Below are 57,671 nucleotides of genomic sequence, written 5' to 3'. Positions count from 1 at the left end.
GGGTAGAGCTGCTCCAGCCGCACGATCGCGGTGCGGGTGTCCTCCCGCTTGGTGCGCTCGGCGAGGAGGTCGTAGTACAGGCGGCCGGTGCACAGCAGCACGCGGTCGACCTGTGCCGGGTCCACGGTGGTGTCGCGCAGGACGGGCTCGAAGGTGCCGGTCGTGAAGTCCTCGACGCTGGAGGCCGCCGCCTTGAGGCGCAGCAGCTGCTTCGGCGTGAAGACGACCAGCGGCCGGCGCGGGCGTTCGTACGCCTGCTGGCGCAGCAGGTGGAAGTACGACGCGGGGGTGGAGGGCTGGGCCACCGTCATGTTGTTCTCCGCGGCGAGCTGCAGGAAGCGCTCGATGCGGGCCGAGGAGTGGTCCGGGCCCTGCCCCTCGTAGCCGTGCGGCAGGAGCATGACCAGGGACGAGCTCTGGCCCCACTTCTGCTCGGCCGAGGAGATGAACTCGTCGATCACCGTCTGGGCGCCGTTGACGAAGTCGCCGAACTGCGCCTCCCACAGCACGAGCGCGTCGGGGCGCTCCACGGAGTAGCCGTACTCGAAGCCGAGGGCCGCGTACTCGCTGAGCGAGGAGTCGTACACCCAGAACTTCGCCTGGTCGCCCGACAGGTACAGCAGCGGCGTCCACTCGGCGCCGGTGTTCCGGTCGTGCAGCACCGCGTGGCGCTGCACGAAGGTGCCGCGCCGGGAGTCCTGGCCCGCGAGGCGCACGGGGGTGCCCTCCATGAGCAGGGTCCCGAACGCGAGGAGCTCGCCGAAGCCCCAGTCGATGCCGCCCTCCTTGGCCATGAGCTGGCGCTTCTCGAGGAGCTGCGCGAGCTTGGGGTGCACGGTGAAGCCCTCGGGGGCGGCCACCTGGACGGCGCCGACCCGCTCCAGCGCGGAGTGGGACACCGCCGTCTGCCAGCCCACCATGTCGCCGGCGCCCTCGCGCTGGGACTCCGGGCGCTCCAGGCCGAGGATCTCGTCGTCGCCGTCGGGCGTCGAGGCGGTGCCGGCGGACTTGGTCTCGGTGAAGACCCGCTCGAGCTGCGCCTGGTAGTCCTGCAGCGCCTGCTCGGCCTCCTCGACCGTGATGTCGCCGCGCGCCACGAGGTTCTTCGTGTACAGCTTGCGGACCGACTGCTTGGCCTCGATGAGGTTGTACATCAGCGGCTGCGTCATCGACGGGTCGTCGCCCTCGTTGTGCCCGCGGCGGCGGTAGCAGACCATGTCGACGATGACGTCACGGTCGAACTGCTCGCGGTAGGCGAAGGCCAGCTCGGCCACGCGGACGCAGGCCTCCGGGTCGTCGCCGTTCACGTGGAAGACGGGGACCTGGTAGCCCTTCGCGACGTCGGTCGCGTAGGTGGTCGAACGGGACGACGACGGGCCGGTGGTGAACCCGACCTGGTTGTTGATGATCACGTGGATCGTGCCGCCGGTCCGGTACCCGCGCAGCTGCGCGAGGTTGAGCACCTCGGGCACGACGCCCTGGCCGGCGAAGGCCGCGTCGCCGTGGATGAGGATCGGCAGGACGGAGAAGCCGTCGCCGCCCAGGTCGATGCGGTCCTGCTTGGCCCGCACGATGCCCTCGAGCACGGGGTCGACGGCCTCGAGGTGCGAGGGGTTCGCGGCGAGGTAAACCTTGGTCGTGGCGCCGGTCTCGGCGGTGAACACGCCCTCGGTGCCCAGGTGGTACTTGACGTCGCCGGAGCCCTGCACGCTCTTCGGGTCGAGCTGACCCTCGAACTCCTTGAAGATCTGGCCGTAGCTCTTGCCCGCGATGTTCGCCAGCACGTTGAGCCGGCCGCGGTGGGCCAGGCCGATGCCGACCTCGTCGAGCCCGCCCTCGGCGGCCCGGCTGAGGATGGCGTCGAGCAGCGGGATGACGGACTCGCCGCCCTCGAGCGAGAAGCGCTTCTGACCCACGAACTTGGTCTGCAAGAAGGTCTCGAACGCCTCGGCCGAGTTCAGGCGGCGCAGGACGCGCAGCTGGTCCTCGCGCGGGGTGCGGGCGTAGCCGGCCTCCAGGCGGTCCTGCAGCCACTTGCGCTGGGCCGGGTCGGAGATGTGCATGTACTCGATGCCGATCGAGCGGCAGTACGAGTCGCGGAGCAGCCCGAGGATGTCGCGCAGCGTGTTCTTGGTCTTGCCGCCGAACCCGCCGGTGGGGAACGTGCGGTCCAGGTCCCAGAGCGTGAGGCCGTGGTTCTGGATGTCCAGGTCCGGGTGCTTGCGCTGGCGGTAGGCGAGCGGGTCGGTCTCGGCCATGAGGTGGCCGCGCGAGCGGTAGGAGTGGATCAGCTCGGCGATCTTGGCCGGCTTGCCGGCCTCGACGTCGGCGTCCACCGTGTTGTCGCGCACCCAGCGCACGGGCTCGTACGGCACCCGCAGCGCGGCGAACACGCGGTCGTAGAAGCCGTCGAGGCCGAGCAGCTTGTTCGCGAGCGCCTTGAGGAACTCGCCGGACTGGGCGCCCTGGATGATGCGGTGGTCGTAGGTCGACGTGATCGTCATGACCTTCGAGATGCCCATCCGGGCGAGCTGCTCCTCGGAGGCGCCGGCGAACTCCGCCGGGTAGTCCATGGCGCCGACGCCGATGATGGTGCCCTGGCCCGCCATGAGGCGCGGCACCGAGTGCACGGTGCCGATGCCGCCGGGGTTGGTGAGGGAGATGCTGGTGCCGGCGAAGTCGTCCATGCCGAGCTTGCCGCCGCGGGCCTTGCGGACGAGCTCCTCGTACGCCGCCCAGAAGCCGGCGAAGTCCAGCTCCTCGGCCTTCTTGATGCTGGGCACGAGCAGCTGGCGCGTGCCGTCCGGCTTGGCGAGGTCGATCGCGAGGCCGAAGCCGACGTGCGCGGGCTGCACGACGTGCGGCTTGCCGTCGACGCTCTCGTAGTGCGCGTTCATCACCGGCATGTCGGACAGCGCCTCGACGAGCGCGAAGCCGATGAGGTGCGTGAAGGAGATCTTGCCGCCTCGGCCGCGGGCCAGGTGGTTGTTGATAACGATGCGGTTGTCCACCATGAGCTTGGCGGGCACGGCACGCACCGAGGTGGCGGTCGGGACCTCGAGCGAGGCCTCCATGTTGGTCACGACGCGCGCGGCGGGGCCGCGCAGCTTCTGCACGGCGTCGGTGGCCACGCCGTCGGCGGTCTTCGGCGCGGTCTTCGCGACCTCGGCGTAGGGGGCGGTGGAGGGGAGCGCCTCCGCGACCGGGCGCACGGCGCTCACCTCGGGGTCGGCGGAGAGCGGAGCCGGGGGCGCGGGCGCCTCCTGGGGCACGGTGGCCGCCGGCTTCGCGGGGGGCGTTGGTGCTGCCGCAGGGGGAGCGGCGGGAGCGGGGGCGGCCTGGACGGCGGGCGTCACCGGGGCCGACGGCTCGGGCTGCGTCGCAGGAGCGGCGCCGTTGCTCGCCTCACCGGGCTCGTAGTCGGCGAAGAAGTCCCACCACGCGGGGTCGACCGCGTTCTTGTCCTTGAGGTACTGCTCGTAGAGCTCGTCCACCAGCCACTCGTTGGCTCCGAACGCGCTCGCCACGCTGATCGACTTTGACCCGTCCTTCGGGGACACCACGCGCGGATCGCCCACTTTCACACAGTTGCAGATTGTTCGTTCGGAAACGCCCGACGGTGCCGGTGCGTACGGCCAAGCCTATGCCCTCCGCGGGTCCCTGCCAGGGAGGGCGAGCGGCGTCAGACGGCCGTTCCGGGCCGCGCCACGGGCATCGTGGCCGTCCGGTAATGGGGTGGGCAACGACTCTTCGGGTCGACCCGAAGATTCCGTCGAGCGGCGTCATGACCGGACCACGCGCGGCCAATCGCGGCATGCGGGTGTGAGCAATCTCACGCCCGAGGCGCGAGTGTCGGAGCCGCGACGAGTCCGGACGCGGGGGGTCAGTCGTCGGGCTCGGTCGTCACACCGGGCGCCGGCCGGGCGAGGGCGGGGAGGGTCACGCGCATCGTCGCGCCACGGTCGCTGTCCGCCACCTCGACGTGCCCGCCGTGCAGGTCCACCGCCCAGCGCACGATGGCGAGCCCGATGCCGGTGCCGCCGCTCGCCACCCCGCCGCCGGACGTGGGGGCGGCGGGCGGGCGGGAGGACGCCGACCCGCTGGCGAACCGCTCGAAGATGCGTCCGCGGTCTTCCGGGGCGATGCCCGGCCCCTCGTCGCTGACCTCGAGGACGACGTCGTCGTCCACCGGGTAGGCGTCCAGGCGCACGGTGCCACCGTGGGGCGAGTGCCGGATCGCGTTCTGGAGCAGGTTGGTGACCACCTGCCGCAGCCTTTCGACGTCGGCCTCGAGCGTGAGATCGGGCGGCGTGACGTCGACGACGTAGCTCAGGCCCTTGGCCGCGTCGACCATCGACATGGCCTGCGCCGACTCCTCGAGGAAGTCGCCCACCGAGAACTCGCTGAGCACCAGCGCCGACGCGCCCGCCTCCACGCGCGACAGGTCCAGCAGGTACGTGACGAGCCGCGTGAGGCGCTCCGTCTGCTCGAGCGAGAGCTCCAGTGCCGACGGCGTCGGCTCCGTGACGCCGTCCACCATGTTCTCGAGCTGGGCCTGCAGTGCGGCCACCGGGGTGCGCAGCTCGTGCGAGACGTTCGCGATCAGCTCGCGCCGCACCCGGTCCGAGGCGCCGAGGTCCGCCGCCATCACGTTGAACGTCTCCGCGAGCTGCCCCACCTCGTCGCGGCTGGTCGCCCGCACCCGGATCGAGTAGTCGCCGGCCGCCATGGCCTGCACGGCCGCGGTCATGTCGCGCAGGGGGGAGGTCATGCCGCGCGCGAGGAGCTGTGTGATGACCAGTGACAGGAAGATCGCCAGCGGGAAGGTGCGGCTGGGCCCGAGCCCGTTGCGCAGGCCGAGCCAGGTGATCAGCACGGCGAACGTCACCGTGGCGACGACCAGCACGCCGAGCTTCGTCTTGAGCGAGCGCAGCGGGTCGAGGGGCCGGACGTCGGGCAGCCGGTGGTGCTCCTTGCGGCGCGGGTGGCGGGCCGAGGTGCGCGGTGCGTCGTCCCCCGCGCCGTGCCGGTTGCCGTGCTGGCCCTCGACGGGGGCGGCCACGTCAGGCTTCCGGCGGCTCGAAGGCGTAGCCCACGCCGTGCACGGTGCGGATCAGGTCCGGCCCGAGCTTGCGGCGCAGCGCCTTGATGTGCGAGTCGACCGTGCGCGTGCCGCTCGCGTCGGCCCAGTCCCACACCTCGGCGAGCAGGCGCTCGCGGGTCTGGACCGTCTTGGGCGAGCTCGCGAGCATCACGAGCAGTTCGAACTCGGTGGGCGTGAGGTGGACCTCCTCGCTGCCGCGGTGCACTCGCCGCTGCGCCCGGTCGATCGTCACGTCGCCCATGACCATCGGCGGGTCCGCGGGCGTGGTGACGGCGGCCTGGGTGGCGCGCTCCACCCGCCGCAGCAGCGCCTTCACGCGCGCCACCAGCTCTCGCATCGAGAAGGGCTTGGTCATGTAGTCGTCGGCGCCGACCCCCAGCCCGACCAGCATGTCGGTCTCGTCGTCGCGCGCCGTGAGCATGAGGATCGGGATCGGGTGCTCGGCCTGGATCCGCCGGGTCACCTCGAGCCCGTCGATGCCGGGCAGCATGACGTCGAGCACGATGGCGTCCGGCTGCAGTCGCATGGCGGCGTCCACGCCGGCCAGGCCGTCGCGCGCGACCTCCACGCGCCAGCCCTCGGCCGACAGGCGCTGTGCGATGGCGGCCGCGATCGCGGGCTCGTCCTCGACAACGAGCACGGTGGCGTTCTGCTGGCCGGACGAGCTCGGGGTGCCCGGGGCGCTCGGAGGTGTCGCGGTGGTCATGGAACCATCTTGCACCGGCTCCCTGTGGACGCGCTGAGTACACGCTGGCCGCGCGGACGTCGGGAGGGTGCCAGAAGGGCGTCAGAAGGGCGCCAGAGGGCGCCAGGAGGACGTCGACTCGCCCGGGAGCGGTCGCCCGATAACATCGGAGCACGATGGACGAGAGTCGAAATGTCGCGCGGACCGCCGCGCCGTGCTCCCTTGGCAACCGGCCACCCCGCCGCACGTGGCGCCTGTCCTCCTGGCGCCGACCTTCCTGGAGCCGCTCGTGCTAGGCGACGTGCTCATGATCGCGCTCGGCGTCGTGCTCACCGCAGGGACCGCCGTGTTCGTGGCGAGCGAGTTCTCCCTCGTCACGCTCGATCCAGCGGTCCTCGCGGCCGACGACGAGGAGGGCGACAGTCCGCTGCACGGCGGCGCGCGCCCGTCCGACCGACGGGACCGAGCCGTCCGCGCCGGGCTCAAGCACCTGTCGACGGAGCTGAGCTCCGCCCAGGTCGGCATCACGATGACCACCATCCTGCTGGGCTACACCGCCCAGCCGGCGCTGCTGTCCCTGTTCTCCGAGGCCTTCGCGGGCACGTCGCTCGGCAAGGGGGTGGCCGGCGTCCTGGCCGGGATCCTGGCACTCGTGGTGGTCAACGCCTTCTCGATGCTCTTCGGCGAGCTGATCCCCAAGAACTTCGCCCTCTCCGCCCCGCACGCCACCGCGCGGCTCGTCGTGCCCGTGCAGCGGGTCTTCACGATGCTGCTGCGCCCGCTGATCGCTGTGCTCAACGGGTCGGCCAACGCGCTGCTGCGCCGCGTCGGGGTGGAGCCGCGCGAGGAGCTCTCCGGCGCGCGCTCGTCGTCGGAGCTGCTGGCCCTGGTGCGGCGCTCGGCGCAGGAAGGCACCCTCGACCCGTCCGTCGCGACGCTGCTGACCAACTCCCTGGAGCTCGACGAGCTGTCGGCGCGCGACGTCATGACGGACCGCATGCGCATGGCCGTCGCCGAGCGCGACACCACGGCCGCGGAGGTGGTGGCGCTCGCGCGCCGTACCGGGCACTCGCGCTTCCCCGTGATCGGCGAGGACCGCGACGACGTGGTCGGGCTGGTGCACCTGCGCCGGGCCATCGGCGTGCCGCACGACCGGCGCGGCGAGGTGCCCGCCGCCGCGCTCATGGTCGAGGCCCCCCGGGTGCCCGAGACGGTGCGCCTCGGGCCGCTGCTGGTCGAGCTCCGGGGCCTGGGCCTGCAGATGGCGGTGGTCGTGGACGAGTACGGCGGCACCTCCGGCATCGTGACGCTCGAGGACGTGGTGGAGGAGCTGGTGGGCGACGTGGCGGACGAGCACGACCCGAGGCGCGCCGGGGTGGTGCGTGGCACGGACGGGTCGTGGGTCGTGCCCGGGATGCTCCGCCCCGACGAGCTCGAGGAACGGACCGGGCTGGTCGTCCCCGAGGGGCCGGCGTACGAGACGCTCGGCGGCCTGGTCATGGCCGAGCTCGGGCGGGTGCCCGACGTGGGTGACGAGGTGGACGCCGGGGACGCGCACCTGCGGGTCGAGGCGATGGACGCGCGTCGCGTGGAGCGCCTGCGGGTGCTGCCCACGGCGTCGTCGGGCCACCGGCGCGGCGGGAGCGCCCAGGGCGACGCGCGGGAGGAGGGGCGATGAGCACCGGGACCGCGCTGCTGGTCGGCCTGCTGCTGCTCGCCGGGAACGCCTTCTTCGTCGGCGCCGAGTTCGCCGTCATCTCCGCGCGCCGCAGCGCCATGGAACCGCGCGCCGAGGCCGGCGACCGCCGGGCCCGCACCGCCCTGTGGGCCATGGAGCACGTCTCGCTCATGCTCGCCTGCGCGCAGCTCGGCGTCACGGTGTGCTCCACCGGCCTGGGCATCGTCGCGGAGCCGGCGATCGCGCACCTGCTGGAAGGGCCGTTCCAGGCTCTCGGCATGCCCGAGGCTCTCGTGCACCCGGCGGCGCTCGTCATCGCGCTCGCCCTGGTGGTCTACCTGCACGTGGTGCTCGGCGAGATGGTGCCGAAGAACCTCGCGGTGGCGGGGCCCGAGACGGCGGCGCTCTGGTTCGCGCCCCCGCTGGTGCTCCTCGGGCGCGTGGTGCGCCCCGTCATCTCCGCCCTCAACTGGGTGGCGAACCACGCGGTGCGGCTCGCGGGCGTCGAGCCCAAGGACGAGGTGGCCTCCGCCTTCACGGCGCGGGAGGTGCAGTCGATCGTCGAGCACTCCCAGGCGGAGGGCGTGCTGCGCGACGAGCAGGGGCTGCTGGCCGGCGCGATCGAGTTCTCCTCCCGGACCGCCGGCGACGTCATGGTGAGGGTGGACGACCTGGTCGTCGTGGGACCCGACTCCACCCCGGACGACGTCGAGCACCTCGTGGCCCGCACCGGCTTCAGCCGGTTCCCCGTGTGCGGGGACGGTCCCGAGGACGACGCCGGTGCCCTGCGGGGCTACCTGCACCTCAAGGACGTGCTGTACGCGTCCGACGGCGACCGGTTCGACCCCGTCCCGGCCTGGCGAGTGCGCGCCCTCGCGTCCGTGCGGCCCGACGACGAGGTCGAGGACGCCCTGCGGGCGATGCAGCGCTCCGGCGCCCACCTCGCGCGCGTCGAGGGCCCGCACGGGGTGCTCGGCGTGGTGTTCCTCGAGGACATCCTCGAGGAGCTCGTCGGCGAGGTCAGGGACGCGATGCAGCGGCGTCCGTGACCTGTATGGACACGTTCCCACGGGGCGCGGCCCTGGCCGGGGCGCGGCCGATCGTGGACCGGGACTTGGCGCGGGCGCGCGTCACCGTTATGGTTCCGTGACGGATCGGTCGTGCGGCCGCGTGCAGGGCACGCGGGCAGCGCGCGGTCCGTGTCTGGGTCCGGGGGAGACCGGGCGGCCACGGCGGCCGGCCGGCAGGAGCGCGGAGGTGCTGTGGAGGCGACGTCACCGGGTGACGCACTCGCGCCCCGCTCGCGCCGGGAGATGCGCGAGGCAGAGCTCGCCAGAGCCGGCAAGAAGCCTCGCAAGCACACCCCGTCCTCGTCCGGTGACCGCACCGGCGGCCGGCACGCCGCCCCCACGGGGCACACCTGGGTCACCCGGTTGACCGTGCTCGGCTCGCTCGCCGCGGCGACCATCGCGGCCCCGCTCGTGACCGACGCGCAGGGTAGCTCGGGCGGCACACCGTTCGACATCGACACGCAGCCCGCCGGCCCCTCCACCCTCGCCCTCCTCAAGGAGGGCGTCGACACGCCCAGCACCTCCCAGGCGATCGCCGCCGCGCCCCGCGACGTCCGCGTCGAGGCCGCTGCGGCCAGTCGCTCCACCGAGCGCAGCCCCCTGCCCGGCTGCGAGGCCGACGCCCCCATCGACGGCGGCAACGGGACGCTGGCCGACCACTCCCTCTGCGACATCTGGCAGGACGGCGAGATGCTGCGGGCCGACGCCGCAGTGGCGCTCAGCGCCCTCAACGACGCCTTCCGTGCCCGGTTCGGCCGCGACCTGTGCATGGTCGACAGCTACCGCTCGATCTCCTCGCAATACTCCGTCAAGGCGAGCCGCGGCTACCTCGCCGCCACCCCCGGCACCTCCATGCACGGCTGGGGCCTGGCCATCGACATGTGCGGCGACGAGTACCGCTCCAGCGACGTCTACGGCTGGCTGTGGGAGAACGGGCCGGCGTACGGGTGGGAGAACCCGCCGTGGGCGCAGCGCGGGGGCATGGGCAACTACGAACCCTGGCACTTCGAGTACAGACCCGGCGTCGAAGAGGTCTCTTACTGGCACTGAGCTTTCGCTTGGTGGTTGCTCCTCGGCCCTCGCCCCTCCCGCTCTCCGTTGGTTGAGCCTGTCGAAACCACCCTCGCCGTGGATTGGGCCTGTCGAAACCGGGTTTCGACAGGCTCAACCGGCGGGGTTTCGACAGGCTCAACCGGCGGGGTTTCGACGGGCTCAACCGGCGGGGTTTCGACGGGCTCAACCGGCGGGGTTTCGACGGGCTCAACCGGCGGGGTTTCGACGGGCTGAACCGGCGGAGTGGTCAGGTGGTGATGGTCGTGTTGCCGCCGAAGTCGTCGCGGAAGCGGGGGCCCTGGCCCGCGAGTTCCTGGGCGTAGGCGGCGGACCAGACGCGGAACGGGTCGACCGCGAGGGACTCGTTGGAGAACCGGCGGTCGTCGGTGAGCTCGGTGACGCAGAAGTCGGGGATCTGCAGGTCCGTGACCGGGCCGGACCGCTCGCATTCCGCCACGATCAGGGGTGCGTTGGCGCCGCCGAAGACGTCGATGGACCAGCCGTCCGCGCCCAGCCAGGCGGCGTACCGCGTCTTGATCACGTGCGCGCCGCCGCGTCGCACCAGCTCGACGCCCACCAGCGGGTCGAGCTGACGCTCGGCCTCGTACCGGGTGCCGCCCGCGGACGGGCCCTTGACGGTGACGGCGGCGAAGTCGACGCGCGTGCGGTAGAGCTCGAGCACGTCGCGGGCGTCGCTTTCCGGCCCCAGGCGCGCTTCGACCCCTGTGGCCTGCACCCGTACCCGCAGGGCGAAGCCGCCGTCGGACAGGAAGTACGACTGGACGATCAGCGCGGGCGCGTCCCGGAGCGCGTCGGGCAGCTCCCGGACGAAGAACCGGCGCTCGAACTCGAAGTCTGCGTAGTCCGTGGACATGCCGCGAGCCTAGTGCGCCTCAGGCTTCCCTCCGTGTGCCCGTGGACGGCCCGCGTGGACGGATCGCCTACCGCCGGGGCACCTCGCGACGCTCGGGGCCCACGTAGGCCGACAGCGGACGGATGAGGGCGTTGGCGGCCTGCTGCTCCAGCACGTGCGCGGTCCAGCCGGTGACGCGGGCCGCGACGAACAGGGGCGTGAACGTGGGCGTGTCGAAGCCCATGAGGTGGTACGCCGGGCCGGACGGGTAGTCCAGGTTCGGGTAGATGCCCTTGCGCGCCACGAACTCGGACTCGAGGGCGTCGTACAGGGCACCCAGGTCCGCGCGGTCGTAGTGGACGACGAGCGTGTCGAGGGCCGCCTTCATGGTCGGCACGCGGGAGTCGCCGTGCTTGTAGACGCGGTGGCCGAAGCCCATGATCTTGCGCTTCGCGGCCAGCGCGTCGTCGAGCCACGCGGCCGCGCGCTCGGCCGAGCCGATCTCGGCCAGCGTGTCCATCACGGCCTCGTTCGCGCCGCCGTGCAGCGGCCCCTTGAGCGCCGCGATCGCGCCCACGACGGCGGAGTGCAGGTCGCTGAGCGTGGACGTGATGACCCGGGCCGCGAAGGTGGACGCGTTGAACGAGTGCTCGGCGTACAGGATCATCGACCGGTTGAAGGCGTCGACGACGACCGGGTCCGGCTCGATGCCGAACGTCATCCAGAGCAGGTTCGCGGAGAAGTCGAGGTCGTCGCGCGGCTCGACCGGCTCGAGCCCCCGGCGCCGGCGCTGCCCGTGCGCGACGGCGGCCGGCAGGGCGGCGAAGAGACGGACGCTCCGCTCGAGGTTCACTGCCCGGTCCCCGGCGGCCTCCATCGCGGTGAGGCCGGCGGCCTCCCGCGCCCCGATCACGCTCACGGCGGTGCGCAGCTCGTCCATCGGGTGGGCGCTCGGCGGCAGCAGGTCGATCGCGCCGCGGACGTCGTCGGCGAGGCGACGGTGGTCGCGCTCGGTGGCCCGCAGCGCGGCCAGCTCCGCGTCGGTGGGCAGCTCGCCGTGCCAGAGCAGCCACGCCACCGCCTCGAACGGCTGCGTCGCCGCGAGGTCCTGCACCGGGTAGCCGCGGTACAGCAGGGAGTTGGTCTCCGGGTCGACCTTGGAGATCGCCGTGACGTCGGCGACCACCCCGGCCAACCCGCGGCGGACCTCCGGATCCGTGGACTGCCCGGCGGTCGGATCCGTGTGCTCGGTCATCGGTGCTCCTTTGCTGCGGTGCTGCGTGCGGTCGACGGCGGCTGCGGCGCGAGTGCTGCGGGAGCTAGCCGTGCTGGTTGTCGTCCAGGGAGAAGTCGAACACCCCGGTGTCGAAGGCCGAGTAGGCCGCGTAGTCCAGGAGCTCGTACAGGCGGGCGCGGGTCTGCATGTGCTCGACCTCGCCCGTGAGCGAGCCCTCGGCCCGCAGCGCGTCCAGGCCGCGCTCGGCGGCGCCCATGGCGAGCCGCAGCAGCGAGACCGGGTAGATGACGAGGGCCACGCCGGCGTCGGCCAGCTGCCGGGTGGTGAAGAGCTCGGACTTGCCGAACTCGGTCATGTTGGCCAGCACGGGCACGTCCACGGCGTTCGCGACGGCCTCGAACTCCGCGAGGTCTCGCATGGCCTCCGGGAAGATCGCGTCCGCCCCGGCGTCGGCCAGCGCCTTGGCGCGGTCGATCGCGGTGTCCAGCCCGGCGACCGCCCGCACGTCCGTGCGCGCCATGACCAGCAGGTTGTCGTCCCGGCGGGCGGCGACGGCCGCGCGCACGCGCTGCAGCGCCGTGGGCTCGTCCACCACCTGCTTGCCGTCGAGGTGCCCGCACCGCTTGGGGTTCACCTGGTCCTCGACGTGCAGGCCGGCGACGCCCGCGTCCTCGAACGTCTGGACGGTGCGCGCCACGTTCATCGCCTCGCCGAACCCGGTGTCGGCGTCGACGAGGGTCGGCAGGTCGGTCATGCGAGCGACCTGGCCGGCCCGGGTGGCGACCTCGGTGAGCGTCGTCAGCCCGACGTCGGGCAGACCCAGGTCGGCGGCGACCACGGCGCCCGAGACGTAGACGCCGTCGAACCCCTTGTCCTGGATCAGCCGTGCGGCGAGCGGGTTGAACGCGCCGGGCAGCTGGAGCAGCTCGCCCGAGCGCAGCCGCGCGCGGAACGCCGCGCGCTTCGCGGCCGGGGTGGTCGTGGAGTAGAGCATCGGTCGCCTCTCAGAAGATGCCGGCGGGCACGGGGTGCCCGGCGAGCGGGTCGGCCAGCGGGGTGACCGTCAGGCCGGCGAGCTCGTCGGGCGTGAGCTCGGGCAGACGCTGGGCCACGTCCAGGAACCGCTCGATCTCACCGTCCGCGAGGACGCCCGCGGCGAGCGCGCGGAACTTCGCCACGTACTGCTCGCGGGCGAACGGACGCGCACCGAGCGGGTGCGCGTCGGCCACGGCGATCTCCTCGACCACGCGCGAGCCGTCGGCCAGCTCGATCTCCACCCGGCCGCCGAACGCCTTCTCGGCCGGGTCGACGGAGTGGTAGCGGCGCGTCCACTCGGCGTCCTCGGCCGTCGTGACCTTGCGCCACAGCGCCACGGTGTCCGGGCGGCCGGCGCGCTCGGGCGCGTAGCTGGCCGCGTGGTCCCAGGCGCCGTCCTGCAGCGCCACCGTGAAGATGTACGGGATCGAGTGGTCGAGCGTCTCGCGGCTCGCGGCGGGGTCGTACTTCTGCGGGTCGCCCGAGCCGGAGCCGATGACGTAGTGCGTGTGGTGGCTCGTGTGCAGCACGACGGCGGCGACGTTCGCCGGGTCGCGCAGCTCGGGCCGTTCGGCGCCGAGGCGCCGCGCGAGGTCGATCCACGCCTGCGCCTGGTACTCGGCCGAGTGCTCCTTGGTGTACGTGTCCAGGATGGCGCGGCGCGCCTCGCCCGCGGCCGGCAGCGGCACGGTGTACCGCGCGTCCGGACCGTCGAGCAGCCAGGCGATCACGCCGTCCTCGCCCTCGTAGATGGGGCTGGGGGAGGTCTGCCCGCGCATCGCGCGGTCCACGGCCTCCACCGCCATCTTCCCCGCGAACGCTGGGGCGTGCGCCTTCCAGGTGGAGATCTCGCCCTTGCGCGACTGCCGGGTGGCCGTCGTCGTGTGCAGCGCCTGGCCCACGGCCTGGTACACGGTCTCCACGGGCAGGCCGAGCAGCGTGCCGAGGCCCGCGGCGGCGGACGGCCCGAGGTGGGCGACGTGGTCGATCTTGTGCGCGTGCAGGCTGATGCCCTTGACCAGGTTCACCTGGATCTCGTAGCCCGTGACGATCGCGCGGAGCAGCTCGGCGCCGCTGCGGCCCAGGTGCTGGGCGACGGCGAGGACGGGCGGGATGTTGTCGCCCGGGTGGGAGTACTCGGCCGCCAGGAACGTGTCGTGGTAGTCGAGCTCGCGCACGGCCACCCCGTTCGCCCACGCAGCCCACTCGGGGCTGGTGCGCGAGGGGGAGCCGACGATGGTCGCGCCCGCTCCGCCGCGGGAGACCGGGTGGGCCTCCGCCTGTGCGCGGGCGGCGAGGATCGGGCCGCGGCCCAGGGAGGCGGTCACCACGGCCGCGTTGTCGATGACCCGGTTGATCACCATGTCCGCGACCTCGGCCGTCGGCTCGAGCTGCTCGGCGGCGACCTCCGCGATCTTCCACGCCAGCTGCTGCTCGCGCGGCAGAGGCTCGTCGGAACGGTAGACGCGGACCTCGTGGTCGATCATGCGGGGAGTCCTCCGGTGGGTGCAGGCCCCGTGCGGGCGCCGTCGCCGCCCGCGCTCCGGGCTGCCCCGAGAACGTAACGCCCGGCGCGCGCGGGGTCCAGCGAGCGCGGCCGTGGCGAACCCGTGCCCACGCGCCGTCCGGCACCCCTGTGGCGGGCTTCACGAATGACCGGTCAAGGGTCGGTGTCGTCGCAGGTGACGACGCCGGCCCTCCGGCCGTCGGGGACGGTGATTGCCCCGGCTAACTTGATTCGGGGTCAAGAATCGGTAACGTGGCCGCCCATGTTCGGGCTCGGCGTCCGCTTCTGTTGCGGGCGCCCGTTCCCCGTCACGGGCCGGGTTGTCACGGCACACCGCGTGCCGCGGCCCCGGCCACGGAAGGAAAACATGTCCGCCGCTCTCCCTCAGGATCAGACCGGCCCCACCCCCGCCACCCCCGCCAGTGCCACCACATCACCGGCCGGCGGCCCCCGCCGCAGGCTGCGCGTCTCCGACGTCACCGTCGTCGACAACTCCATGCTCAAGAAGACCATCGGCGGCACCGCCGTCGGCAACCTCATGGAGTGGTACGACGTCGGCGTGTACGGCTACCTCGCCGTCACGATGGGCGCCGTGTTCCTGCCGCAGGCGTCGTCCGGCGTGCAGATCCTCTTCTCCCTCGGCGTGTTCGCCGCTACCTACGTGGCCCGCCCGCTGGGCGGCATCGTCTGCGGCCGCATCGGCGACCGGATCGGGCGCCAGAAGGTGCTCGCCTTCACGCTGGTGATGATGGCGTCCTCCACGTTCCTCATCGGGCTGCTGCCGACCTACGGCCTGATCGGTGCGGCGGCGCCGCTGCTGCTCGTGCTCCTCAAGCTGGTGCAGGGCTTCTCCACCGGCGGCGAGTACGCCGGCGTCACGACCTTCCTCGCCGAGCACGCCCCTGACCGCCGCCGCGGCTGGGCCGCCTCGTTCCTCGACTTCGGCAGCTACCTGGGCTTCGCGCTCGGTGCCGTGGTCGTCACGGTGCTCCAGGTGACCCTCGGCGAGCAGGCGATGGTCGACGGCGCGTGGCGCATCCCGTTCCTGATCGCCGGGCCGATCGGCGCGTTCGCCGTGTGGTTCCGGCTGAAGGTCGAGGAGTCGCCGGCGTTCCAGGCGCAGCAGGTCGCGGCCGAGGCCGCGAAGGAACAGGGCATCGAGGCGCCCGTCGCCTCGGTCACGCTCCGTTCGCAGTGGCGCCCCCTCCTCGTCGCGATGGTCCTCGTGGCCGTCGCGAACACGGCCGGGTACGCCTTGACCAGCTACATGCCCACGTACCTGACCGACACGCTCGGCTACGCCGCGACGGACGGCACCCTCCTGACCGTGCCGGTGCTGGTGCTGCTGGCCGGGATGATCCTCGTCGCGGGGCCGGTGAGCGACCGGTGGGGCCGCCGTCCGCTGCTGTGGTTCGGCTCGGGCTCCCTGGCCGTGCTGGCGGTGCCGGCATTCCTGCTGCTCGCCGCGGGCCACGTGTGGTCGACGCTGCTGGGCCTGTGCCTCATGGCCGTCCCGGTGGCATGCATGGTGGGCGTGCAGGCGGCGACCCTGCCCGCGATGTTCCCCACGGCCGTGCGCTACCGGTCGATGGGCCTCGCCTACAACGTCGCGCTCGCGGTCTTCGGCGGCACGACACCGCTCATCGTGGAGTCGCTGACCCAGGCGACGGGATCGAGCATGGCCCCGGCGTACTACCTCGTGGGCTTCGCGCTCGTGGGCACCGTCGCGGTCGGCTTCGTGCGCGAGAGCGCGGGCAGGCCGCTGCCGGGCTCGATGCCGTCGGTGGACACGTCCGCCGAGGCGAAGGACCTGGTGCGCACGCAGGAGCGCAACCCGGACCTCGACCTGGACGCGCTGCCGCTGGACCAGGACCTGGTCGGCGCGCACTGACGGGGCACGCGACACAGAACGGCCCCCACCGGCATTCTTGCTGGTGGGGGCCGTTCTGATGTGGTGCGCCTGAAGGGATTCGAACCCCCGACCTTCTGCTCCGGAGGCAGACGCTCTATCCACTGAGCTACAGGCGCGGGCGCCGAGCCGGACCGGGAACGGTCGTGCTCAGCACGGTGCACGAGACTACCAGCACCTCGGGGTGGGGAGGCGCGCGAGGGTCAGTAGAATCGCCCGGGTGACCCCCGACCAGCTCTCCCGAGCGCTCAGTGCTGCCCTCGCCTCGGCCGTGGCCGACGGCACCCTCGCCCTGCCCGCCGACGCCGTCCCCGCGTCGGTCCACGTGGAGCGACCCCGGCAGCGCGAGCACGGCGACTGGGCCACCAACGTGGCGCTGCAGCTCGCGAAGAAGGCGGGCACCACGCCGCGGGCGCTCGCGGACGACCTCGCCGCGCGCCTCGGGTCGACGCCGGGGATCGCGCGGGTCGACGTCGCCGGGCCGGGCTTCCTCAACATCACGCTCGAGGCCGGCGCGGCGGGCGAGCTCGCGCGGACGGTCGTGACCGCGGGCGCGCAGTATGGCAGCACCGACGCCCTCGCGGGCCAGGTGCACAACCTCGAGTTCATCTCCGCCAACCCGACGGGCCCGCTGCACATCGGGCACACCCGCTGGGCCGCGCTCGGCGACGCGCTCGCCCGCATCATGCGGGCCGCGGGCGCCGACGTCACCGCGGAGTACTACATCAACGACGCCGGCGCGCAGATGGACAAGTTCGGCCGCTCGGTGCTGGCCCGTGCCAAGGGCGAGGACGTGCCCGAGGGCGGGTACCCGGGCGAGTACGTCGCCGAGCGCGCCGCCGAGGTGCTCGAGCAGGAACCCGACCTCCTCGACCTGCCCGAGGACGAGGCCGCGACGATCGCCCGCGAGCTCGGCTACCAGGCGCAGCTCGAGGCGATCCGCCGCACCCTCGACGCCTTCGGCGTGCACTTCGACGTCTGGTTCTCGGAGCGCACGCTGCACGAGTCCGGGGCGGTGGAGCAGGCGGTCGCCCGCCTCCGCGAGCAGGGGCACGTCTTCGACGTCGACGGCGCGGTGTGGCTGCGCACCACCGACTTCGGCGACGACAAGGACCGGGTGATGATCCGGGCCAACGGCGAGCCCACGTACTTCGCCGCCGACGCCGCGTACTACCTGTCCAAGAAGGACCGGGGCTTCCCCCGCAAGATCTACCTGCTCGGCGCCGACCACCACGGGTACATCAACCGCCTCAAGGCCATCGCGGCCTGCGCGGGCGACGACCCGGAGACCAACATCGAGGTGCTCATCGGTCAGCTCGTGAACATCGGGGGCGAGCGCATGGGCAAGCGCCGCGGCAACGCGCTGTATATGGACGAGCTCATCGAGTGGCTCGGCTCGGACGCGCTGCGGTACTCGCTCGCTCGGTTCCCCGCCGACACCCCGCTGTCCCTCTCCGGCGAGGAGCTGCTCAAGCAGAGCAACGACAACCCGGTCTTCTACGTCCAGTACGCGCACTCGCGCACCTGCGCGGTGGACCGGAACGCTGTCGACCGCGCCGTGGACCGTACCCGCGAGGACGGCTCGGACGCCTTCGACCCGTCGCTGCTGACGCACGAGACCGAGGCGGCCCTGGTCGGGCGGCTCACGGAGTTCCCGCGGATCGTGTCCCAGGCGGCCGAGCTGCGCGAGCCGCACCGGGTGGCGCGCTACCTCGAGTCGCTGGCTGCGGACTACCACAGGTGGTACGGCGAGTGCCGCGTCACGCCGTACCCGGACGAGGAGGTCACGGACACGCACCGCACGCGCCTGTGGCTGAACGACGCGGTGCGCCAGGTGCTGGCCAACGGCCTCGACCTGCTCGGCGTCGGCGCCCCGGAGCGGATGTGACCGCGGCGCACGGCGGGGCGGTCGCGGCAGGCGTGCCCTGGTCCACCGGCGTGGTGCGCCGCGCGGACGGCGCCCTCGAGGTGGCGGGCGCCGACGTCCGCGACCTCGCGGCCGAGCACGGCACCCCGGCCTACGTGCTCGACGAGGCCGACTTCCGCCTCCGTGCCCGGGGGTACCGCACGGCGTTCACGACGGCGTTCGCCGAGGTGGGAACCGGCGTCGACGTCTACTACGCGGGCAAGGCGCTGCTCACCGTGGCCGTGGCCCGCTGGGCCCGCGAGGAAGGACTGCGGGTGGACACGGCCTCGGGCGGCGAGCTCGCCGTCGCGCTGCGCGCCGGCCTGCCGGGCGCCGAGCTCGGCCTGCACGGCAACAACAAGTCCGACGCCGAGATCCTCACGGCCCTGGACGCGGGGGTCGGCCGGATCATCGTCGACTCGCTCGTCGAGATCGACAGGGTCGCGGCGCTCGCGGCCTCCCGCGGCGTCGTCGCGCCCGTGATGGTGCGCGTCACGACCGGCGTCCACGCGGGCGGCCACGAGTACATCTCCACCGCGCACGAGGACCAGAAGTTCGGGCTCTCGGTGAACCCCGCTCCGATGGTTGCCCTTCGACAGGCTCAGGAACCGCCGGTCGAAACCCGTGAGCCGGTCGCCCTTCGACAGGCTCAGGGACCGGTCAGGGCGGTCGAGGCGACCGACAGCCCGGCGATGCGGGCGCTGCTCGCCGCCGTCGCGCGCCCGGAGCTGCGCCTGCTGGGCATCCACTCGCACATCGGCTCGCAGATCCTCGACCCCGCGGGCTTCGAGGCCGCCGCGCGCGTGGTGCTGCGCCTGCGGGCCGAGCTCGCCGAGCGCACCGGTGTGCTGGTCGACGAGGTGGACCTCGGCGGCGGCTACGGCATCGCGTACCTGCCGGGCGAGGTGCCCCTGGACCCGGAGGGCATCGCCAAGGACGTCGCGAGCGCGGTGGCCGCGGCGTGCGCCGAGCTCGGCACGCCGCTGCCGCGGATCTCGATCGAGCCCGGCCGCGCGATCGTCGGCCCGGCGGGCCTCACCCTCTACACCGTCGGCACGGTCAAGCCGGTCGCGCTCGACGACGGGCGCGTGCGCACCTACGTGTCGGTGGACGGCGGGATGAGCGACAACATCCGGCCCGCCCTCTACGAGGCGCAGTACCACGCGGAGGTCGTGGGCCGGTCGTCGGACGCCGAGCCAGTCCTGGCGCGCGTCGTGGGCAAGCACTGCGAGAGCGGCGACATCGTCGTGCACGAGGTGCAGCTGCCCGGCGACGTGCGGGCGGGGGACCTGCTCGCCGTCCCCGCCACCGGCGCCTACGGGCGGTCCATGGCGTCGAACTACAACCTGCTGACGCGGCCGCCCGTGGTCGCGGTGGCCGATGGCGCGTCGCGCGTCCTGGTGCGGCGCGAGACGGTCGCGGACCTGCTCGCGCTCGACCTGGGCTGAGCGCCAGCGCCGGGCGTGGACGACGGCCCGCGTGCCGCCGGGCCGCGGCTATCCTGACATTCGTCCCGGCATCTCGTTCGAAGGTTCTCCCGTGCCTGCAGCCCCCACCTCCGGGCCCCACCCTGGGGCCGTCCCCGCGGACCGTCCCAACCACGCGGCCGCCCCGAGCCTCGAGCCGGGCGTGCTGCGCGTCGCGCTGCTCGGCTGCGGCGTCGTCGGCTCGCAGGTCGCGCAGACCCTGCTCCAGCACGCGGACGACCTCGCCGCCCGCGCCGGGGCCCGCCTCGAGCTGACGGGTATCGCTGTGCGCGACGCGAGCCGTCCGCGGGAGGGCGTCCCCGCCGTCGTCCCACGCGACCTCTTCACCGAGGAGGCCGGCGCCCTCGTCGACGACGCCGACCTCGTGATCGAGCTCATGGGCGGTATCGAACCTGCCCGTGGGCTCATCCACCGGGCGATCGACGGCGGGGCGAGCGTCGTGACGGCCAACAAGGCCCTCCTCGCCGCGCACGGCCCGGAGCTCTTTGAGGCGGCCGACGCCGCCGGGGTGGACCTGTCCTTCGAGGCGGCCGTCGCCGGCGCCATCCCGATCGTGCGGCCGGTGCGCGAGTCGCTCGCCGGCGACCACGTGCGCCGCGTGCTCGGCATCGTCAACGGCACCACGAACTACGTGCTCGACCAGATGACGACGCACGGGTTGGACCTCGAGGAGGCACTCAAGGAGGCGCAGGACCTCGGCTACGCGGAGGCGGACCCGACCGCCGACGTCGAGGGTCACGACGCCGCCGCCAAGGCGGCGATCCTCGCGTCGCTCGCCTTCCACACGCGGGTGTCGCTGAGCCAGGTGGCCTGCGAGGGCATCACGAGCATCACGGCCGCGGACGTCGCCGCCGCGCAGCAGACGGGACACGTCGTCAAGCTGCTCGCGATCGCCGAGCAGACCGCCGAGGGCGTCTCCGTGCGCGTACACCCGGCGCTCGTGCCGGTGGCTCACCCCCTCGCCGCCGTGCGCGGCGCCTTCAACGCGGTGTTCGTCGAGGCCGACGACGCCGGCCCGCTGATGTTCTACGGCCAGGGCGCCGGCGGCCGGCCCACGTCGTCCGCGGTGCTCGGCGACCTCGTGTCGGCGGCGCGCGACCGGATCGTCGGGGGCCACGGCCCGCGGGAGTCCGCCTACGCGTCGCTGCCCGTGCTCCCGCACGACGCCGCGGTGACGCGCTACCACGTGCGGCTCGTCGTGGCGGACCGTCCCGGCGTGCTCGCCCAGGCGGCGCAGGTGCTGGCCGACCACGGCGTGTCGATCGACACGGTGCGGCAGGCCCCCGACGAGCCCTACGGCGTCGACGTCGCCGACGGCATGGCGGCGCTGCTGCTGACCACGCACGCCGCCCGCGAGGCGTCGCTCGCCGCGACGGTCGCCGCGCTGCGCGGCATCGAGCCCGTCCACGAGATCACGTCCGTCCTGCGAGTCGAGGGAGCATGACCTTGCCTGCCGACCAGCCTGCCGACCAGCCTGCCGACCAGCCTGCCGACCAGCCCACCGACCAGCCCACGCGCCCCGCGCACCAGTGGCGTGGCGTCATCACCGAGTACGCGGAGCGCCTGCCGGCCCACGTGCGCGAGCACGTCGTGACCCTTGGCGAGGGCGGCACCCCGCTGGTGCCCGCCCCCGCGCTGTCGGAGCGGACCGGGGCCGACGTCTTCGTCAAGGTCGAGGGCATGAACCCGACCGGGTCGTTCAAGGACCGGGGCATGACGACGGCCGTCTCCGCGGCCGCCGGCCGCGGGGCGAAGGCCGTGGTCTGCGCGTCGACCGGCAACACGTCCGCGTCGGCGGCGGCGTATGCCACCCGGGCCGGCATGACCTGCGCCGTCCTCGTGCCGGAGGGCAAGATCGCGATGGGCAAGCTCAGCCAGGCGATCGCCCACGGCGCACGCCTGCTGCAGGTGGACGGCAACTTCGACGACTGCCTCGTCGCCGCGCGCAAGCTCGCGGAGGTTTACCCGGTCGAGCTGGTGAACTCGGTCAACCCGGATCGCATCGAGGGTCAGAAGACGGCGGCCTTCGAGATCGTCGACGCCCTCGGTGACGCTCCCGACATCCACTGCCTGCCCGTCGGCAACGCCGGCAACATCACGGCCTACTGGAAGGGCTTCCGCGAGTACGCGGGCCTGGACGACGGTGCCGCGTTCGGGGCCCTGGCCACTCGCACGCCGCAGATGTGGGGCTTCCAGGCCGCGGGCGCCGCGCCCATCGTCCACGGGCACCCGGTCGACCAGCCCGAGACGATCGCCACGGCGATCCGCATCGGCAACCCGGCGTCGTGGGAGCAGGCCGTGGCCGCCCGCGACACGTCGAACGGTGTCATCGAGGCGGTCACCGACGAGCAGATCCTCGCGGCGCACCGCGTGCTGTCCGCGGAGGTCGGCGTCTTCGTGGAGCCCGCGTCGGCGTCCGGCGTCGCGGGGCTGCTCGCCCGCGCCGAGCGCGGCCTCGTCCCCGCCGGCGCGCGCGTCGTCGTGACCGTCACGGGCCACGGTCTCAAGGACCCCCAGTGGGCGCTCCGCACCCCGATTCCCTGGGTTCCCGGCAAGGGCCCGCAGCGAAGCGAGGACACCTTGCTGGGACCAGGCGGTGGTGAGGTCGCACCTACCCGCGTCAGCGCCGACGTCGTGTCCATCGCCGACGCGCTCGGCCTCGACTGAGTTCACTCCGAACGAGCCCCGGGAAGGGGAGCATGATGCAGCTCGGCGCCGACCACGTCCTCGTCCGCGTTCCCGCCACCAGCGCCAACCTGGGCCCGGGTTTCGACGCGATGGGCCTGGCCCTCGCCCTGTACGACGAGCTGGAGGTCGAGCTCCTCGCGAGCGACGAGGCCGTCGTCGAGATGGAGGGCGAGGGGGCCGGCGAGGTCCCGACGGGGGAGGAGCATCTCGTCGTGCGCGCCCTGCGCCACACCCTGGAGCTCGCGGGCGCCCCCCGCACCGGGCTGCGGCTGCGGTGCGTCAACCAGATCCCGCACGGCCGCGGCCTGGGCAGCTCGGCCGCGGCCGTCGTCTCGGGGATCGTCGCGGCGCGCGCGCTGCTCGCCGACCCGCACGTGCTCGACGCCACCGAGGTGCTGCGGATCGCGACCGAGTTCGAGGGTCACCCCGACAACGCGGCGCCCGCCATCCGCGGCGGCGCGACGCTCGCGTGGCGCTCGGCCGACGGCGCCCGCGCCGTGGACCTCGACGTCGACGAGCGCATCGAGGCCACCGTGCTGGTCCCGGACGTCCGCCTGGCCACGAGCCGCGCCCGCGGCGTGCTGCCCGCCGAGGTGCCGCACGCGGACGCGGCGTTCACCGCGGGCCGCGCCGGGCTGCTGGTCGAGGCGCTGGCGCGCCGGCCCGAGCTGCTCCTCGACGCCACCGAGGACCGCCTCCACCAGGACTACCGCGCCGGGGTGATGGCCGGTTCGGCCGAGCTGCTGCGCACGCTGCGGGCGGAGGGCCACGCCGCGACCATCTCCGGGGCCGGTCCCACGGTCCTGGTGCTCACCGCGGGCGAGGGCACGTCCCGCCTCGACGCCGTGCTCGCCGACCTGATCGACGACGTGGCGGGCTGGCGGGCGCTGCGGCCGGGGGTGGACACCGAGGGTGCGGTGGCGCGCCGGGTGACCGGCGCCGGCGGGCACCCGGCGGCGTCCGACGGGTCCGGCGTGTCGGCCTCCGGCCGGGCACGCAGGTGATATGATGCGGTGAGCCTTCGGGAACGACTGCGAGGGCACTCCCTCTTCGCCGTACGGCGCGTCCGCGCGTCCGGCCAGAGCCTGGTGCCCCGGTGGTTGCGATGCGGTGCACGACCCGCCGCGGCAGTCCCGTGAGAAGGCGAAACACAACCCCGCCAGCCGACGTCGTCGTACCACTGATGCGAGGTTCCACGCGTCTCGGCGCTTCCCGCGTCTGGACGCCCGCCACCGCGGCCCGTGACAGCTTTTCAGGGCCGCATACGAGGGGGAAGGGTCCTTCGTGACGAACACCACCGACAGCCGGAACGGCTCCGCCGCATCCGGAAACCTGAGCTCGATGCGTCTCGCCGAGCTCCAGGCGCTGGCCTCCCAGATAGGCGTCAAGGGGACGTCCCGGATGCGCAAGAGCGACCTGCAGGACGCGATCCGGTCCGCCAACGGCCAGAGCGCGCGCACCACGAGCGCCCCCGTCGCCGCGGCGACCGCGGTGGCGCCCACGGTCCGCAGCGACGCCCCGGCCCAGGCGCAGGCCGAGCCCGCGCGGAACGACGGCCCCGCCGAGCGCCCCGCTACCGAGGCGCCGCGGCGTTCGCGCCGCGCCATCCGCACGGCCGGGTCCACGGACGACGCCGACGCGCAGGGTGACTCCGGTCAGCAGCGCCAGGGCGCCGCGGCCGAGAGCTCCTCCGCCTCCACCGAGCAGCCCACACGCAGCGGGTCCGACCAGCGCGGCGACCAGCCGCGTGCCGAGCGTTCCGAGGGCGACCGCGAGGCGCGGCTCGCTCAGCTCGCCGAGGCCGTCGCCGCACCGCGTGAGCGGGGCGGGCGGCGTTCCGGCGGGCAGGGCGGCCAGAACGGCGGTCAGTCCGACGCCGAGGGCCAGCGCTCCGAGCGCGGCCAGGGCCGGACGAACGACGGCTCCGGCCAGCAGCGCTCGGGCACCCAGGGTGGCCAGACCTCCCAGGGCAACCAGACCTCCCAGGGCAACCAGACCTCTCAGAGCAACCAGGGCGGCCAGACCTCTCAGGGCGGCCAGCGCGACGAGCAGCGTCAGCGCCGCGACGACGACGACGAGCGTGGTTCGCGCCGCCGCCGTGGTCGTGACCGTGGCCGGGATCGCAAGCGCACCCGCCCCGGCCGCAGCGCCGGCCCGGACGTCGCGGGGCTCGACGAGGTGGAGGTGCGCGAGGACGACGTGCTGCTGCCCGTCGCCGGCGTGCTCGACATCCTCGACAACTACGCGTTCGTGCGCACCAGCGGCTACCTGCCCGGCGAGGGCGACATCTACGTCTCCCTCAACCAGGTGAAGAAGTCGGGGCTGCGCCGCGGTGACGCGGTCGTGGGCGCGATCCGCCAGCCGCGCGAGGGCGAGGAGCTGCCGTCCGTCGGCGGCAAGAACGTGCGCGGCAAGTACAACGCGCTGGTCCGCCTGGACTCGGTCAACGGCATGTCGCCGGAGGAGTCGCGTCAGCGGCCCGAGTTCACGAAGCTCACGCCCCTGTACCCGCAGGAGCGGCTGCGCCTGGAGAACCCGGAGGCCACGCGCCTCACTCCGCGCGTGATCGACATCGTCGCCCCGATCGGCAAGGGCCAGCGCGGCCTCATCGTCGCGCCGCCCAAGGCCGGCAAGACGATCATCATGCAGCAGATCGCCAACGCGATCACGGCGAACAACCCCGAGGTCCACCTCATGGTGGTGCTGGTGGACGAGCGCCCCGAAGAGGTCACCGACTTCGAGCGTAACGTCAAGGGCGAGGTCATCTCCTCGACGTTCGACCGGCACGCTTCGGACCACACGATCGTCGCCGAGCTCGCCATCGAGCGGGCCAAGCGCCTCGTGGAGCTGGGCCAGGACGTCGTCGTGCTGCTCGACGGGATCACCCGCCTGTCGCGCGCCTACAACCTCGCCGCGCCGGCGTCGGGCCGCATCCTCTCCGGTGGTGTGGACGCCGCCGCGCTGTACCCGCCGAAGCGGTTCTTCGGCGCGGCCCGCAACATCGAGGGCGGCGGCTCGCTGACGATCCTGGCCACCGCACTCGTGGAGACGGGCTCGAAGATGGACGAGGTGATCTTCGAGGAGTTCAAGGGCACGGGCAACATGGAGCTCCGCCTGTCCCGCAACCTCGCCGAGAAGCGCATCTTCCCGGCGATCGACGTCAACAGCTCGAGCACCCGCCGCGAGGAGATCCTCATGGCGAAGGACGAGCTCGCGGTCGTCTACAAGCTGCGCCGCGTGATGGGTGCGCTCGACCAGCAGCAGGCCGCCGAGCTGCTGCTGGGCCAGCTCAAGAAGTCCAAGACCAACGTCGAGTTCCTTCTGCACGTGCAGAAGACGACGCCGGCCGGTCTCTCGGACGATCACCCGGGCGAGACGATCTGACCCGGAATTTCTAGGACGCTCCCGCGTTCTGGCACAATGGTTCGTCGGCCATCCGGTTCACGGCCCGCTGTCCTGCGGGCCGACCCGGGGGCATCACACCAAGGAGCATCATGAAGTCCGGTATCCACCCCGAGTACGTCGTCACCGAGGTGACCTGCACCTGCGGCAACACGTTCGTCACGCACAGCACCGAGACGTCCGGCAAGATCAACGCGGACGTGTGCAGTGCCTGCCACCCGTTCTACACGGGCAAGCAGAAGATCCTCGACACCGGTGGCCGCGTGGCCCGGTTCGAGGCGCGCTACGGCAAGAAGAAGTAGCTGGCTGACAGCGCCGGTGGTCCGCCCGACAACCTCTCCAGGGGCAGTCGGACGTCGGATCACCGGCGCTGTTGCTTTGCCCGGGGGCGTGGGCCCACGGATCCCCTGCACGTCGGACCGGGAGATGCCATGACCGACTCGTTCGCTGCGGCCAGACCGCTGCTCGCGGAGCACGCCGAGATCGAGCGGGCGCTCTCCGACCCGGCGGTGCACGCCGACGCGGGCCGGGCGCGCTCCCTCGGGCGGCGCTACGCCGAGCTGAGCCAGGTGGCTGCCGCCTACCGGGCCTGGGAGCAGGCCCACGACGACGCCGAGGCCGCCGCCGAGCTGGCCGGCGAGGACGAGTCGTTCGCCGCCGAGCTGCCCGCGCTGCGCGAAGCGGCCGATGCGGCCGCGGAGCGGCTGCGCCGTGTGCTGGTGCCGCGCGACCCCGACGACGCGCGCGACGTGATCCTCGAGATCAAGGCGGGGGAGGGCGGCGACGAGTCCGCGCTCTTCGCCGGCGACCTCCTGCGCATGTACCTGCGGTACGCCGAGCGGCGCGGCTGGTCCACGCAGGTCCTCGCCGCCACCGAGACGGAGCTGGGCGGCTACAAGGACGTGCAGGTCGCGATCAAGGCGCGCAACGTCACCGACCCGGCCGAGGGCGTGTGGGCGAACCTCAAGTACGAGGGCGGCGTGCACCGCGTGCAGCGCGTGCCGGTCACGGAGTCGCAGGGGCGCATCCACACGTCGGCCGCCGGCGTGCTCGTGCTGCCCGAGGTCGACGACCCGGGCGAGATGGAGATCGACGCGAACGACCTGCGCATCGACGTCTACCGCTCGTCGGGGCCGGGCGGGCAGTCGGTGAACACCACCGACTCGGCGGTGCGCATCACGCACGTGCCCACCGGGATCGTCGTCTCCATGCAGAACGAGAAGTCGCAGCTGCAGAACAAGGAGCAGGCCATGCGCGTGCTGCGCGCGCGGCTGCTGGCCGCGCAGCAGGAGGCCGCCGCCGCGGCCGCCGCCGACGTGCGGCGCTCCCAGGTGCGCACCGTGGACCGCAGCGAGCGGATCCGCACGTACAACTTCCCGGAGAACCGCATCGCGGACCACCGCACGGGGTACAAGGCCTACAACCTCGACCACGTGCTCGCGGGCGACCTCGACCCGGTGGTCCGTTCGGCCATCGACGCCGACGAGGCGGCCCGGCTGGCCGCCGCGGGTTCCCGTGCCTGACGCTGTGGGCGCGAGATCGGGGGGAATGGACGACTCCATTCCCCCCGATCTCGCGCCCACAACCGTCGGGTCGACCGTGCGCTGGGCGGCGGCGCGGCTCGCCGCAGCGGGCGTGCCCAGCCCGCGCGTGGACGCCGAGGCGCTGCTCGCGCACGCCCTCGGCGTCGACCGCTCGGAGGTGCGGCGCCTCGCGGTGCTGGACCGGGGCCTCGCCGACGACGCCGTCCGCCGCTTCGCCGCGGACGTGGCGCGGCGCGCGGCCCGGGAGCCGTTGCAGCACCTCACCGGCGTGGCGCCGTTCCGGCACCTGGAGCTCGCCGTCGGCCCCGGTGTCTTCGTGCCGCGGCCCGAGACCGAGCAGGTGGCGCAGGTGGCGATCGAGGAGGCCATGCGGGTCGTGGCGCGCGAGGGCTCGGCGGTGGTCGTCGACCTGTGCACGGGATCGGGCGCGATCGCCCTCGCCGTGGCGGCCGAGGTGCCCGGCGCGGTCGTGCACGCGGTCGAGCTTGACGCTGCCGCGCACGGGTGGGCGCAGCGCAACGTCGCTGCCGCGACGTCGGCCGCCGGCGCGCCGGAGCCCGTCGTGCACCTGGTCCGGGGCGACGCCCGCACCGCGCTGCGCGAGCTGGACGGGACGGTCGACGTCGTCGTCTCCAACCCCCCGTACGTGCCGCCCGGCGCGGTGCCGCACGACCCCGAGGTGGCCGAGCACGACCCGGCCGTCGCGCTGTTCGGCCTGGGCGCGGACGGGCTCGAGGTCCCGCGCGGCGTCACGGCGGCGGCCGCCCGCCTGCTGCGCCCCGGCGGCCTGTACGTCATGGAGCATGCGGAGGTCCAGGCGGCGGACGCGCGGGCCATGGTCGACGACGTGCCCGTGTTCGGGCCCGCGGCGACGCGGGAGGACCTCACCGGCCGCCCGCGGATGGTCGTCGCGCGTCGCGTCGCCGCGGGGCCGAGCCCGGACGGCGGGCCGACGAACCGTGACAGACTGAGCCCGTGAGCAGCGTGCACGACGTGACCGACCCGAACACCTGGGGCCCTGCGATCGACGAGGCGGTGAACACGGTCTCGCGCGGCGGCCTGGTGGTGCTCCCCACGGACACGGTCTACGGCATCGGCGCGGACGCCTTCGACGCCGAGGCCGTCGCCGCGCTGCTCGCGGCCAAGGGTCGCGGGCGTCAGATGCCCCCGCCCGTGCTGGTCCCCGACGTGCGGACGCTCGACGGCCTGGCGACCGAGGTACCCCACGACGCGCGGCGCCTCGTCGAGGCGTTCTGGCCGGGCGGGTTCACGATCATCCTGCGGGCCCAGCCGTCGCTGCAGTGGGACCTCGGGGAGACGCACGGCACGGTCGCGCTGCGGATGCCCGACCACCCCGCGGCCCTCGCGCTGCTGCGCCGCACCGGCCCGCTCGCCGTCTCGAGCGCGAACGCCTCCGGCAGCCCCGCGGCGCTCGACGTCACCGGCGCGCGCGCACAGCTCGGAGAACCCGTCGCGACCTACCTGGACGGCGGCGACGCCCCCGGCGGCGTGGCCTCGACGATCGTGGACGCCACGGGCGAGCACCTGCGCGTCGTGCGCGAGGGCGCGATCACCCTCGAGGCGCTGAACGAGGTGGCGCCGGTGCGCGGCGCGGACGCCGACGATGATGACGACGAGCCCGCGGACGAGCCGGTCACCGACGAGCCCACGGCCGGCACGACGTCCACGGAGGGCTCGACGGAGCCTGCCGAGGAGTCCGCCGGGTGAGAGCGTATCTGCTCCTGATGCTGGTCTCGGCGGCGGTCACATACCTCGCCACGCCGGGCGCGCGGTGGCTCGCCCGGCGCACGAACGCCATCACCGCGGTGCGGTCGCGCGACGTGCACGTGCAGCCCACGCCGCGGCTCGGCGGGCTGGCCATGCTGCTCGGCATCGTCGTCGCGGTGGTGCTGTCCTCGCGGATGCCGTTCCTCGCGGGCGTGTTCGAGACCGGGCCGCAGGCGTGGGGGATCATCGGCGGCGCGACGATCGTGTGCCTGCTGGGTTGGGCCGACGACGTGTGGGACCTCGACTGGATGACCAAGCTCGCGGGGCAGGTGCTCGCGGCCGGGTTCATGGCGTGGCAGCAGGTGCAGCTCACCTCGCTGCCCACGCCGGACGGGCTGTTCATCACCTCGTCGCGGCTGTCGCTGGTCGCGACGGTGCTCGTGATCGTGGTGGCGATGAACGCCGTGAACTTCGTGGATGGCCTTGACGGTCTGGCCGCGGGCGTCATCGCCATCGGCGGCTCCGCCTTCATCCTGTACACCTACAGCCTCACCCAGCAGGCCACCCCGGAGAACTACGCCAACCTCGCGACCCTCATGGTGGCCGTCCTGGTGGGTGCCTGCATCGGCTTCCTGCCGCACAACTTCTTCCCCGCGCACATCTTCATGGGCGACTCGGGCTCGATGGTGCTCGGCCTCGTCTTCGCGGGCGCGACGATCACCATCACGGGCAACATCGACCCCACCGCGACCGGCGACGCCCTGTCGGGCGCGCAGCGCGTGCCGCTGTTCATCCCGCTGCTGCTGCCGGTGGCAGTGGTGCTCCTGCCGCTGCTGGACATGGCGTTGGCGGTGGTGCGCCGGCTCGCCGCCGGCAAGTCGCCGTTCCACCCCGACCGCATGCACCTGCACCACCGGATGCTCGCCATCGGGCACTCGCACCGGCGCGCCGTCCTCATCCTCTACGTCTGGGCGGCGGTCTTCTCCTTCGGCGCGGCGGCGCTGGTGATGTGGGACTGGAAGGCGGTGCTCGCCGGCCTCGGCGTGGCCATCGTGGTCGCGCTGATGCTCACCCTCGGGCCGCTGCGTACTCGCGGCCGGTTCCTGGACGACGACGTCGCCACCGGCAGCCACCCGACCGTCGCCGCGGCGCCGGTCACACCCGCCGCACCGCCATCGGCCACGACCTCGCCCACCCTGACGACGCACGAAGGACGCCAGAGATGACGACGCCCGAGACCCCCGCCCCCACGCCCGACGGCCCCGGCGCCGACGAGCACACCACCACCGCGGAGCGCGCGGTGCTGCGCACCGCGCTGCGCGACACCTTGATCCTCGTGGGCGCCCTGGTGGTGCTGGGCGGCGGGATCGGCCTGCTGGTGGCGGGCATGCCCGGCCTCTGGGGGGCACTCGTCGGCGCCGGCCTCGCGGCCTTCTTCTGCGCGACGACGATCTGGTCGATGCTGCGGACCGTCGGGTCGAGCCCCACGCGCATGGCGGCCTTCGTCATGGGGGCGTGGGTCGCCAAGATCGTCGTCCTCATCGTGGTGCTGGCGCTGCTCCAGGGCGCCACGTTCTATGACCCGTGGGTGCTGATCGCCGTGCTCGCCGTCGGGGCGATCGGTTCGGCCCTGCTCGACTACCGCGCGGTGAACAGCGGCCGGGTGCCCTACGTGCAGCCGTGACCGTGCGGCCGGCCGGCAGGCGGCCATGGCCTGCGACGACGCTCGTCGCCGCGGGCAACATCGTGCGCATGTTCACAAGCCGCCAGATCTGGCCGCTTCCGTGCTCCAGAATGTCGGAGCACGGGTGAAGATCCGGTAGGCTGTGCGCGAATCCATGACGGCCAGGTCCGATGGCGTGCCCTCCCAGGAGTGGAGCGCCTCCGGCCCGTACGACCTCCGGGAGAATCTCCTGTCTACGCCAGCGATCCCCCTGCTGCTCGCCGCTGAAGGTGACGGCGAGTTCCACGCGCCGACGATCGCCGACTTCTTCCCTCCGGCCATCTTCTTCGAGGGCACGCCCTTCGAGTTCAACCGGATCATGCTGGTGCGCGTCATCATGGCCGCGGTCCTGATCACGGTGTTCGTCATCGCGGCCAAGCGGGCGAAGCTGGTGCCGGGGCGGTTCCAGAACGCGATCGAGATGATCCTCGACTTCGTCCGCAACTCGATCGCGGTCGAGGTGCTCGGCCAGGAGAACGGCCGCAAGTACTTCAAGCTGCTCGCGACGATCTTCTGCACTGTGTTGGTGATGAACATCGCCGCGGTCGTGCCCTTCCTCAACATCGCGGGCACGTCCGTCATCGGCCTGCCGATCGTGCTCGCGGCGTGGTCGTACGTGATGTACCTCGGTGCGGGCGTCAAGGCGCACGGCGTGGGCGGGTTCCTCAAGAACTCGCTCTTCCCGCCGGGCGTGCCGCCGGTGCTGTACATCCTGCTGGTGCCGATCGAGTTCCTGCAGGTCTTCATCCTGCGGCCCGCGACGCTCGTCATCCGGCTGCTGGCCAACATGGTGGCGGGCCACCTGATGCTCGCGATCTGCTTCACGGCCACCTCGTTCTTCCTGTTCGACTCCGCCGGGGCGATGAAGCTCTTCGGCGCGGGCACCTTCGTGGCCGGCTTTGCGTTCTTCCTCTTCGAGGTCTTCGTGGCGGCGCTGCAGGCCTACGTGTTCGCGATCCTCACCGCCGTCTACCTCAACATGTCCGTCGAGGCGGAGCACTGACCGTCTCGCGGTACCCGGTCTGAGCCGGACCAGCTTCACAACTGCACCCACAACGTCGACGCCGGGCCACCGAGGCCCGGCGCCCAACGGAAGGAAACCCAGTGGACGTCACCACCCTCGCCGAGGTCACCGGAAACATCGGCACCGTCGGTTACGGTCTCGCGGCGGTCGGCCCGGGCATCGGCCTCGGCATCCTCATCGGCAAGACGATCGAGGGCATGGCCCGCCAGCCCGAGGTGTCCGGCCAGCTCCGTACCACGATGTTCATCGGCATCGCCTTCGTCGAGGTGCTCGCGCTCCTCGGCCTGGTGGCCGGCTTCATCGTCCCGGCAGCATGATTTCTCCCCTGAACACACCCAGCGTGACCGTGCTCGCGGCGGAGACGTCAGAGCCGAACCTCCTGATCCCCCACTGGCCGGACATCATCTGGTCGCTGGTGATCGTCGTGATCATCGGTCTCGTCTTCTACAAGTACGCGCTGCCGAAGTTCCAGGCCGTGCTGGACGAGCGCACCGCGAAGATCGAGGGCGGCATCGCCAAGGCCGAGCAGGCGCAGGAGGAGGCCGCGGAGGCGCTGAAGGAGTACCACCAGCAGCTCGCCGAGGCCCGCGCCGACGCCGCGAAGACCCGCGAGGAGGCGCGTGCCGAGGGCACCGCCATCATCGCGGAGCTGCGCAGCAAGGCGCAGGAGGAGGCGTCCCGGATCGCCGAGACCGCGCAGCGCCAGATCGAGGCGGAGCGCCAGACTGCCGCCGTCTCGCTGCGCACGGAGGTCGGCACGCTGGCCACCGAGCTGGCGTCGAAGATCGTCGGCGAGTCGCTGCAGGACTCCGCGCGCCAGTCGCGCGTGGTCGACCGCTTCCTCGACGAGCTCGAGGCCGCGGGCGACGCGTCGCAGCCGGCGTCGGCCGCCAGCTCGGCCGGCAGCTCGGCCGGCAAGGAGGGCTGATGCGCGGTACCAGTGGAGCATCCCTCGCGGCGGCGCAGGAGCGGTTCGAGCCGGTCCTGCAGTCCGCCGGGCCCGACGCGCAGGCGCTCGGTGAGCAGCTGTTCGCCGTCGTCGCGGCGCTGGACGGGTCCGGGCCGCTGCGTCGCTCGATGGCCGACCCCTCGCGGAGCCCCCAGGACCGGGCGGATCTTGCCGCCCGCGTGCTGGCCGACGGCTTCGACGAGCGGGTCGTGGACCTCGTCACGGGCCTTGCGCGGTCGCGCTGGGCCAGCGACGGGGACCTCGTCGACTCCCTGGAGCGCCTCGGCCTGGACGCCGTCCTGGCGTCCGCCCAGTCGCGGGGCGCCCTGGAGACGGTCGAGGACGAGCTGTTCCGGCTGACCCGTGCGCTCGTCGGCCAGCGCGAGGCGCGCCGGGTGCTCTCCGACTCCGCGACCGACCCCGCACGTCGGGCGCAGCTCGTCGACACCCTGCTCGAGGGCAAGGTGGACGCCGTGACGCAGGAGCTCGCACGCCGGGCCACGACCAACCTCCGCGGCCGCCGCTTCGTGGCGTCGCTGATCTGGTACGGCGAGGTCGCCGCCGAGCGGCGCCGTCGCCTCGTGGCCACGGTCACCAGCGGCGCCGTGCTCAGCGAGTCCCAGCAGGAGCGGCTCGCCACCCTGCTCGAGCGCGCCTACGGGCGCCCCGTGCAGCTCAACGTGACGGTCGACCCGGCCGTGATCGGTGGCCTGCGCATCCAGGTCGGCGCTGACGTCGTCGACTCCACCGTGCTGTCCCGCCTGGCCGACGCCCGTCGCCGGCTGGCCGGCTGAACCCTTCCAGGCCCAGCGCCGGCCCTCGGTCGGCTACGCAGAACGTGAGGCCGCGCGAGTCGCGGCCACGACAGGAGAGAGCAATGGCTGAGCTGACGATCAGGCCGGAGGAGATCCGCGCCGCTCTGGACAGCTTCGTGAAGTCGTACGAGCCCGAGGGCGCGGTCAGCGAGGAGGTCGGCCGCGTCACCGCCGCCGCCGACGGTATCGCGCAGGTCGAAGGCCTTCCGGGCGCGATGGCGAACGAGCTGCTGCGCTTCGAGGACGGCACGCTCGGCCTCGCGCTGAACCTGGACGTCCGGGAGATCGGCGTCGTCGTTCTCGGGGAGTTCGCCAGCATCGAGGAGGGGCAGGAGGTCCGCCGTACCGGCGAGGTCCTGTCCGTCCCCGTCGGCGAGGGCTACCTCGGCCGCGTCGTCGACCCGCTGGGCAACCCGATCGACGGCCTGGGTGAGCTCGAGAGCGAGGGCCGCCGCGCCCTCGAGCTCCAGGCGCCCGGCGTCATGCAGCGCAAGTCGGTGCACGAGCCGCTGCAGACCGGTATGAAGGCGATCGACTCGATGATCCCGATCGGCCGCGGCCAGCGCCAGCTGATCATCGGCGACCGGCAGACCGGCAAGACGGCGATCGCGATCGACACGATCATCAACCAGAAGGCCAACTGGGAGTCGGGCGACCCGGCCAAGCAGGTGCGCTGCATCTACGTGGCCGTTGGTCAGAAGGGCTCCACGATCGCCTCCGTGCGCGGCGCCCTCGAGGAGGCCGGCGCGCTCGAGTACACGACGATCGTCGCGGCCCCGGCGTCCGACCCGGCAGGCTTCAAGTACATCGCGCCGTACACGGGCTCGGCCATCGGCCAGCACTGGATGTACCAGGGCAAGCACGTGCTCATCGTCTTCGACGACCTGTCGAAGCAGGCCGAGGCCTACCGTGCCGTGTCGCTGCTGCTGCGGCGCCCGCCGGGCCGCGAGGCGTACCCCGGCGACGTGTTCTACCTGCACTCCCGTCTGCTGGAGCGTTGCGCGAAGCTGTCGGACGAGCTCGGCGCGGGCTCGATGACCGGCCTGCCGATCATCGAGACCAAGGCGAACGACGTGTCGGCGTACATCCCGACCAACGTCATCTCCATCACCGACGGCCAGATCTTCCTGCAGTCGGACCTCTTCAACGCCGACCAGCGCCCGGCGGTCGACGTCGGCATCTCCGTCTCCCGAGTCGGCGGTGACGCGCAGATCAAGGCGATGAAGAAGGTCTCCGGCACGCTGAAGCTCGAGCTGGCGCAGTACCGGTCGCTCGAGGCGTTCGCGATGTTCGCGTCCGACCTGGACGCCGCGTCGCGCGGCCAGCTCGCCCGTGGCGCGGTGCTCATGGAGCTGCTCAAGCAGCCGCAGTACACGCCCTACCCGGTCGAGGAGCAGGTCGCGTCCGTCTGGGCCGGCACCAAGGGCAAGCTCGACGACGTCCCGGTCGAGGACGTCAAGCGCTTCGAGTCCGAGATGCTCGATCACCTGCGTCGCAAGACCGAGGTGCTCAGCGCCATCGCGTCGACCGGCAAGCTCGAGCAGGACACCGAGGACGCGCTGACCAAGGCCGTCGAGGACGTCCGGAACGGCTTCCTCAAGGCCGACGGCACCCCGCTCGTCGGCGGCGACGCCGAGGGCGATACGTCCGACGTCGAGCAGGAGCAGCTCGTCGTGAAGAAGAAGGCCTGAGCATGGCCGGTGGATCCCAGCGCATCTACAAGCAGCGGATCAAGTCGACGCAGTCGCTGAAGAAGATGTTCCGCGCGCAGGAGCTGATCGCGGCCTCCCGCATCGGCAAGGCGCGGGCGCGCACGGCTTCGGCGGCTCCGTACGAGCGGGCCATCACCCGCGCGGTGTCCGCGGTGGCCACGCACACGTCGACCAAGCACCCGCTCACGAGCGAGCGCGGCGACACGAACCGCGTCGCGGTCCTCGTGATCGCATCCGACCGCGGGATGGCCGGCGCCTACTCGGCGTCGATCCTCCGTGAGGCGGAGCGGCTCGTGCAGCAGCTCCAGGGCGCGGGCAAGGAGGTCGTGCTCTACGCGACCGGTCGCCGCGCCGTCTCGTACTACCACTACCGGGGGCGTCAGCTCGAGGGCCAGTGGTCGTACGGCTCGGACAGCCCGAACTCCGACGTCGCGGGCGAGGTCGCGGACACGCTGCTGGGCGCGTTCCTCGCCCCGGCGGCCGAGGGCGGGGTCAGCGAGCTGCACGTGGTCTACACGCAGTTCGTCAACATGGTCACGCAGCGGCCGCGCGTGGTGCGGATGCTCCCGCTCGAGGTCGTCGAGGGCGTGGCCGTCCCCGGCGAGAACGACGCGTTCCCGCTGTACGACTTCGAACCGTCGCCGGAGAGCGTGCTCGACGCGCTCCTGCCGCGCTACGTGCGCAGCCGCATCTTCAGCTTCATGCTGGACGCGGCGGCGTCCGAGCTGGCCGCGCGCCAGCGGGCGATGCACACGGCGACGGACAACGCCGAGGACCTGATCCGCAACTACACGCGCCTGGCGAACCAGGCGCGCCAGGCGGACATCACCCAGGAGATCAGCGAGATCGTCTCGGGTGCCGACGCCCTCGCGGCATCATGACCACCCCGAACATGGTCCTGACGGCGCGACCGCCCGTACTGACATCCGAAACGTTCCTTTCGAAGCGAGGCAAGCAATGACCGCCACCACCGTGGAAGCAGCACACGGCGCGGCCCCGACCGAGCCGGGGACTGGCCGTGTCGCGCGTGTGATCGGCCCCGTCGTCGACATCGAGTTCCCCGAGGACGCGATTCCCGACATCTACAACGCCCTGACCGTCGGCATCGACCTGTCGACCCAGGGCGAGGGCGAGAACTCCTTCACCCTCATGCTCGAGGTCGCCCAGCACCTCGGCGACTCCCTGGTCCGCGCGATCGCGCTCAAGCCGACCGACGGCCTCGTGCGCGGCGCCGTCGTCACCGACACCGGCGCGCCGATCAGCGTCCCCGTCGGCGACGTCACCAAGGGCCGCGTGTTCAACGTGACCGGCGACGTGCTGAACGCGGAGCCGGGCGAGAAGATCGAGATCACCGAGCGCTGGCCGATCCACCGCAGGCCCCCGGCCTTCGACCAGCTCGAGTCGAAGACCACGATGTTCGAGACGGGCATCAAGTCGATCGACCTGCTCACCCCGTACGTGCAGGGTGGCAAGATCGGCCTCTTCGGCGGTGCGGGCGTCGGCAAGACGGTCCTCATCCAGGAGATGATCCAGCGCGTCGCCCAGGACCACGGCGGTGTGTCCGTGTTCGCGGGCGTCGGGGAGCGCACCCGTGAGGGCAACGACCTCATCGCGGAGATGGAGGAGGCCGGCGTCTTCGACAAGACCGCGCTGGTCTTCGGCCAGATGGACGAGCCGCCGGGCACGCGTCTGCGCGTCGCCCTGTCGGCGCTGACGATGGCGGAGTACTTCCGCGACGTCGCCAAGCAGGACGTACTGCTGTTCATCGACAACATCTTCCGCTTCACGCAGGCCGGCTCCGAGGTCTCCACGCTGCTCGGCCGCATGCCGTCCGCGGTGGGCTACCAGCCGAACCTCGCCGACGAGATGGGCGTGCTGCAGGAGCGCATCACCTCGACGCGCGGCCACTCGATCACCTCGCTGCAGGCGATCTATGTGCCGGCGGACGACTACACCGACCCGGCGCCGGCGACCACGTTCGCCCACCTGGACGCGACGACGGAGCTCTCCCGCGAGATCGCGTCGAAGGGTCTGTACCCGGCGATCGACCCGCTGACCTCGACGTCCCGCATCCTCGACCCGCGCTACGTGGGTCAGGAGCACTACGACGTGGCCACGCAGGTGAAGTCGATCCTGCAGCGCAACAAGGAGCTCCAGGACATCATCGCGATCCTCGGTGTCGACGAGCTCTCCGAGGAGGACAAGACGGTCGTGGCGCGTGCGCGCCGCATCCAGCAGTTCCTCTCGCAGAACACCTACATGGCGAAGAAGTTCACCGGCGTGGAGGGTTCCACGGTGGCGCTGAGCGAGACCATCGAGGCGTTCAAGAAGATCGCTGCGGGCGAGTTCGACCACATCGCCGAGCAGGCGTTCTACAACATCGGCGGCCTCGAGATGCTCGAGGAGAACTGGGCCCGTATCCAGAAGGAGTACGGGGCCTGACGGCTCCGTCACCGCCACGTCGTCCCGCCGGGAGGCCCGCCCGCCCGGCGGGACGACGTGACCGCCGCACGAACCCCAGCACGACGGGAAAGAGGATTGTGAGATGGCAGAGCTGAACGTGGACCTCGTCGCGGCCGACCGCAAGGTCTGGTCGGGCGCGGCGCGTGAGGTCAGCGCCCCGTCCGTCGACGGTCAGGTCGGCATCCTCGCCGGCCACTCGCCGCTCCTCGCGGTGCTGCGGCCCGGCACGATCCGGGTCGCGACGTCGCAGGGCACCGCGGTCGAGGCGCACGTCACCGGCGGGTTCGTCTCGGTCGACGGCGATCTCGTCACGATCGTCGTGGACGAGGTCTCGGAGCTGTCCGGCCGCGAGCCGGCGCTGCGCTGAGTCAGGTGCCGGTGGCGTACGTCGTCTGGGTCGCGGTCGGGATCGTCGTCGCGCTCGGACTGGTGCTCGCCGCCGGTGCCTCCCGCCTGCGGACCCTGTCCCGGCGGGTCGGGTCCTTCCCCTGCCACGCCCGGCACGCGGACGACCCGCAGGCCGGCTGGGTGGTGGGGATCGCCCACTACGCCGTGGGCCGCATCGACTGGTGGCGCGGCTGGTCCCTGGCCCCTCGCCCCGCACGGGTCTGGCAGCGTGACCGGCTGTCGATCACGGGGCGCGCCCCGCTCGACCAGGCCGGCCAGCCCGACCAGGTGCTGGTGCGCTGCCGCTACGACGGCACCGACTTCGAGCTGCTGATGTCCTCGGGCGCGTACGAGGGTCTCGCGTCGTGGCTCGAGTCCGCGCCCCCGGGACGCCGCGACCTGGTTCTCTGAACCGGCCGCCGATCGCCGGGATCGTACGAACGATCGCCACGAACGATCGCCACGAACGAACGCCACGAACGAACGCCACGAACGAAGAGGGGGACCGTGCGTCTCGTCGTCGCACGCTGCTCGGCCCGGTACACCGGCCGGCTCACCGCGCACCTGCCGCTGGCCACGCGGCTGATCGTCATCAAGGCGGACGGCAGCGTGCTGCTGCACTCCGACGGCGGCTCGTACAAGCCGCTCAACTGGATGAGCCCGCCCTGCTCGACGGCGACGGCCGACCCCGACGAAGAGGCCCGCGGGCGCGGGGTCACCGCGGTGTGGACCGTGCAGCACCAGAAGTCGGACGACCGCCTGGAGATCGAGCTGCACGAGGTGGAGCACGACTCGGCGCACCACCTCGGCGTCGACCCCGGCCTGATCAAGGACGGGGTCGAGGCGCACCTGCAGGAGCTGCTCGCCGCCCAGATCGAGCGGCTCGGCGCCGGGCACTCGCTCGTCCGCCGCGAGTACATGACCGCGATCGGCCCGGTCGACATCCTGGCCCGCGACGGCCAGGGCGGTGCGGTGGCCGTCGAGATCAAGCGCCGGGGCGACATCGACGGCGTCGAGCAGCTCACGCGCTACCTCGACCTCCTCAACCGCGACCCCCTGCTGGCGCCGGTGCGCGGCGTCTTCGCCGCCCAGGAGATCAAGCCGCAGGCGAGGGTGCTGGCCACCGACCGGGGGATCGAGTGCCTGCTGCTCGACTACGACGCCATGCGCGGCGTGGACGACGTGGGCTCCCGGCTCTTCTGAGCGTGCTGTTGCGCGGTCCGTCGAGCGGTCCGTCGAGACATTTCGCGCTCCTGTGAGGGTGCGGCAGGATGTGGCGCATGAGTGATGCCTCCCTCCCGGCCCCCGCGACGTCCGGCGAGCCCGTCGCATGGCGCGGGTACGTCGTGACGCCCCAGGACGTGATCGACGACGGCGCCGTGGTGGTCGCGGACGGGGTGATCCGCTGGGTCGGGCCGGTCGTCGCGGCCGAGTACGCGGACCCGTCCGTCGCCGCGGCCGTCGCGCGGGCGGCGGTGCCCGCCCCGGGCACGACGCTGCTCCCGGGGCTCGTGGACCTGCACGATCACGGCGGCGGCGGGGTCGGCTTCCCCGACGCCGCGAACCCCGACGAGGCGATGATCGCGGTGCTCGAACACCGCCGCCACGGCACCACCACGATGCTCGCGTCGCTCGTCACCGCCGACCGCGAGACGCTCCTGGCGCGGGTCGCGATGCTTGCGGGCCTCGCGGAGGCCGGCGAGATCGCGGGCATCCACGCCGAGGGCCCCTTCCTCTCCCACGCGCGCCGCGGGGCGCAGAGCCCGGACGACCTGCTGCCGGGTGACCCCGCCCTGGTCCGCGACCTGGCCGAGGCCGCCCGCGGGCACCTACGCACGATGACCGTCGCCCCCGAGGTCGAGGGCGTGCTCGGGCCGGACGGCGTGGCGCGCGAGCTGGTCGCGGCCGGCGTGATCCCCTCCCTCGGCCATACCGATGCGACGACGGAGCAGTCCGAGGCGCTCGTCGCGCAGGTCGTCGCCGGCCTGCGCGCGCAGGCGGAGGAGGGTGGGCCGGCGCGCGAGATGACGGCCACCCACCTCTTCAACGGCATGCGCCCGCTGCACCACCGGGCGCCCGGCCCGATCGCGGCCTGCCTCGCGGCCGCCGCTCGCGGGGAGCTCGTGGTCGAGCTCGTGGCGGACGGCGTGCACCTGGCGCCCGCGACCGTCCGCACCGTGGTCGAGATGGTCGGGGCCGACCACGTCGCCCTGGTGACAGACGCGATGGCCGCCGCGGGCATGGCCGACGGCTCTTACGAGCTCGGGCCGATGGCGGTGACGGTGCGCGGTGGCGTGGCGCGGCTGACCGACCCGGACGACCCCGAGGGCGGCACGATCGCCGGGGGCACCGCCCACCTGATCGACGTCGTGCGCGCCACGGCCGCGGCGGGCGTCCCCCTGGTCGACGCGGTGCGGTCCGCGTCCTGGGTGCCGGCCCGCGTGCTGGGGCTCGCGGACGTCGGCGGCCTTGTCATCGGGCGCCGCGCCGACGTCGTCGTCACCGACGGCGACCTGCGCGTGCTGCACGTGCTGCGCGGGGGCGTCGAGGCTGAAGGTGTCGAGGTCGGCGGTGTCGAGGTCGGCGCCGGCTGAGCGAGCACGGTCACACGGGCTCGACGGTCCAGCCGGTCGACGAGCCCTCCCGGACGACGGCGACCCCGCCGGCCCCGACGACGAGCCCGGTGTCCGTGTCGGTGCCGCACCGACCGCCCCGGCTAGGCGTGGGCGGACGGCGTCACGCTGCGGCTCTTCCACCTGCCGGACTACACTGCCCGCCAGGGTGGGAGCGCTTCCACCCATCAGCAGTCCACGATTCCCGCGACTCCGAGCACCGAGGAACGCACCCATGACCACCACGACCACCGCCGCCGGGCCCGCCGACGGGGCGACCGCCCCCCGCACGTTCCCCGTCGACTTCCTGTGGGGGACCGCGACGGCGGCCTACCAGATCGAGGGCGCCGCCGCCGAGGGCGGCCGTGGCCCGTCGATCTGGGACACCTACTCCCACACTCCCGGGCGCACGTTCGACGGCGACACCGGGGACGTCGCGTGCGACCACTACCACCGCTGGCCCGAGGACGTGGACCACCTCGCGCGGCTCGGCGTCGGCGCCTATCGCCTGTCGATCTCGTGGTCGCGCGTGCAGCCGGGCGGCCGCGGCCCGGTCAACGCCGAGGGCGTGGACTTCTACCGGCGGCTGCTCGACACGTTGCGCGAGCGCGGCATCCGGCCCTTCGTCACCCTCTACCACTGGGACCTCCCGCAGGATCTGGAGGACGCCGGTGGCTGGGCGAACCGCGAGACCGCCGAGGCCTTCGCCGAGTACGCGCGCCTCATGGCCGTCGAGCTCGGCGACCGGGTCGAGGCGTGGACCACCCTCAACGAGCCCTGGTGCTCCGCCTACCTGGGCTACGGCTCGGGCGTGCACGCCCCCGGCCGCACCGAGCCGGCCGCGGCGCTCGCGGCGGTGCACCACCTCAATCTCGCCCACGGACTGGCCGTGCAGGCGATCCGGTCGGTGCTGCCGGGCGCGCAGACGTCGATCACGCTCAACCTGCACGTCATCCGGCCCGCCGACCCGGCCGCGCCCGCCGACGCCGACGCCGTGCGGAAGATCGACGCGCTCGCCAACCGCGCCTTCCTGGGCCCGATCCTCGACGGCGCCTACCCGGCCGACCTGCTCGCGGACACCGCGGAGGTCTCCGACTGGTCGTTCGTGCGCGACGGCGACCTCGAGGCGATCCGCCGGCCGCTGGACGTGCTCGGCGTCAACTACTACTCGACCGTCACCGTGCGGCACTTCGCGGGCGACGGCGAGCGGGCGGAGAACGACGGGCACGGCGCCTCGAGCCACAGCCCGTGGATAGGGGTCACCGACGTCGAGTTCGTCCCGCAACCTGGACCCACCACCGCGATGGGCTGGAACATCGACCCGACCGGGCTCACGGAGCTGCTGCTCGACCTGCACCGCCGGTTCCCGGGCGTGCCGCTGGCCGTCACCGAGAACGGCGCGGCCTTCGACGACGAGCTGGTGGCCTCGGGCGGTGAGCGCCGCGTGCACGACGACCGCCGCGTGGCGTACCTGCACGACCACGTCGACGCCGTCGGCGCGGCCCTCGACGCCGGCGCGGACGTGCGCGGGTACTTCGCCTGGTCGCTGATGGACAACTTCGAGTGGGGTTACGGGTACTCCAAACGCTTCGGCATCCTGCACGTCGACTACCCGACGGGCGAGCGCACCTGGAAGGACTCGGCGCACTGGTACCGCCGCCTCGCCGCCACGGGCGCCCTGCCGCCCGTCGACGCCGTCGCGCCCTGACCCGCGTCACGCCGAGCTGCCGAACAGGCGGTTGACACCCCTATCGCGGTCAGATCGCCGCGATAGCGGTGTCAACCACCTGTTCGGCATTAGCGTGCGGGCATGACCGTGCCTCCGCCCGCCTCGACCACGCCCGACGGTGACGCCCGGTTCGACGACGCCCGGTTCGGCGACGCCCGGTTCGGCGACGCCCTGCGTCGGCGGGCCCGCGAGGCTCGGGTCCCGGCGTTGTCCGCGGCGGTGGGGCGGGCCGGCGACGTCGCCTGGACCGGCGTCGCCGGGTGGGCACCCGCCGACGCGGGCACGTCGTTCCGCATCGGGTCGATCACCAAGCCGATGACGGCGGTCGCGGTGCTGCGGCTGGCCGCGGCCGGCAGGCTGGGCCTCAACGACCCGGTGGGGCGTCACCTGCCGGACGCCCCCGCCCCGGACGCCTCCGTGGCGCAGCTGCTCACCCACACGGCGGGGCTGCCGGCCGAGGCCCCGGGGCCGTGGTGGGAGCGGCACGGCGCGGGTTCCTGGGCCGAACTGGTGACCCCGGGCGTCGAGCCGCTGTGGGAGCCGGGGGAGCGGCACCACTACTCCAACGTCGGGTACGCCGTGCTCGGCCGGCTGCTGGAAGAGGCCCACGGCCTGCCGTGGGACGACGTCCTGCGCGCCGAGATGTGGGAGCCGCTCGGCATGACTCGCACCGGCCGCGTGCCGGCCGGGCCCGCGGCCACCGGCTACGCCGTGCACCCGCACGCGGACGCCGTGCTGGTCGAGCCCGTGGCCGCCTACGGCGCGATGGGGCCGGCGGGCGAGTTGTGGTCGACGCCGACGGACCTGGTGCGGTTCGGCTCCTGGCTGGTCGGCGCCGGCGCGGGGGAGGACGACGTGCTGCCCCTGGCGTGGCGGCGGCGGATGACGGCGCCGCGCGCGGTCGTGGACGAGCCAGGCGCCCCGTTCGGGGCGGCGTGGGGGCTGGGCGTCTCGGTGCACCACCCGGCCACGGGTGGCAGCTGCGGCGGCCGCCGCACCGTGGGGCACGGCGGGTCGGTGCCCGGCTTCACGGCGACGCTGCGCGCCGACCCCGCGACGGGGGACACGGTCGCCGTGTGCGGCAGCTCGACCGCCGGGTTCGGGGACGCCGCCTTCCTGCTCGACCTGCTCGACGACCCCGCCGGGACCCCCGACCCCGCGGGCGCCCCGACGGACCCCGCCGTGCTCGCACTCACAGGCACCTGGTACTGGGGCCCGATGCCGCACACGGTGACGCTGCGCCCGGACGGGCTCCTTGAGCTGCGCGCCTCCGACGGCGGCGGGCGCGGCACGGCGTTCGCCCGGTCCGCGGACGGCCGGTGGGCGGGGGTGGAGGGCGGCTACTGGCTGGGCGAGCACCTGCGCCCGGTCGACCCGGGCACGTCGGCGGAGAGCCTCGACGTCGGCACCTTCCACCTCACCCGGGCGCCCTACGACCCCGCGACGGCCGTGCCCGGCGGGGTCGACCCCGCGGGCTGGCAGGCACCGCCCGCGCGGTGAGCCGCCCTGGCTGTGCGACACGGGCTGTGCGACACACCACCGGACGCGACACGCCGACGTTCTCGACGAGTTTCGGTCCGATCGTGCGGCCGGGAATGTCCGGTCTGCCCGGTGAGCCCGGCCCTCGGCGGGGTGCCGAGGGGCGTGCCGAGCCCGGAGTCCGTCGACCCCCGTCGCCCACACGCTGTGGACGCCGCTCACCCACCGGCTGTGGACAGCCGGCCGTCATCCGCACGAGGGCGCGGATGGACGCGATACGGGGTGGGGACGGACACCGGGGGCGCCTGTGGACGGCCGTGTCGGACCCTCGTGCGAGGCTGGTTGTGAAGGGTCGGGGCGGGGAGCAGGTGGCGAATGACACGGGTGTCAACCACAACATGTCGGCTCCGCGCGCGCCCGGACCACTAGGTGTAGTGTTTAAAGCATGCAGGGCGCGCAGCCCTTCGAACAAAGCACACCGGCGTAGTTCCACGGACGTCACCCCAGGTCCGGGCCCTTGAGGGCCGGCGGGAGACCGGTCCGGAAGGGCTGCAGGGCGGGTCGCACCAAGCCCCCCACGGGGAGCGCAGAGAGGGAGAAGACACATGAGCATCACGGTCTACAGCAAGCCGGCCTGCGTGCAGTGCGACGCGACCTACCGCGCCCTCGACCGGAAGGGCGTCGAGTACTCGGTGGTCGACATCACCCAGGACGCCGAGGCCCTCGAGATGGTGCGCGGGCTCGGCTACCTGCAGGCCCCGGTCGTCGTCGCCGGCGACACCCACTGGTCGGGCTTCCGCCCCGACCAGATCAGCGCCGTCGCGGCGCAGCAGGCCGTCTCAGCCTGACGCCTGGTTTCAACACGGTTCAACACGGTTCAACACGGTTCAACACACGCGGGACCACGCGGGACCACGCGGTCCCGCACCTCACACGGCCGGCGCCCCGAGCTTCGAACACGACCCGGGGCGCCGTGCGTATCCGACGGCGCAGCACGGCGGCGCCGATCTGGCAGCAGCATCCGGGGGAGGGCGACATGAGTTCTCTCGTCTACTTCTCCAGCGTGTCGGAGAACACCCACCGCTTCGTCCGGCGGCTCGGCCTCGAGGACCTCGGCATGTCCGTGCACCGCACCCCGGTGCGGAAGACGGACGGATTCCTCACGGTGACCGAGCCGTACGTGCTCATGGTTCCCACCTACGGCGGGGGCAACGAGGGCGGTGCGGTGCCGCGCCGGGTGCGCGAGTTCCTGAACGACCCGCACAACCGGTCGCTCGTCCGCGGCGTGATCGCCGCGGGAAACACCAATTTCGGCGCTGCGTACTGCATCGCCGGCGACATCATCTCCGCGAAGTGCCAGGTGCCCTACCTGTACGCCTTCGAACTGCTGGGGACGGCTGAGGACGCTGACCGCGTCCGTGACGGATTGGGACGATTTTGGCAACGACAGTCACTGATCTCGGCGTGAGCTCGACGACGACCCCGGAGGTCGCGGGGGCCACGACGGTGCCGCTGCAGGGCGTGCAGCTGGACTTCCACGCGCTCAACGCGATGTTGAACCTGTACGGGCCGGACGGCAAGATCCAGTTCGGCAAGGACCGGGAGGCCACCACGGCCTACTTCGAGCAGCACGTGGTGCCGAACACCATCCAGTTCGACACGCTCGACGCGAAGCTCGACCACCTGGTCGAGAACAAGTACTACGACCCGGCGGTGCTGGGGAAGTACTCGCGCGCGTTCGTCAAGGAGCTGTTCCAGCTCGCCTACTCGAAGGACTTCCAGTTCGAGTCGTTCCTCGGGGCGTTCAAGTACTACACGTCGTACACGCTGAAGACGTTCGACGGGAAGAAGTACCTGGAGCGCTTCGAGGACCGCGTCTCGATGGTCGCGCTCGGCCTGGCTGACGGCGACGAGCAGGTCGCCCGCGACGTCGTCGAGGAGGTCGTCTCCGGCCGGTTCCAGCCGGCGACCCCGACGTTCCTCAACGTCGGCAAGGCGCAGCGCGGCGAGCCCGTGTCCTGCTTCCTGCTGCGCATCGAGGACAACATGGAGTCCATCGCGCGCGGTATCAACTCGGCGCTGCAGCTGTCCAAGCGCGGCGGAGGCGTGGCGCTGCTGCTGAGCAACATCCGCGAGCACGGCGCGCCGATCAAGCACATCCAGAACCAGTCGTCGGGCGTCATCCCCGTGATGAAGCTGCTCGAGGACTCGTTCTCCTACGCCAACCAGCTCGGGGCGCGCCAGGGCGCCGGCGCCGTGTACCTGCACGCGCACCACCCGGACATCATGCGGTTCCTCGACACCAAGCGGGAGAACGCGGACGAGAAGGTCCGCATCAAGACCCTCTCGCTGGGCGTCGTGATCCCGGACATCACGTTCGAGCTCGCCAAGACGAACGCGGACATGCACCTGTTCAGCCCGTATGACGTCGAGCGCGTGTACGGCAAGCCGTTCGCCGACATCTCCATCTCGGAGAAGTACGACGAGCTCGTGGCCGACGACCGGATCACCAAGACCACGATCAAGGCCCGCGACTTCTTCCAGACGATCGCCGAGCTGCAGTTCGAGTCGGGCTACCCGTACGTGATGTTCGAGGACACGGTGAACCGGGCCAACCCGATCAAGGGCCGGATCACGCACTCCAACCTGTGCTCGGAGATCCTGCAGGTCTCGACACCGTCGACCTTCCACGAGGACCTCTCCTACGACGAGGTCGGCCGGGACATCTCCTGCAACCTCGGGTCGCTCAACATCGCCAAGACGATGGACTCGCCCGACTTCGCCAAGACGATCGACACGGCGATCCGCGCGCTCACGGCCGTCTCGGACCAGACGAACATCGAGTCGGTGCCGTCCATCCGGCGGGCCAACGACCTGGGGCACGCGATCGGGCTCGGGCAGATGAACCTGCACGGGTACCTCGCGCGCGAGCGGATCTACTACGGCTCCGCCGAGGGCATCGACTTCACGAACCTCTACTTCTACACGGTCGCCTACCACGCGATCGCCGCCTCCAACCGGCTGGCGATCGAGCGCGGCAAGGCGTTCGGCGGGTTCGAGGACTCGAAGTACGCCACCGGCGAGTACTTCGACAAGTACACGGACGGCGAGTGGAAGCCCGCCACGGGGCGCGTCGCGCAGCTCTTCGCCGACTCCGGGGTCGCCATCCCGACGCAGGACGACTGGCGCGCGCTCAAGGCGTCCGTCGTCGAGCACGGCATCTACAACCAGAACCTCCAGGCCGTGCCGCCCACCGGGTCGATCAGCTACATCAACAACTCGACGTCGTCGATCCACCCGGTGGCCGCGAAGATCGAGATCCGCAAGGAAGGCAAGCTCGGTCGCGTCTACTACCCGGCGCCGTACATGACGAACGACAACCTGGACTACTACCAGGACGCGTACGAGATCGGCTACGAGAAGATCATCGACACCTATGCCGTGGCCACGCAGCACGTGGACCAGGGGTTGTCGCTGACGCTGTTCTTCCCCGACACCGTGACCACCCGCGACGTCAACAAGGCGCAGATCTACGCCTGGCGCAAGGGCATCAAGACCCTCTATTACATCCGCCTCCGCCAGATGGCCCTCGAGGGCACTGAGGTGGAGAACTGCGTCAGCTGCATGCTTTGAGCAACTATCTGGAATTCGGGGAAGAGAAGACGATGGCGCCCACGGGGAAGCTCAAGCTCATCGATCGCGTGACCGCGATCAACTGGAACCGCGTGCAGGACGAGAAGGACGTCGAGGTCTGGGACCGCCTGGTCGGGAACTTCTGGCTGCCCGAGAAAGTGCCGGTGTCCAACGACATCCAGTCGTGGCACACGCTGAGCGAGGCCGAACGGCTGATGACGACCCGTGTGTTCACCGGCCTCACGCTGCTGGACACCATCCAGGGCACCGTCGGCGCCGTGTCGCTCATCCCGGACGCGCTGACGCCGCACGAGGAGGCGGTGTACACGAACATCGCGTTCATGGAGTCGGTGCACGCCAAGAGCTACTCGTCGATCTTCTCCACGCTGATCTCGACGCGGGAGATCGACGACGCCTTCGCGTGGTCGGAGGAGAACGCGAACCTGCAGCGCAAGGCCGAGATCGTGCTCAAGTACTACCGGGGTGACGACCCGCTCAAGCGCAAGGTCGCCTCGACCATGCTCGAGTCGTTCCTGTTCTACTCCGGCTTCTACGCGCCGATGTACTGGTCGAGCCGCGCCAAGCTCACCAACACGGCCGACCTCATCCGCCTCATCATCCGCGACGAGGCCGTGCACGGGTACTACATCGGCTACAAGTACCAGAAGGGCCTCGCCCTCGTCAGCCGGGCCGAGCAGGACGAGCTCAAGGCCTACACGTTCGAACTCCTCTTCGAGCTGTACGAGAACGAGGTCGAGTACACCGACGCCCTGTACGGCGAGCTGGGGCTCTCGGAGGACGTCAAGGCGTTCCTGCGGTACAACGCCAACAAGGCCCTCATGAACCTGGGCTACGAGGCGCTGTTCCCCAAGGAGGACACGGCCGTCAACCCGTCGATCCTCGCGGCCCTGAGCCCCAACGCGGACGAGAACCACGACTTCTTCTCCGGCTCGGGTTCCTCGTACGTCATCGGCAAGGCAGTGGCGACGCAGGACGACGACTGGGACTTCTGACCCCAGCGCCGAAGTAGTGCCAAAATCGCCGAGGTAGTTCGAAAAGCGCCGAGGTAGTCCCGAGTTCAGCGAGGTAGTTCACTACCTCGCGCAGAACGAGACTACCTCGGCGCTTTTCGAACTACCTCGGCGATTTTGGCACTACCTCGGCAGGATCAGACGTCGGCGGACGGGGCGCCTGTCACGGGCGGGTCGGCGGCCCAGGGGAAGGTGATCCACAGGTCGGTGTCCCGCCAGGAGTAGTCGGGCCGGATGATGGTGCGCGGCTTGGTGTAGAGCACGACGGAGCGGGCATCGGCGCCCAGCTTCGCGAGCATGTCCATGACGAGCGCGAGCGTGCGCCCGGAGTCGGCGACGTCGTCCACCACCAGCACCTTGGAGCCCGGCAGCTCGGAGGTGTCCATGAGCGGGGGCAGCACGCGCGGGTCGTCGAGGGTCTTGCCGATGTCGGTGTAGAACTCGACGTTCAGCGTGCCGACCCCCTTGGTGCCCAGGGCGTACGCCATCGCGCCGCCGGGCACGAGGCCGCCGCGCGCGACCGCGACGACGACGTCGGGCAGGAACCCGCTGGCGACGACGCTCTCGGCCAGCTCGCGGATCGCGACCGGGAGCTGGGTCCAGGTGAGGACCTCGCGCTCGGGGGCGACGGGTACCTGCTCGGTGGGCTGTGCGCTCATGGCACCAGACCCTACGCGCGACGGCGGGCCCCCTTGACCGGGAGCCCGCCGTCGCGATGGTGCTGACCTGCGCGGCAGCCGGCGTGACGTGCGGGACGTCACGCGGTGCCGCGGGGGGTCACTGTGCGTCGAGGATGTCGACCACGAAGACCAGCGGCTGACCGGCGAGCGGGTTCTCCTCGCTCTTCTCCGCGCCGTACGCCTGGGCGGCCGGGATGACGAGCAGCACCTGGCTGCCCACCGTCTGGCCGGCGATGCCCTTGACCCAGCCGTCGATCACCTGACCGTCGGCGATCGGGAAGCTGGCCGGCGTGCCCCGCTCCCAGGAGGAGTCGAAGGTCTCGCCATCAAAGGTCCAGCCCGTGTACTGGGCGGTGACTGTCTGGCCGTCCTTCACCTTGGGCCCGTCGCCCTTGATGAGGGTCTGCGCCACCAGGTCCTTCGGCGCCTCGTAACCCTCGGGGATCTTCACGGACGGCGCGCCCGAGTCGTCGAGGGTGACGGCGGGAAGGCCCTCCTCGGGCTCCACGGCCTCACCGTCGGCGCGCGTCGGGATCTTGGTCGCGTCGGTGATCTCGACGAGGTTGACCGCGGTGACGGCCTGGCCCTGCTGGTCCTGCGACGGGAACGCCACGAGCACGCGGGAGCCGACCTTCTGGCCGGTCAGCGGCTCGGTGAGCACTCCGTAGCTGGTGTCGCCGAGCACGAAGGTCGCGGGGGCCTTCTGCTCCCAGGTGGAGCCCTGGCTGCTGCCGTCGGCACCGAGGTACCCGACGAAGTCGATGGTCACCTTCATGCCCTCGGTGACCTCGGCGCCGTCGCCCTCGTCGATCACGCGGGACGTCGGGACGGAGACCTCGAGCGGCGTCTCGAACGAGAGCTTCGGCTCCTTGCCGGCGTCGCCGTCGACCTTGACGGACTCGACGGCCGCGACGTCCTCCTTGGTGGGTTCGGGGGCCTCGGTGGCCGGCGAAGACGACGCTGACGCGGACGGCGACGCGCCGTCGCCGGAGTCGTCGGCGCAGGCGGACAGGGTCAGGGCCGCGGCCAGCGCCAGCGCGGTGGCGGCGGCGGACGTGCGGAGCTTCACAGGGGAGTCCTTCGGTTGACTGGACGATCCGGGCCACTGTAACGGCCCCACCTGACTGCTTGGCACAGGGAGCGCGCCGGTGCAGGGCGTCCGCGCGACGACGTTCCTGGTCGGACGCGGGCGACAATGGACCACATGCCGTCGAGCCGTCCGTCCCGCAAACGCCCCTGGGGTGCCGAGCCCCCGCCGCTCGACCTGGACCGGGCGCTCGGCGGGGTACGACGCGTCAGCGCCGAGGACGGGGAGTGGACCGTGCGCAAGGTCCGGGGCGGCGAGAAGCCGTACCGGTGCCCCACCTGCCGGCAGGAGATCCCGCCCGGCACGTCGCACGTCGTCGCCTGGCCGCGGGACGTGATCGGGGGAGAGCCCGCGGGGCTGGAGCAGCGCCGGCACTGGCACGCGTCGTGCTGGGAGCGCCGCGCCCGGCTGCGCTGACCGGCCGGAATCGCCCCGCGGAACTACGCTGAGCGGTGATGAACGACGATGCCACCGGCCACCAGATCCGTTCCCTCACGATGCTGCCCGCGCGCCGAGAGGACGTCGAGCTGCACACGGCAGACGGGCTCACGCTCGTGGGCGAGCTCGCCCTGCCGGCGGACCGCGACCCGGTCGCGACGCTCCTGACCCTGCACCCCTTGCCGACGCACGGCGGCTACATGGACTCGCACGTGTTCCGCAAGGCGGCCTGGCGGTTGCCGGCCCTCGCCGATCTCGCGGTGCTGCGGTTCAACACGCGCGGGACGTCGTCGCCCCGCGGCACGTCCGAGGGGGCGTTCGACGGCGGCGAGGCCGAGCGCTACGACGTCGCCGCCGCGATCGAGCTCGCGGAGTTCCGCGAGCTGCCCCGCCCGTGGCTGGTCGGCTGGTCCTTCGGCACGGAGCTGGTGCTCAAGCACGGAGCCGACCCGGGTATCGAGGGCGCGATCCTGCTCTCCCCTCCCCTGCACCGCGCGACCGACGAGGACCTGGACCGGTGGGCCGACTTCGGGCGCCCGCTCGTCGTCCTCGTGCCCGAGCTCGACGACTACCTGCGCCCCGACGAGGCACGACGCCGGTTCGCGCGCGTGCCGCAGGCGGAGGTCATCGGCGTCGACGGCGCCAAGCACCTGTGGGTCGGGGAGCCGGCGGTGCGCCGCGTGCTCGACGAGATCGTCGGCCACGTGCTGCCCGGGCACCCCCCGCTGCCGACGCACTACGCCGGCGAGGTGCAGCAGGCGCAGGCGGCGCCCGCCGGATGAGCACAGACTGGACCAGCACGGCCTGACGGTCGCCGCCCGGGCGCGACCACAGGGACGACGTGAAAGACGACGTGAAAGAGGAGTCGACGATGACCACGACCTCCGCGCTCCTGGCGACGTACACGCTGCACGAGGGCGCGGGCACGCCCCTCGTGCTGCTGCACGGCTTCCCCCTCGACCACCGCATGTGGGCGGCGGCGGCGCGGGCGCTGCCCGAGGGCGTGCGGGCCATCGGCGTGGACCTGCCGGGCCAGGGCCACTCCGAGCTGCACGGCATGCCGCCGCGCCTCGAGGACGTCGCCGACGCGGTGCACCACACGCTGCGCGAGCAGGGCGAGGGCAACGCGGTGGTCGTGGGGCTGTCGATGGGCGGTTACGTGGCGCTGGCCCTGGCCGAGCGGCACCCCGGGATCGTCGTGGGCCTCGGCCTCGTCGACACGAAGTCGACGGCGGACCTCGACTCCGCCCGCGCCAAGCGGCTGCGGATCGCCGACGCCGTGCTGGAGGGGCAGACGCTCGACCCCGTGCTCAGCATGCCGGGCACGCTGCTGGGCACCACGAGCGCTCAGCAGCGCAGGAACCTCTTCCCGCAGCTCGAGACGTGGATCCGGGCACAGTCGCCCATCGGTGTCGCGTGGGCCCAGCGCGCGATGGCGGCTCGGCCCGACCGTACCGACGTCCTGCGCAGCTTCGACGGCCCGGTCGCCGTGGTGGTGGGTGCCGAGGACCAGCTGACGCCGCTCGTCGAGGCCGAGCACATGGTGCACGCGGCCCGCGACGGCGCGCTCACCGTGGTTCCCGGGGTCGGGCACATGAGCGCCGTCGAGGACCCGGCCACGGTCGCGGCGGCCCTCGCGCTGCTGCACCGCCGGGTCGCCGAGCGCACCACGCGCCCGCGCTGGCCCTGGCAGTACTGAGCGCAGCCGAGCAGCACTGACCGGTCCGCCGCGCGGGCCGCCTCGCCGTCAGCCTCCGAGCCGTCAGGCCTTCGTGGTGGCCGGGGTCTCCTCGACGTCCGCGCCCTCGCCGGCGTCGTCCGCGGGCTCGCTGCCCTCGGCCTCGTCGATCTCGTCGGTCGCCTCGGCCTCCGGCTCGGGCTCCGGCTCGGTGGGGGCCGGGGCCTCGGACTCCGGCTGCGCCGCCTCGGCGTGCACCTCGGCGACCGGCACGGGCGCCCCGGGCACGGTGGCGACCTTCTCCGCCCCGAGCAGCCCGCGCAGCTCCTCGAGGTAGGAGTTGATCGAGTCGTGGCGGCGCGTGAGGTCCTCGAGCTGCCGCTGGGCCGTGGTGCGGTGGTGCTCGGCCTCGGCGCTGGCGTCGGTGACCATCTGCTCGGTGAACTCCCGCGCCTCCGCGACGACGCCGTCGGCGGTGCGGCGGGCGTCCGCGACGAGCGCCTTGACGTAGGCGTCGGACTCGGCCCGCACCTTCTCCGCCTGCTGCAGCGCCAGGGCGACGCGTCGCTCGGCCTCGGCCGCGTGCTCCTCGGCCGCGCGGACGAGCTGGTCGGTCTCCCCGCGCGCGGTCTCGTGCCGGGCGGCGGCCTCGTGCTCCACCTGCTCCCGGCGCTGCGCGATCTCGAGCTCGGCGTCGGCCAGCGCGGCGCGCGCCTGCTCGCGCAGCTGCTCCAGCTCGGTGGTGACGGCGTCCGAGGCCTCTGCGGCGTGGTGCTTGGCGTCGGCGACGATGCGGGCCGCCTCGCGGCGGGTGCGCTCGAGGAGGTCGGTCGACTCGCGCTCGGCCTCCTCGCGCAGCGCCGCGGCGTCGGCCGCCGTCTGCGCGCGCTGCTGCGCGGTGTCCCGCTCGGCGGAGACGCGCAGCTCGGTGGTCTCGCGCTCGGCGGTGGAGCGCTGGACGCCAATCTCCCGCTCGAGCGTGGCGCGCCGTTCGCTCTCCTCGGCGCTGAGCGTGCTGGTGATGAGGGCGGCCTCGCGCTCGGCGGAGCCGACCAGCTCCTCGGCGCGGCGCTGGGCGGCGAGCAGGGTGCCCTCCGCCTCGGCGGCGGTGGTGGAGCGGATCTCCTCCGCCTCGCGGCGGGCGCTGCCCAGCAGCTCCGAGGCCTCCGACTCGGCCCGGGAACGCACCTGGCCGGCAGAGAGCTTGGCGCGCGCCATGATGTCCGCTGCCTGCTGGTTGGCCTGGGTGAGCACGTCCGTGGACTGCTCCTCCGCGGACCGCAGCAGGCGCTCGACGCGGGACCCGAGCCCCGCGTACGACGGCTTCTCGTTCTCGCGGAGCTGACGCTGGGTCAGCGCGAGCTCGGAGGACAGCTGCATGGCGCGCTCGTCGGTGCTCACGACGTTGCGGCGGACCTCCTCCAGAGCCTGCTCGAGGCGGGCGATGTGACCCTCCACCTGGGCGCGGTCGTAACCGCGCATGGTGATCGGGAAGAGCGTGCGCTCGTCGGACACGTGCAGACCTCCGTGACGTGGTGGGGGTGCCCCGGCCTCGCCGGGTGACGGGTGACCCCGGCCTCGGCCAGGATAGTGGGGCGGGCGGGACGCCGATACTCGTGACATTCTTACGCTTCCGGGCGATCCGGGCATACCCGAGGTCGCGATCGGTCCAGGGTCCGGCGGGGTTCTGGCGTCGATCCACGGGTCGTGACGACCGCCGGGAGCCGGGGCGCGGCCGCCGTACGCGAGTCGTGAAGGGTTCGTGAACCGCCCCCCGCCAGGGCGCTCGCATGGACGGACAGTTCCCGGGCGTCCCTATGCTGAACTGTCCACGTCGAAGGGAAAGCTCGGTGCTGCAACGCATTCTGGGTGGCGTACTGGTCCTGCTCGGACTTGTCGCTGCCGTGCTCGGTGTCGCCTCCGCCACGGTTTGGCGCGACACCGACACGGTGGTCGCCACGGCCAAGCCGACGGGCGACGGCACGCTCGTCGTCACCGACCCCGGGGTTCTCGGGCTCGTCGGTGGCGACGTCACGGTCAGCGCGTCTGTCCCCGAGGGGCAGCGCGTCACCCTGGCTGTCGGCCGCGACGTCGACGTCGACGGGTGGGTCGGCAACGACCCCTACTCGCGCGTCACGGGCCTCAGCGACTGGGAGACGCTCTCCTCGCAGGCCGGGGTGCCCGCCGATGAGGAGGCGGAGACGAACGAGGCCCCGACCACGGGTCCGGACCCCGCCGGGTCGGACATGTGGGTGGCCGAGGCCTCCGACGAGGGCAGCGTCACGCTGCGCTGGAGCGACCGCCCCGGCCGCTGGAGCCTGCTCGCCGCGGGCGTCGGCGAAGGCGCCCAGGCGCCCACCCTCGAGCTCACGTGGCCCCGCACCATCAGCACGCCCTACCTGTGGCCGGGCGTCGGGGTCGGCGCCGGGCTGGTCGTGATCGGTGTCGTCCTGCTCGTGGTCGGCGGACGTCGCGTCCGTGCCGAGCGTGCCGATGCCGCCTCCCGCACCGACGGCCACGACGGCCGCGACGAGCACCGCACCGACGGCCCCGCGGCCCCGGCGCGCCGGGCGTTCGGCGCCCGGAGCCCGTTCGGCCCCGTCCGCGCGGACAACGGCGCCGACACCGACGCGCCCGGCGAGGCCCCGGTGGAGAGCGGCGCCGCCACCGACGACCCGGCCACAGACCGGCCCGACGCGGCCGAGCCGGGGGACCCCGCGGACGACGGCACGGCGCACGGCTCGGCCGGCACCGCCGAGGTGCCCCTCGCGAACCGGTTGCTCCGCCGCTCGAGGCGCCGCGAGCGCGAGGCCCTCGCAGGCGGGTCGCAGGACGCCGCGTCGCAGGGTTCCGCCGCGGACCCGTCCGGCTTCGCGCCGCCGCCCGCCGCACCGCACTTCGCCGACGCGCCGGCACACGCGCACGAGCCGGTGCCGTCCGAGCCCCTGACCACCACCGGCGCGATGCGGATGACGCGTCGTGAGCTGCGCGCCCAGGAGGAGGCCCGCCGGGCCACCGAGCAGGGCGGCGGGGTGACCCGCATGCTGCGCGCCATGACCGGCTCGATCCCGGCCGTCCGCCCGCAGCCGGCCGAGGCGGAGGGCGAGGCCCCGGCCGCGCGTCCCAACTCCTCAACCCCCGCCGGCCGCGCGGCCGCGTGGCGTGCCACCTGGGGCTTCGGCGATGCCGGGGGGGCCGGCCAGACCGACGACGCACGCACGACCGACACCACTGACGGAGAGAACCGATGAACCGCCGTACCACCCGCCGCGGCATGGCCGTCGCGAGCGCCGTCGTCGTCTCGACGGCGCTGCTCGCCGGCTGCGCCGACGAGCTGCCGCAGCCCGCGCCGGGCGAGGCGGTCGCCGGCCCCGTGCTCAGCGAGGACCAGGAGACCGAGGTGTTCACTGCGGTCTCGGAGACCGTGGCGAAGGCCGACAAAGAGCTGAAGGGCAAGGACCTCAGGCCGCGCGTCACCGGGCCGGCGTACGAGGTGCGCACGAGCCAGCTCAAGGTGGCCAAGGAGCGGGACAACGGTGAGTTCGTCACCGAGATCCCGACCGAGTCGCAGCAGATGATCATCCCGACCACCCAGACGTGGCCGCGCACCACCTTCTCGATCACCGCCGCGACGGAGGACCTCGAGACACCGCGCCTGGTCTCGTTCGAGCAGGAGTCGCCGCGGGCGGACTTCCGGATGTGGTCGTGGGTGCAGCTCATCCCCGGCATCAAGATGCCGGCCTTCGCCGACGCGGGGATCGGCTCCGAGGCCGTCGCCGCGGACGACGACTCCCTGGCCGCGACGCCTCAGGACGCGCTTGCCCAGTACGCCGACCTGGTCACGCTCGGGGCCAAGAAGTCCTCGTTCGCCAAGGGCTTTGAGCTGCCCGACGCCGACCTGGTCGCCGCTGTCGCGGCCGACGCGTCGGCCTGGCGAGACGTGGGCGGCTTCGAGGAGTCGGGCACCGAGTACTCGCAGAAGTACAAGGCGCGCAAGGACGACGTGCGCGCGGTTCGCACCGCCGACGGCGGGGCGCTCGTCATGGGCGTCCTCGAAGGCAAGACCACCGTCAAGGCGGAAGCGGACGCCAAGGTGCCGGCGCTGTCGGAGACGCAGAAGGCACTGCTCGGCGACAACGACCCGACCAACGTGCTGCGGACCGAGTACACCGACATGGTGGCGCTGTACGTGCCGCCGAAGGACTCGGACGCCAAGGTCCGGCCGCTCGGCTACTCGCACGTGGCGACCGCGGCCTCCAACTGACCTCCCGCGCTCCTAGGATGTCGACATGACCAACGCGACTCCCGACCCGAGCTTCAGCACGCGCGGCGCCGTCGACCTGTCGGCGCTGAACCGTCCGCAGGCACCGCCGCCGGGGGAGCCTGGCGGGGCGCCGTCGGCAGACGGATACGTGCTGGACGTCACGGATGCGAACTTCCAACAGGTGGTGCAGGACTCGACCACCTACCCGGTCGTCATGCTCCTGTGGATCCCCACCGACCAGGCGAACGCCGAGCTCGCCGAGCTGCTGGGGCGGCTCGCCGAGGAGTACGCCGGCCGGTTCCTGCTCGGCCGCCTCGACGCGCAGACGTACCCGCAGGTTGCCGCCGCGTTCCAGGTGCAGGGCGTGCCGACGGTCGTGGCGGTGCTGCAGGGGCAGCCGCTGCCGCTGTTCCAGGGCGCGGCGCCCGAGGAGCAGGTCCGGGGCGTGCTCGACCAGCTGCTGGCCGCGGCCGAGCAGAACGGCGTCACGGGCCGGGCCCCCGCCCAGGGCGGCGACGGTGAGCCCGAGCCGGAGCAGGAGGAGACGGAGCCCGTCGAGGAGCCGCTGCCGCCCCTGCATCAGGAGGCGTACGACGCGATCGAGCGCGACGACCTCGACACCGCGGTCGCCGCCTACGAGAAGGCGATCAAGCAGGACCCGAAGGATGCGCTCGCCGTGGCCGGGCTCGCCCAGGTGCGGCTGCTGCAGCGCACCCGCGGTGCCGACCTGCAGGCCGTGCGGACCGCCGCCGCGGATGCCCCGGCGGACGTCGACGCGCAGCTCGCGGTGGCCGACGCGGACATGCTCGGCGGCAAGGTCGAGGACGCGTTCGCGCGCCTGCTCGAGCTGTTGCCCGGTGCCGACGCGGACGCCAAGGAGCGGCTCCGCGTGCGGCTGGTCGAGTACTTCGAGATCGTCGGCCCCACCGACCCGCGCGTCGGCAAGGCACGTCAGCGCCTGGCGATCAGCCTCTACTGACGCCGAGATAGAGAAGGCAGACCCGAGAGAGGAAGAAGGTGGGGGGAGGAAGAGACAAAGGCGGGGGGTATCTCAGGTGTCTGCTCTCTCTTGTGGGTGCGT

At 72.6% G+C, this 57,671-nt stretch carries 49 protein-coding genes and 1 tRNA gene (1 of these 50 cut by a window edge); 39 read left to right on the top strand and 11 right to left on the bottom strand.

Annotated elements, in window-relative coordinates; genetic code table 11:
- The 3 genes from AC1C2V_RS01825 to AC1C2V_RS01815 form a co-directional block, all read right to left on the bottom strand.
- Nucleotides 1–3,563 carry the 5' portion of a multifunctional oxoglutarate decarboxylase/oxoglutarate dehydrogenase thiamine pyrophosphate-binding subunit/dihydrolipoyllysine-residue succinyltransferase subunit gene (locus tag AC1C2V_RS01825; RefSeq protein ID WP_495387856.1) on the bottom strand. Its footprint begins 241 nt before the window's first position, so 3,563 of the gene's 3,804 nt are visible here — the first part of the coding sequence; it begins with the start codon at nt 3,561–3,563; its stop codon lies off the left edge, out of view.
- A gap of 320 nt (nt 3,564–3,883) precedes the next feature.
- On the bottom strand, nt 3,884–4,960 hold the full coding sequence (locus AC1C2V_RS01820; RefSeq protein WP_495388432.1) for a HAMP domain-containing sensor histidine kinase: 1,077 nt from the start codon (nt 4,958–4,960) through the stop codon (nt 3,884–3,886).
- Between the two features lie 103 nt (nt 4,961–5,063).
- Nucleotides 5,064–5,810 (bottom strand): response regulator transcription factor, encoded by a 747-nt coding sequence (locus AC1C2V_RS01815; protein WP_495387855.1) that lies wholly within the window; start codon nt 5,808–5,810, stop codon nt 5,064–5,066.
- Between the two features lie 268 nt (nt 5,811–6,078).
- On the opposite strand from AC1C2V_RS01815, the gene AC1C2V_RS01810 reads away from it, so the two are divergent.
- From AC1C2V_RS01810 to AC1C2V_RS01800, 3 genes are all read left to right on the top strand, one after another.
- The gene (locus AC1C2V_RS01810) at nt 6,079–7,467 is read left to right on the top strand and encodes a hemolysin family protein (protein ID WP_495388431.1); all 1,389 of its coding nucleotides are present in this window, start codon (nt 6,079–6,081) and stop codon (nt 7,465–7,467) included.
- Nucleotides 7,464–8,516 (top strand): hemolysin family protein, encoded by a 1,053-nt coding sequence (locus tag AC1C2V_RS01805; protein WP_495387854.1) that lies wholly within the window; start codon nt 7,464–7,466, stop codon nt 8,514–8,516. Before AC1C2V_RS01810 ends, AC1C2V_RS01805 begins: the two co-directional genes overlap by 4 nt.
- 264 nt (nt 8,517–8,780) lie before the next feature.
- Nucleotides 8,781–9,587: a M15 family metallopeptidase gene (locus AC1C2V_RS01800; protein WP_495387853.1), complete on the top strand. Its 807-nt coding sequence runs from the start codon at nt 8,781–8,783 to the stop codon at nt 9,585–9,587.
- A 250-nt stretch (nt 9,588–9,837) separates the two neighbouring features.
- Here AC1C2V_RS01800 and AC1C2V_RS01795 read toward each other — a convergent pair whose 3' ends face one another.
- From AC1C2V_RS01795 to AC1C2V_RS01780, 4 genes are all read right to left on the bottom strand, one after another.
- Nucleotides 9,838–10,464 (bottom strand): CYTH domain-containing protein, encoded by a 627-nt coding sequence (locus AC1C2V_RS01795; RefSeq protein WP_495387852.1) that lies wholly within the window; start codon nt 10,462–10,464, stop codon nt 9,838–9,840.
- Nucleotides 10,465–10,531: 67 nt separating this feature from the next.
- On the bottom strand, nt 10,532–11,698 hold the full coding sequence (locus tag AC1C2V_RS01790) for a bifunctional 2-methylcitrate synthase/citrate synthase (protein WP_495387851.1): 1,167 nt from the start codon (nt 11,696–11,698) through the stop codon (nt 10,532–10,534).
- A 64-nt stretch (nt 11,699–11,762) separates the two neighbouring features.
- Entirely contained in the window at nt 11,763–12,674 is a 912-nt protein-coding gene (gene prpB / locus AC1C2V_RS01785) for a methylisocitrate lyase (protein WP_495387850.1), read from the bottom strand.
- A 10-nt stretch (nt 12,675–12,684) separates the two neighbouring features.
- Nucleotides 12,685–14,202, bottom strand: coding sequence for an MmgE/PrpD family protein (locus AC1C2V_RS01780; protein ID WP_495387849.1), 1,518 nt, complete (start codon nt 14,200–14,202; stop codon nt 12,685–12,687).
- Between the two features lie 387 nt (nt 14,203–14,589).
- Between AC1C2V_RS01780 and AC1C2V_RS01775 the strand changes: the two genes are divergently transcribed.
- The gene (locus tag AC1C2V_RS01775) at nt 14,590–16,113 is read left to right on the top strand and encodes an MFS transporter (protein WP_495387848.1); all 1,524 of its coding nucleotides are present in this window, start codon (nt 14,590–14,592) and stop codon (nt 16,111–16,113) included.
- Nucleotides 16,114–16,174: 61 nt separating this feature from the next.
- Here AC1C2V_RS01775 and AC1C2V_RS01770 read toward each other — a convergent pair.
- Nucleotides 16,175–16,250, bottom strand: a tRNA-Arg gene (locus AC1C2V_RS01770).
- A gap of 101 nt (nt 16,251–16,351) precedes the next feature.
- On the opposite strand from AC1C2V_RS01770, the gene argS reads away from it, so the two are divergent.
- The 29 genes from argS to nrdF all read left to right on the top strand — a co-directional run bounded on the left by argS (nt 16,352) and on the right by nrdF (nt 48,425).
- A complete protein-coding gene (gene argS / locus AC1C2V_RS01765) occupies nt 16,352–18,019 on the top strand; it encodes an arginine--tRNA ligase (protein ID WP_495387847.1) in 1,668 nt (555 codons plus the stop codon).
- Nucleotides 18,016–19,485, top strand: coding sequence for a diaminopimelate decarboxylase family protein (locus AC1C2V_RS01760; RefSeq protein WP_495387846.1), 1,470 nt, complete (start codon nt 18,016–18,018; stop codon nt 19,483–19,485). The genes argS and AC1C2V_RS01760 overlap by 4 nt, the downstream gene beginning before the upstream one ends.
- A gap of 181 nt (nt 19,486–19,666) precedes the next feature.
- Nucleotides 19,667–20,968, top strand: coding sequence for a homoserine dehydrogenase (locus AC1C2V_RS01755; RefSeq protein WP_495388430.1), 1,302 nt, complete (start codon nt 19,667–19,669; stop codon nt 20,966–20,968).
- Nucleotides 20,965–22,191 (top strand): threonine synthase, encoded by a 1,227-nt coding sequence (gene thrC, locus AC1C2V_RS01750; protein WP_495387845.1) that lies wholly within the window; start codon nt 20,965–20,967, stop codon nt 22,189–22,191. Before AC1C2V_RS01755 ends, thrC begins: the two co-directional genes overlap by 4 nt.
- 35 nt (nt 22,192–22,226) lie before the next feature.
- On the top strand, nt 22,227–23,216 hold the full coding sequence (gene thrB, locus AC1C2V_RS01745; RefSeq protein ID WP_495388429.1) for a homoserine kinase: 990 nt from the start codon (nt 22,227–22,229) through the stop codon (nt 23,214–23,216).
- A gap of 280 nt (nt 23,217–23,496) precedes the next feature.
- Nucleotides 23,497–25,596 carry a transcription termination factor Rho gene (gene rho / locus AC1C2V_RS01740; protein WP_495387844.1) on the top strand — a complete coding sequence of 700 codons (2,100 nt, stop codon included), beginning with the start codon at nt 23,497–23,499 and terminating at the stop codon, nt 25,594–25,596.
- Between the two features lie 110 nt (nt 25,597–25,706).
- On the top strand, nt 25,707–25,916 hold the full coding sequence (gene rpmE, locus AC1C2V_RS01735) for a 50S ribosomal protein L31 (protein ID WP_495387843.1): 210 nt from the start codon (nt 25,707–25,709) through the stop codon (nt 25,914–25,916).
- Between the two features lie 129 nt (nt 25,917–26,045).
- Entirely contained in the window at nt 26,046–27,137 is a 1,092-nt protein-coding gene (gene prfA / locus AC1C2V_RS01730; RefSeq protein ID WP_495387842.1) for a peptide chain release factor 1, read from the top strand.
- Nucleotides 27,138–27,162: 25 nt separating this feature from the next.
- On the top strand, nt 27,163–28,137 hold the full coding sequence (gene prmC / locus AC1C2V_RS01725) for a peptide chain release factor N(5)-glutamine methyltransferase (protein ID WP_495387841.1): 975 nt from the start codon (nt 27,163–27,165) through the stop codon (nt 28,135–28,137).
- Complete coding sequence (locus tag AC1C2V_RS01720; RefSeq protein ID WP_495387840.1) at nt 28,134–28,886, top strand: L-threonylcarbamoyladenylate synthase; 753 nt, start codon at nt 28,134–28,136, stop codon at nt 28,884–28,886. Before prmC ends, AC1C2V_RS01720 begins: the two co-directional genes overlap by 4 nt.
- Nucleotides 28,883–30,112, top strand: coding sequence for a glycosyltransferase family 4 protein (locus AC1C2V_RS01715; protein WP_495387839.1), 1,230 nt, complete (start codon nt 28,883–28,885; stop codon nt 30,110–30,112). Before AC1C2V_RS01720 ends, AC1C2V_RS01715 begins: the two co-directional genes overlap by 4 nt.
- The gene (locus AC1C2V_RS01710) at nt 30,109–30,570 is read left to right on the top strand and encodes a Cg1360 family ATP-synthase-associated protein (RefSeq protein ID WP_495387838.1); all 462 of its coding nucleotides are present in this window, start codon (nt 30,109–30,111) and stop codon (nt 30,568–30,570) included. The genes AC1C2V_RS01715 and AC1C2V_RS01710 overlap by 4 nt, the downstream gene beginning before the upstream one ends.
- A gap of 154 nt (nt 30,571–30,724) precedes the next feature.
- Entirely contained in the window at nt 30,725–31,612 is an 888-nt protein-coding gene (gene atpB / locus AC1C2V_RS01705; protein WP_495387837.1) for a F0F1 ATP synthase subunit A, read from the top strand.
- 101 nt (nt 31,613–31,713) lie between these two features.
- A complete protein-coding gene (locus AC1C2V_RS01700; RefSeq protein ID WP_495387836.1) occupies nt 31,714–31,950 on the top strand; it encodes an ATP synthase F0 subunit C in 237 nt (78 codons plus the stop codon).
- Complete coding sequence (locus AC1C2V_RS01695; protein ID WP_495387835.1) at nt 31,947–32,561, top strand: F0F1 ATP synthase subunit B; 615 nt, start codon at nt 31,947–31,949, stop codon at nt 32,559–32,561. The genes AC1C2V_RS01700 and AC1C2V_RS01695 overlap by 4 nt, the downstream gene beginning before the upstream one ends.
- A complete protein-coding gene (locus tag AC1C2V_RS01690; protein WP_495387834.1) occupies nt 32,561–33,376 on the top strand; it encodes a F0F1 ATP synthase subunit delta in 816 nt (271 codons plus the stop codon). The genes AC1C2V_RS01695 and AC1C2V_RS01690 overlap by 1 nt, the downstream gene beginning before the upstream one ends.
- An 83-nt stretch (nt 33,377–33,459) precedes the next feature.
- Complete coding sequence (gene atpA, locus AC1C2V_RS01685; RefSeq protein WP_495387833.1) at nt 33,460–35,088, top strand: F0F1 ATP synthase subunit alpha; 1,629 nt, start codon at nt 33,460–33,462, stop codon at nt 35,086–35,088.
- Between the two features lie 2 nt (nt 35,089–35,090).
- Nucleotides 35,091–35,990, top strand: coding sequence for a F0F1 ATP synthase subunit gamma (locus AC1C2V_RS01680; protein WP_495387832.1), 900 nt, complete (start codon nt 35,091–35,093; stop codon nt 35,988–35,990).
- Between the two features lie 76 nt (nt 35,991–36,066).
- Nucleotides 36,067–37,551, top strand: a complete 1,485-nt coding sequence (gene atpD / locus AC1C2V_RS01675; RefSeq protein WP_495387831.1) for a F0F1 ATP synthase subunit beta — start codon at nt 36,067–36,069, stop codon at nt 37,549–37,551.
- A gap of 103 nt (nt 37,552–37,654) precedes the next feature.
- Entirely contained in the window at nt 37,655–37,939 is a 285-nt protein-coding gene (locus AC1C2V_RS01670; RefSeq protein ID WP_495387830.1) for a F0F1 ATP synthase subunit epsilon, read from the top strand.
- Between the two features lie 5 nt (nt 37,940–37,944).
- On the top strand, nt 37,945–38,370 hold the full coding sequence (locus AC1C2V_RS01665; RefSeq protein WP_495387829.1) for a DUF2550 domain-containing protein: 426 nt from the start codon (nt 37,945–37,947) through the stop codon (nt 38,368–38,370).
- A gap of 96 nt (nt 38,371–38,466) precedes the next feature.
- A complete protein-coding gene (gene nucS / locus AC1C2V_RS01660; protein WP_495387828.1) occupies nt 38,467–39,162 on the top strand; it encodes an endonuclease NucS in 696 nt (231 codons plus the stop codon).
- A gap of 77 nt (nt 39,163–39,239) precedes the next feature.
- Nucleotides 39,240–40,553 (top strand): N-acetylglucosamine-6-phosphate deacetylase, encoded by a 1,314-nt coding sequence (locus tag AC1C2V_RS01655; RefSeq protein WP_495387827.1) that lies wholly within the window; start codon nt 39,240–39,242, stop codon nt 40,551–40,553.
- 253 nt (nt 40,554–40,806) lie between these two features.
- The gene (locus tag AC1C2V_RS01650) at nt 40,807–42,279 is read left to right on the top strand and encodes a GH1 family beta-glucosidase (RefSeq protein WP_495387826.1); all 1,473 of its coding nucleotides are present in this window, start codon (nt 40,807–40,809) and stop codon (nt 42,277–42,279) included.
- A gap of 102 nt (nt 42,280–42,381) precedes the next feature.
- Entirely contained in the window at nt 42,382–43,800 is a 1,419-nt protein-coding gene (locus AC1C2V_RS01645; RefSeq protein WP_495387825.1) for a serine hydrolase domain-containing protein, read from the top strand.
- 584 nt (nt 43,801–44,384) lie between these two features.
- A complete protein-coding gene (nrdH, locus tag AC1C2V_RS01640; protein ID WP_495387824.1) occupies nt 44,385–44,627 on the top strand; it encodes a glutaredoxin-like protein NrdH in 243 nt (80 codons plus the stop codon).
- Nucleotides 44,628–44,815: 188 nt separating this feature from the next.
- Nucleotides 44,816–45,247 (top strand): class Ib ribonucleoside-diphosphate reductase assembly flavoprotein NrdI, encoded by a 432-nt coding sequence (gene nrdI / locus AC1C2V_RS01635; RefSeq protein WP_495387823.1) that lies wholly within the window; start codon nt 44,816–44,818, stop codon nt 45,245–45,247.
- A 38-nt stretch (nt 45,248–45,285) separates the two neighbouring features.
- A complete protein-coding gene (nrdE, locus tag AC1C2V_RS01630) occupies nt 45,286–47,412 on the top strand; it encodes a class 1b ribonucleoside-diphosphate reductase subunit alpha (protein ID WP_495388428.1) in 2,127 nt (708 codons plus the stop codon).
- Between the two features lie 32 nt (nt 47,413–47,444).
- Nucleotides 47,445–48,425 (top strand): class 1b ribonucleoside-diphosphate reductase subunit beta, encoded by a 981-nt coding sequence (gene nrdF / locus AC1C2V_RS01625; RefSeq protein ID WP_495388427.1) that lies wholly within the window; start codon nt 47,445–47,447, stop codon nt 48,423–48,425.
- A 155-nt stretch (nt 48,426–48,580) separates the two neighbouring features.
- Here the strand turns inward: nrdF and AC1C2V_RS01620 are convergent, their stop codons facing one another.
- Together AC1C2V_RS01620 and AC1C2V_RS01615 are read right to left on the bottom strand one after the other, a co-directional pair.
- Entirely contained in the window at nt 48,581–49,102 is a 522-nt protein-coding gene (locus AC1C2V_RS01620) for a phosphoribosyltransferase (RefSeq protein ID WP_495387822.1), read from the bottom strand.
- A 118-nt stretch (nt 49,103–49,220) separates the two neighbouring features.
- Nucleotides 49,221–50,192, bottom strand: a complete 972-nt coding sequence (locus AC1C2V_RS01615) for an FKBP-type peptidyl-prolyl cis-trans isomerase (protein ID WP_495387821.1) — start codon at nt 50,190–50,192, stop codon at nt 49,221–49,223.
- A 135-nt stretch (nt 50,193–50,327) separates the two neighbouring features.
- Here AC1C2V_RS01615 and AC1C2V_RS01610 point away from each other — a divergent pair, with 135 nt between their 5' ends.
- The 3 genes from AC1C2V_RS01610 (at nt 50,328) to AC1C2V_RS01600 (ending at nt 52,347) form a co-directional block, all read left to right on the top strand.
- On the top strand, nt 50,328–50,627 hold the full coding sequence (locus AC1C2V_RS01610; RefSeq protein ID WP_495387820.1) for an Rv1322 family protein: 300 nt from the start codon (nt 50,328–50,330) through the stop codon (nt 50,625–50,627).
- 38 nt (nt 50,628–50,665) lie between these two features.
- Nucleotides 50,666–51,430 carry an alpha/beta hydrolase gene (locus AC1C2V_RS01605; RefSeq protein ID WP_495387819.1) on the top strand — a complete coding sequence of 255 codons (765 nt, stop codon included), beginning with the start codon at nt 50,666–50,668 and terminating at the stop codon, nt 51,428–51,430.
- An 89-nt stretch (nt 51,431–51,519) separates the two neighbouring features.
- Nucleotides 51,520–52,347: an alpha/beta fold hydrolase gene (locus AC1C2V_RS01600; RefSeq protein ID WP_495387818.1), complete on the top strand. Its 828-nt coding sequence runs from the start codon at nt 51,520–51,522 to the stop codon at nt 52,345–52,347.
- A 63-nt stretch (nt 52,348–52,410) separates the two neighbouring features.
- Here AC1C2V_RS01600 and AC1C2V_RS01595 read toward each other — a convergent pair whose 3' ends face one another.
- Complete coding sequence (locus tag AC1C2V_RS01595; RefSeq protein WP_495387817.1) at nt 52,411–53,841, bottom strand: coiled-coil domain-containing protein; 1,431 nt, start codon at nt 53,839–53,841, stop codon at nt 52,411–52,413.
- A gap of 335 nt (nt 53,842–54,176) precedes the next feature.
- On the opposite strand from AC1C2V_RS01595, the gene AC1C2V_RS01590 reads away from it, so the two are divergent.
- From AC1C2V_RS01590 to AC1C2V_RS01580, 3 genes are read left to right on the top strand one after another with little or no spacing between them, the layout of a single operon-like run.
- The gene (locus AC1C2V_RS01590; RefSeq protein WP_495387816.1) at nt 54,177–55,577 is read left to right on the top strand and encodes a hypothetical protein; all 1,401 of its coding nucleotides are present in this window, start codon (nt 54,177–54,179) and stop codon (nt 55,575–55,577) included.
- Nucleotides 55,574–56,590: a DUF8094 domain-containing protein gene (locus AC1C2V_RS01585; protein ID WP_495387815.1), complete on the top strand. Its 1,017-nt coding sequence runs from the start codon at nt 55,574–55,576 to the stop codon at nt 56,588–56,590. Before AC1C2V_RS01590 ends, AC1C2V_RS01585 begins: the two co-directional genes overlap by 4 nt.
- A 25-nt stretch (nt 56,591–56,615) precedes the next feature.
- Entirely contained in the window at nt 56,616–57,569 is a 954-nt protein-coding gene (locus tag AC1C2V_RS01580) for a co-chaperone YbbN (RefSeq protein ID WP_495387814.1), read from the top strand.
- The last annotated feature ends 102 nt before the right edge of the window (nt 57,570–57,671 follow it).

It is taken from the genome of Isoptericola sp. Y541 (assembly GCF_059445465.1).
Note: the sequence above shows the minus strand (reverse complement) of the source record. Positions and strands in the feature narration are given on the sequence as shown.

Excerpts from the sequence above, each read along its gene's own strand:
- AC1C2V_RS01650 (WP_495387826.1), top strand. The coding sequence starts at position 40,807 with ATGACCACCACGACCACCGCCGCCGGGCCCGCCGACGGGGCGACCGCC.
- AC1C2V_RS01605 (WP_495387819.1), top strand. The coding sequence starts at position 50,666 with ATGAACGACGATGCCACCGGCCACCAGATCCGTTCCCTCACGATGCTG.
- nrdH (WP_495387824.1), top strand. The coding sequence starts at position 44,385 with ATGAGCATCACGGTCTACAGCAAGCCGGCCTGCGTGCAGTGCGACGCG.
- prpB (WP_495387850.1), bottom strand. The coding sequence starts at position 12,674 with ATGCTCTACTCCACGACCACCCCGGCCGCGAAGCGCGCGGCGTTCCGC.
- AC1C2V_RS01680 (WP_495387832.1), top strand. The coding sequence starts at position 35,091 with ATGGCCGGTGGATCCCAGCGCATCTACAAGCAGCGGATCAAGTCGACG.
- AC1C2V_RS01780 (WP_495387849.1), bottom strand. The coding sequence starts at position 14,202 with ATGATCGACCACGAGGTCCGCGTCTACCGTTCCGACGAGCCTCTGCCG.
- thrC (WP_495387845.1), top strand. The coding sequence starts at position 20,965 with ATGACCTTGCCTGCCGACCAGCCTGCCGACCAGCCTGCCGACCAGCCT.
- AC1C2V_RS01790 (WP_495387851.1), bottom strand. The coding sequence starts at position 11,698 with ATGACCGAGCACACGGATCCGACCGCCGGGCAGTCCACGGATCCGGAG.
- AC1C2V_RS01795 (WP_495387852.1), bottom strand. The coding sequence starts at position 10,464 with ATGTCCACGGACTACGCAGACTTCGAGTTCGAGCGCCGGTTCTTCGTC.
- nrdI (WP_495387823.1), top strand. The coding sequence starts at position 44,816 with ATGAGTTCTCTCGTCTACTTCTCCAGCGTGTCGGAGAACACCCACCGC.
- thrB (WP_495388429.1), top strand. The coding sequence starts at position 22,227 with ATGCAGCTCGGCGCCGACCACGTCCTCGTCCGCGTTCCCGCCACCAGC.
- AC1C2V_RS01815 (WP_495387855.1), bottom strand. The coding sequence starts at position 5,810 with ATGACCACCGCGACACCTCCGAGCGCCCCGGGCACCCCGAGCTCGTCC.
- AC1C2V_RS01585 (WP_495387815.1), top strand. The coding sequence starts at position 55,574 with ATGAACCGCCGTACCACCCGCCGCGGCATGGCCGTCGCGAGCGCCGTC.
- AC1C2V_RS01710 (WP_495387838.1), top strand. The coding sequence starts at position 30,109 with ATGACGACGCCCGAGACCCCCGCCCCCACGCCCGACGGCCCCGGCGCC.
- AC1C2V_RS01805 (WP_495387854.1), top strand. The coding sequence starts at position 7,464 with ATGAGCACCGGGACCGCGCTGCTGGTCGGCCTGCTGCTGCTCGCCGGG.
- AC1C2V_RS01645 (WP_495387825.1), top strand. The coding sequence starts at position 42,382 with ATGACCGTGCCTCCGCCCGCCTCGACCACGCCCGACGGTGACGCCCGG.
- atpA (WP_495387833.1), top strand. The coding sequence starts at position 33,460 with ATGGCTGAGCTGACGATCAGGCCGGAGGAGATCCGCGCCGCTCTGGAC.
- AC1C2V_RS01775 (WP_495387848.1), top strand. The coding sequence starts at position 14,590 with ATGTCCGCCGCTCTCCCTCAGGATCAGACCGGCCCCACCCCCGCCACC.
- nrdF (WP_495388427.1), top strand. The coding sequence starts at position 47,445 with ATGGCGCCCACGGGGAAGCTCAAGCTCATCGATCGCGTGACCGCGATC.
- atpB (WP_495387837.1), top strand. The coding sequence starts at position 30,725 with ATGACGGCCAGGTCCGATGGCGTGCCCTCCCAGGAGTGGAGCGCCTCC.
- AC1C2V_RS01655 (WP_495387827.1), top strand. The coding sequence starts at position 39,240 with ATGAGTGATGCCTCCCTCCCGGCCCCCGCGACGTCCGGCGAGCCCGTC.
- atpD (WP_495387831.1), top strand. The coding sequence starts at position 36,067 with ATGACCGCCACCACCGTGGAAGCAGCACACGGCGCGGCCCCGACCGAG.
- prfA (WP_495387842.1), top strand. The coding sequence starts at position 26,046 with ATGACCGACTCGTTCGCTGCGGCCAGACCGCTGCTCGCGGAGCACGCC.
- AC1C2V_RS01695 (WP_495387835.1), top strand. The coding sequence starts at position 31,947 with ATGATTTCTCCCCTGAACACACCCAGCGTGACCGTGCTCGCGGCGGAG.
- AC1C2V_RS01620 (WP_495387822.1), bottom strand. The coding sequence starts at position 49,102 with ATGAGCGCACAGCCCACCGAGCAGGTACCCGTCGCCCCCGAGCGCGAG.
- AC1C2V_RS01670 (WP_495387830.1), top strand. The coding sequence starts at position 37,655 with ATGGCAGAGCTGAACGTGGACCTCGTCGCGGCCGACCGCAAGGTCTGG.
- AC1C2V_RS01580 (WP_495387814.1), top strand. The coding sequence starts at position 56,616 with ATGACCAACGCGACTCCCGACCCGAGCTTCAGCACGCGCGGCGCCGTC.
- AC1C2V_RS01690 (WP_495387834.1), top strand. The coding sequence starts at position 32,561 with ATGCGCGGTACCAGTGGAGCATCCCTCGCGGCGGCGCAGGAGCGGTTC.
- rpmE (WP_495387843.1), top strand. The coding sequence starts at position 25,707 with ATGAAGTCCGGTATCCACCCCGAGTACGTCGTCACCGAGGTGACCTGC.
- AC1C2V_RS01600 (WP_495387818.1), top strand. The coding sequence starts at position 51,520 with ATGACCACGACCTCCGCGCTCCTGGCGACGTACACGCTGCACGAGGGC.
- prmC (WP_495387841.1), top strand. The coding sequence starts at position 27,163 with ATGGACGACTCCATTCCCCCCGATCTCGCGCCCACAACCGTCGGGTCG.
- AC1C2V_RS01610 (WP_495387820.1), top strand. The coding sequence starts at position 50,328 with ATGCCGTCGAGCCGTCCGTCCCGCAAACGCCCCTGGGGTGCCGAGCCC.
- AC1C2V_RS01800 (WP_495387853.1), top strand. The coding sequence starts at position 8,781 with ATGCGCGAGGCAGAGCTCGCCAGAGCCGGCAAGAAGCCTCGCAAGCAC.